Annotated in this window: 34 protein-coding genes; 19 read left to right on the top strand and 15 right to left on the bottom strand. The window is 58.5% G+C overall.

Going from position 1 to position 47,963, the window contains the following annotated elements:
• Nucleotides 1-170 precede the first annotated feature (170 nt).
• Nucleotides 171-635 (bottom strand): CopD family protein, encoded by a 465-nt coding sequence (locus AFK24_RS02250; protein ID WP_020288978.1) that lies wholly within the window; start codon nt 633-635, stop codon nt 171-173.
• 133 nt (nt 636-768) lie between these two features.
• On the opposite strand from AFK24_RS02250, the gene dinG reads away from it, so the two are divergent.
• The 7 genes from dinG (at nt 769) to AFK24_RS02215 (ending at nt 10,569) form a co-directional block, all read left to right on the top strand.
• Nucleotides 769-2,913, top strand: coding sequence for an ATP-dependent DNA helicase DinG (gene dinG / locus AFK24_RS02245; RefSeq protein WP_065831697.1), 2,145 nt, complete (start codon nt 769-771; stop codon nt 2,911-2,913).
• Between the two features lie 286 nt (nt 2,914-3,199).
• Entirely contained in the window at nt 3,200-5,497 is a 2,298-nt protein-coding gene (locus AFK24_RS02240) for a beta-galactosidase (protein ID WP_065831696.1), read from the top strand.
• A gap of 80 nt (nt 5,498-5,577) precedes the next feature.
• Nucleotides 5,578-6,726 carry a serine hydrolase domain-containing protein gene (locus AFK24_RS02235; RefSeq protein ID WP_065831695.1) on the top strand — a complete coding sequence of 383 codons (1,149 nt, stop codon included), beginning with the start codon at nt 5,578-5,580 and terminating at the stop codon, nt 6,724-6,726.
• Between the two features lie 154 nt (nt 6,727-6,880).
• Nucleotides 6,881-7,981 (top strand): OmpA family protein, encoded by a 1,101-nt coding sequence (locus tag AFK24_RS02230; protein WP_065831694.1) that lies wholly within the window; start codon nt 6,881-6,883, stop codon nt 7,979-7,981.
• Nucleotides 7,982-8,050: 69 nt separating this feature from the next.
• Nucleotides 8,051-8,698 (top strand): pyridoxamine 5'-phosphate oxidase, encoded by a 648-nt coding sequence (gene pdxH, locus AFK24_RS02225; RefSeq protein ID WP_065831693.1) that lies wholly within the window; start codon nt 8,051-8,053, stop codon nt 8,696-8,698.
• 155 nt (nt 8,699-8,853) lie between these two features.
• Entirely contained in the window at nt 8,854-9,315 is a 462-nt protein-coding gene (locus AFK24_RS02220) for a glycine zipper 2TM domain-containing protein (RefSeq protein WP_065831692.1), read from the top strand.
• Between the two features lie 399 nt (nt 9,316-9,714).
• Complete coding sequence (locus AFK24_RS02215) at nt 9,715-10,569, top strand: hypothetical protein (protein WP_065831691.1); 855 nt, start codon at nt 9,715-9,717, stop codon at nt 10,567-10,569.
• Between the two features lie 58 nt (nt 10,570-10,627).
• Here AFK24_RS02215 and AFK24_RS02210 read toward each other — a convergent pair whose 3' ends face one another.
• From AFK24_RS02210 to AFK24_RS02190, 5 genes are all read right to left on the bottom strand, one after another.
• Nucleotides 10,628-11,404, bottom strand: a complete 777-nt coding sequence (locus AFK24_RS02210) for a hypothetical protein (protein ID WP_065831690.1) — start codon at nt 11,402-11,404, stop codon at nt 10,628-10,630.
• A gap of 180 nt (nt 11,405-11,584) precedes the next feature.
• Nucleotides 11,585-12,766, bottom strand: a complete 1,182-nt coding sequence (gene nhaA / locus AFK24_RS02205; protein ID WP_065831689.1) for a Na+/H+ antiporter NhaA — start codon at nt 12,764-12,766, stop codon at nt 11,585-11,587.
• 198 nt (nt 12,767-12,964) lie between these two features.
• Nucleotides 12,965-14,575, bottom strand: a complete 1,611-nt coding sequence (locus AFK24_RS02200; protein ID WP_065831688.1) for an NAD(P)/FAD-dependent oxidoreductase — start codon at nt 14,573-14,575, stop codon at nt 12,965-12,967.
• A gap of 259 nt (nt 14,576-14,834) precedes the next feature.
• Nucleotides 14,835-15,512, bottom strand: a complete 678-nt coding sequence (locus AFK24_RS02195) for a COG3650 family protein (protein ID WP_065831687.1) — start codon at nt 15,510-15,512, stop codon at nt 14,835-14,837.
• A gap of 62 nt (nt 15,513-15,574) precedes the next feature.
• A complete protein-coding gene (locus AFK24_RS02190) occupies nt 15,575-16,174 on the bottom strand; it encodes a short chain dehydrogenase (protein WP_065831686.1) in 600 nt (199 codons plus the stop codon).
• Between the two features lie 112 nt (nt 16,175-16,286).
• Here AFK24_RS02190 and AFK24_RS02185 point away from each other — a divergent pair, with 112 nt between their 5' ends.
• Nucleotides 16,287-17,222 carry a LysR family transcriptional regulator gene (locus tag AFK24_RS02185; protein WP_065831685.1) on the top strand — a complete coding sequence of 312 codons (936 nt, stop codon included), beginning with the start codon at nt 16,287-16,289 and terminating at the stop codon, nt 17,220-17,222.
• A 32-nt stretch (nt 17,223-17,254) separates the two neighbouring features.
• Here AFK24_RS02185 and AFK24_RS02180 read toward each other — a convergent pair whose 3' ends face one another.
• From AFK24_RS02180 to AFK24_RS02160, 5 genes are all read right to left on the bottom strand, one after another.
• Nucleotides 17,255-17,956, bottom strand: a complete 702-nt coding sequence (locus AFK24_RS02180) for an ABC transporter ATP-binding protein (RefSeq protein ID WP_065831684.1) — start codon at nt 17,954-17,956, stop codon at nt 17,255-17,257.
• Entirely contained in the window at nt 17,957-18,724 is a 768-nt protein-coding gene (gene livG / locus AFK24_RS02175) for a high-affinity branched-chain amino acid ABC transporter ATP-binding protein LivG (protein WP_065831683.1), read from the bottom strand. It abuts the gene before it with no gap.
• Nucleotides 18,721-19,977 (bottom strand): high-affinity branched-chain amino acid ABC transporter permease LivM, encoded by a 1,257-nt coding sequence (locus AFK24_RS02170; RefSeq protein WP_020288994.1) that lies wholly within the window; start codon nt 19,975-19,977, stop codon nt 18,721-18,723. Before AFK24_RS02170 ends, livG begins: the two co-directional genes overlap by 4 nt.
• On the bottom strand, nt 19,974-20,903 hold the full coding sequence (gene livH, locus AFK24_RS02165; protein WP_020288995.1) for a high-affinity branched-chain amino acid ABC transporter permease LivH: 930 nt from the start codon (nt 20,901-20,903) through the stop codon (nt 19,974-19,976). The genes AFK24_RS02170 and livH overlap by 4 nt, the downstream gene beginning before the upstream one ends.
• A 215-nt stretch (nt 20,904-21,118) precedes the next feature.
• Nucleotides 21,119-22,246: a branched-chain amino acid ABC transporter substrate-binding protein gene (locus AFK24_RS02160; protein ID WP_065831682.1), complete on the bottom strand. Its 1,128-nt coding sequence runs from the start codon at nt 22,244-22,246 to the stop codon at nt 21,119-21,121.
• Nucleotides 22,247-22,572: 326 nt separating this feature from the next.
• Here AFK24_RS02160 and AFK24_RS02155 point away from each other — a divergent pair, with 326 nt between their 5' ends.
• Nucleotides 22,573-22,881 (top strand): DUF2288 domain-containing protein, encoded by a 309-nt coding sequence (locus AFK24_RS02155; protein WP_065831681.1) that lies wholly within the window; start codon nt 22,573-22,575, stop codon nt 22,879-22,881.
• 140 nt (nt 22,882-23,021) lie between these two features.
• Here the strand turns inward: AFK24_RS02155 and AFK24_RS02150 are convergent, their stop codons facing one another.
• Entirely contained in the window at nt 23,022-25,211 is a 2,190-nt protein-coding gene (locus AFK24_RS02150) for a hypothetical protein (RefSeq protein ID WP_065831680.1), read from the bottom strand.
• Between the two features lie 349 nt (nt 25,212-25,560).
• On the opposite strand from AFK24_RS02150, the gene AFK24_RS02145 reads away from it, so the two are divergent.
• Entirely contained in the window at nt 25,561-26,934 is a 1,374-nt protein-coding gene (locus AFK24_RS02145) for a spinster family MFS transporter (RefSeq protein WP_065831679.1), read from the top strand.
• 78 nt (nt 26,935-27,012) lie between these two features.
• Here AFK24_RS02145 and rapA read toward each other — a convergent pair whose 3' ends face one another.
• On the bottom strand, nt 27,013-29,859 hold the full coding sequence (gene rapA / locus AFK24_RS02140) for an RNA polymerase-associated protein RapA (RefSeq protein ID WP_065831678.1): 2,847 nt from the start codon (nt 29,857-29,859) through the stop codon (nt 27,013-27,015).
• 215 nt (nt 29,860-30,074) lie between these two features.
• Between rapA and AFK24_RS02135 the strand changes: the two genes are divergently transcribed.
• The 3 genes from AFK24_RS02135 (at nt 30,075) to ccoM (ending at nt 30,921) form a co-directional block, all read left to right on the top strand.
• Complete coding sequence (locus tag AFK24_RS02135) at nt 30,075-30,413, top strand: aspartate-semialdehyde dehydrogenase (RefSeq protein WP_065831677.1); 339 nt, start codon at nt 30,075-30,077, stop codon at nt 30,411-30,413.
• 91 nt (nt 30,414-30,504) lie between these two features.
• On the top strand, nt 30,505-30,666 hold the full coding sequence (locus AFK24_RS02130) for a hypothetical protein (protein WP_065831676.1): 162 nt from the start codon (nt 30,505-30,507) through the stop codon (nt 30,664-30,666).
• A gap of 144 nt (nt 30,667-30,810) precedes the next feature.
• Complete coding sequence (gene ccoM, locus AFK24_RS31790) at nt 30,811-30,921, top strand: cytochrome c oxidase subunit CcoM (RefSeq protein WP_020289004.1); 111 nt, start codon at nt 30,811-30,813, stop codon at nt 30,919-30,921.
• Between the two features lie 224 nt (nt 30,922-31,145).
• Here the strand turns inward: ccoM and AFK24_RS02125 are convergent, their stop codons facing one another.
• The gene (locus AFK24_RS02125) at nt 31,146-31,616 is read right to left on the bottom strand and encodes a MaoC family dehydratase (RefSeq protein WP_065831675.1); all 471 of its coding nucleotides are present in this window, start codon (nt 31,614-31,616) and stop codon (nt 31,146-31,148) included.
• Between the two features lie 55 nt (nt 31,617-31,671).
• Nucleotides 31,672-32,616 carry an alpha/beta hydrolase gene (locus AFK24_RS02120; protein WP_065831674.1) on the bottom strand — a complete coding sequence of 315 codons (945 nt, stop codon included), beginning with the start codon at nt 32,614-32,616 and terminating at the stop codon, nt 31,672-31,674.
• A gap of 222 nt (nt 32,617-32,838) precedes the next feature.
• Between AFK24_RS02120 and fadD2 the strand changes: the two genes are divergently transcribed.
• The 6 genes from fadD2 to AFK24_RS02090 form a co-directional block, all read left to right on the top strand.
• The gene (gene fadD2, locus AFK24_RS02115) at nt 32,839-34,527 is read left to right on the top strand and encodes a long-chain-fatty-acid--CoA ligase FadD2 (protein WP_065831673.1); all 1,689 of its coding nucleotides are present in this window, start codon (nt 32,839-32,841) and stop codon (nt 34,525-34,527) included.
• A gap of 416 nt (nt 34,528-34,943) precedes the next feature.
• Nucleotides 34,944-36,635, top strand: a complete 1,692-nt coding sequence (fadD1, locus tag AFK24_RS02110) for a long-chain-fatty-acid--CoA ligase FadD1 (RefSeq protein WP_065831672.1) — start codon at nt 34,944-34,946, stop codon at nt 36,633-36,635.
• Between the two features lie 280 nt (nt 36,636-36,915).
• Complete coding sequence (hrpA, locus tag AFK24_RS02105) at nt 36,916-40,827, top strand: ATP-dependent RNA helicase HrpA (protein WP_065831671.1); 3,912 nt, start codon at nt 36,916-36,918, stop codon at nt 40,825-40,827.
• 350 nt (nt 40,828-41,177) lie between these two features.
• Nucleotides 41,178-42,299: a beta-ketoacyl-ACP synthase III gene (locus tag AFK24_RS02100; protein WP_065831670.1), complete on the top strand. Its 1,122-nt coding sequence runs from the start codon at nt 41,178-41,180 to the stop codon at nt 42,297-42,299.
• 123 nt (nt 42,300-42,422) lie between these two features.
• Nucleotides 42,423-47,438, top strand: coding sequence for an NEL-type E3 ubiquitin ligase domain-containing protein (locus AFK24_RS02095; RefSeq protein ID WP_080482016.1), 5,016 nt, complete (start codon nt 42,423-42,425; stop codon nt 47,436-47,438).
• A gap of 135 nt (nt 47,439-47,573) precedes the next feature.
• Nucleotides 47,574-47,963 (top strand): DUF6543 domain-containing protein (locus AFK24_RS02090; RefSeq protein ID WP_139110436.1); only part of this gene is annotated, 390 nt, incomplete at its 3' end.

The following is a 47,963-nucleotide window of genomic DNA, read 5'->3' as shown; positions in this document are numbered from 1 at the left end:
CCCACCTCAATCCACCTGACCCACCTTCATTGCCCGCGCCAACGCGGTTTTGTTGGACGCTTGCCCGCGAATCACGCGCCTCGGCGGACCAGACCCACCGCGTTATCGTTCTTCGCGGGCAAGCCTCGTTCCTACCGGGTTCGTGCGACATCTACGGTAACTAGGGAACCTCAGAATCCAGGCCTCGCCGATGCAATCACCACCACGGCCAAACCCACCAGCAGGTTGATCCCCACCAACCGGCGAATCCTGCCCAGTGCGGCAGCACCTTCGGCCCAGTTTTCAGCGTCCACCGCGCGGCGCAGTTCCGGCAGCTGCAATGACTGGATACGAATAAACAGCGCGGTCATGACCACGTACAGGCCCATCATCACTTGCACGTAGCGCGGCGCGCCGTCGAAGCCGCCGAAGTGCAGGTGCATCATGCCCACGCCGGTGATCGGCAGGACCACGACCGTGGCCCACACCCAGACGAAAAACCGTGGAAACACCTGGACCCACAACTTAAGTCGGGAAGGGCCTTCCAGCGCCGCGCCGACCGCCGGTCGCAAGACCATCCAGGCGAAAAACATGCCGCCAACCCAGACCAGAGCGGCCAAAACATGCAGCGTGTAGACAAGGGCGAAAGGTGTCATCAGGTACTCCGTTCTGCGCGGATGGAATTTGCGGGGTATGATAGCCGCCCGTGAGAACTACTGAAGATATATCCAGCAGTTTTTGCGTTTAATTGTCATTGATGCCCAGCAGCGCCCGAGCCCGACCGAAGCCATGATCAGTAACGAACTCAAGTCCCAGATTCAGGGCGCCTACTCGCGTTTCCTCGAAGCCAAGAGCCTCAAGCCGCGCTATGGCCAGCGTTTGATGATCGCCGAGATCGCCAAAGTGTTGGGCGACGTGGACACCGATGAGGAAGGCCGGCGCTCGGGCGACCCGGCGGTGGTGGCGGTCGAGGCGGGCACCGGTACTGGCAAGACGGTGGCCTATGCCATCGCCGCGATTCCCACCGCCAAGCTGGCGGGTAAACGGCTGGTGATTGCCACCGCCACCGTGGCCTTGCAAGAGCAGATCGTCTACAAGGATTTGCCCGACCTGATGCGCAACAGCGGGCTGAATTTCACCTTCGCCCTGGCCAAAGGGCGCGGTCGTTACATGTGTTTGTCCAAGCTCGACATGCTGTTGCAGGAAGGCGACGCAACCAACGCCACAGCGCAGCTTTTCGAAGAAGAAGGCTTCAAGATCGAGGTCGATGAGGCCAGCCAGAAGCTGTTCACCTCGATGATCGAAAAGCTTGCCGGCAACAAATGGGATGGCGACCGCGACAGCTGGCCCCAGGAATTGCCCGATCAGGACTGGGCGCGCCTGACCACCGATCACAGCCAATGCACCAATAGGCATTGTCCGAACTTCCAGCAGTGTGCTTTCTATAAGGCCCGCGAAGGCATGGGCAAGGTTGACGTGATTGTCACCAACCACGATATGGTGCTGGCCGACCTCGCGCTGGGCGGCGGCGCTGTATTGCCCGATCCGCGCGAAACGCTGTACGTGTTCGACGAAGGCCATCACCTGCCCGATAAGGCCATCGGCCACTTTGCCCACTACACGCGCTTGCGCTCCACGGCTGACTGGCTTGAGCAAACGGCCAAGAACCTCGCCAAATTGCTCGCCCAGCATCCATTGCCGGGCGACCTGGGCAAGTACATCGAACAAGTCCCGGAGCTGGCTCGCGAGATCAAGGGCCAGCAGCAGTTCATGTTCACGGCCTGCGAACAACTGGCAGATTTCCGTGCCGGCGAAGACATGCAGGGCCGCGAGCGCCCGCGTCATCGTTTCGTCGGTGGCGTGGTGCCCGAGCACATTCGCGAGATGGGCATCGAACTGAAGAAAGGTTTCGCGCGCCTGGACGACCTGTTCACGCGCCTGACCGATCTACTCAAAGAAGGCATGGACGGCGAGGTCAACATCGGCATCGCCAGTCATCAGGCCGAAGAATGGTACCCGCTGTTTGGCAGCCTGCTCGCCCGCGCCCACGGCAACTGGGAGTTGTGGACCGCGTTCACTGCCGAAGACCCGGAAGACAGCCCGCCCATGGCGCGCTGGCTGACCCTGGCCGACAGCGCCTCGCTGTTCGACATCGAAGTCAACGCCAGCCCGATCCTCGCTGCCGAAATGCTCCGTCGTAATTTGTGGAACATTGCTTATGGCGCCTTGGTGACTTCGGCGACGTTGACTGCGCTGGGCAAGTTTGATCGCTATCGCATGCGCGCCGGTTTGCCCAAGGGCGCGGTGACGGCGGTGGTGCCGAGCCCGTTCCATCACGCCGATGCGGGCGTGCTGCGCGTGCCGGACCTCAAGGCCGACCCGCGTGATTCCGTGGCGCATACCGCCGCGATCATCCGCGAATTACCGAATCTGGTGGAGGGTTCGCGCGGTACGCTGGTGTTGTTCTCGTCGCGCAAACAGATGCAGGACGTGTTCGACGGCCTGGAGCGCGATTGGCGCAAACAAGTGTTCATTCAAGGCAACCTGTCCAAGCAGGAAACCCTCAACAAGCACAAGGCGCGAGTCGACAGCGGTGAGTCCAGCGTGTTGTTCGGGCTGGCGAGTTTCGCTGAAGGCGTCGACTTGCCCGGCGCTTATTGCGAGCACGTGGTGATTGCCAAGATCCCGTTCGCGGTGCCGGATGATCCGGTAGAAGCGGCGCTGGCCGAATGGATCGAAGCCCGTGGCGGCAATCCGTTCATGGAAATCGCTGTGCCCGACGCGTCGTTGCGTCTGGTCCAGGCCTGCGGACGTTTGCTGCGCACCGAGGAAGATCGCGGCACCATCACACTGCTTGACCGCCGCGTGGTCACCCAGCGCTACGGCAAGGCTATCCTCAACGCATTGCCGCCGTTCCGCCGCGAAATTTCCTGAAAAATCCTCGGCATCATTAGCGCCGGATCGGGTCTTAAGTCGGTCTGGCGTTCGCGCTTGCCTGCTGCTGCCCAGATACCTGACCGGTACACACTGTGTGAAAACGTCGCGAGCGCAGTAGTTTTCACACAGGCTGGGTAGGGGGGGACTTGTCCCCGATTGCGATGGTCCTGACAACGAAAATCCGGAAAGTTAACGCCGCCTGAACTACCGCCTTCGGGGACAAGTCCCCTCCTACGTTAGAGGCGGTATCTACAGGACAGATCATCAAGGAGAACCTGATCACATGATTCGCCGTTCACTGTCCGCCGTGCTGGTCATGGCCTGCGCAGGACCGTTATTCGCCGAGCCGGCTGGCCAGCAGACGCTGTTCAGCTTCGTGCGTCCTGCCGACGTGGTGCAAGTCGCCACGGATAACACCAGCCTGCCGCAATCCAACGCCGAGCAGACCGCCGAAGGCGAAGTGTTGCGGCGTGTGGTGTTCAATCCCGTGGCCCGGCCGAGCCTGCGCCTGACGCCACAAAGCGGCGTGTGGGACTGGTCCGCCGACAGCGCCATGACCTTGCGCATCCAGAGCGCGATGGACTGGGCACTGACCCTTGATGTACAGATTCAAAGCGCCGACGGCAAAGTGATCAACAGTCGTGTGGACCTGCCAGCAGGCCCGGCGCAAACGCTGTTGGTGCCGTTGCAGGCCAGTTCGCCGTTGACCCAGGGCATGCGCGCCGGACCTCCGATGCCGTGGACTTACGAAGGGCAGCGCGTGTTGCTCGCCAATGCTCAGGGCGAACTCGATCGTAGCCAGGTGGTGTCGGTCACGCTGTCGATGACCCAGCCGAACGTCGCGCAGAGCATCTTGCTTGAACGTTTCGGCGTGCAGCAAGGCGATGGGATTCAGCAGGCGGCCTATGCGGGGATCGTCGATGGCTACGGCCAGTTTTCCCGTGGCAAGTGGCCAGAGAAAGTCAGCAATGACGAGCAACTCAAGGCCGCTGCCGCCAAGGAACAACAGCAGACCAAAACCTGGCTGGCGGAGCGTCCCGGGCTGGACAAATTCGGTGGCTGGCTCGACGGCCCGACGTTCGACGCGAAAGGCTTTTTCCGCACTGAAAAACGCGACGGCCGCTGGTATCTGGTGACCCCTGAAGGCCACCCGTTTTACTCGCTGGGGATCAATGCGGTCGCGGCGGACGACAGCCCGACCTACGTTGAAGGCCGCGAATCGATGTTCGCCGTTCTGCCGCAGGAGAATGAGCCGCTGGGCGCGTTCTACGGCAAGGGCGACAATCACAGCGACAATGGCTCCGGCAAGGACCGCCAGTTCGATAAAGGTCGCTGGTTCGATTTCTATGGGGCCAACCTGCAACGAATCTACGGACCGAAAACCTGTGAGCCGGCAGCGCCAAACCCTGCCGAGGCGGTTGCTGCTGCCGTGGAATGTAAGCCCGCGTCATACGATCTCCAGCATTGGGTCGATCGCACCCTCGATCGCCTGCAAGCCTGGGGATTCAACACAGTCGGGAACTGGAGCGAGCCGTTGCTTGGCTCCCAGGATCGGGTGCCTTATACCTTGCCGCTGTCGATTTATGGCGACTATTCAAGCATCAGCACCGGCCAGGATTGGTGGGGTGGCATGCCTGATCCATTCGATCCACGTTTTGCCATGGCTGCCGAACGGGCCATCGCTATCGCGGCCCGCGATCATCGCGATGATCCGTGGCTGGTGGGCTTTTTCGCCGATAACGAACTGGCCTGGGCCGGGCCGGGCGACGATCCCAAAGCCCGCTACGCGCTGGCCTACGGCACCATGAAAATGACCACCGATGCACCGGCCAAGCGTGCGTTCCTCAAGCAGTTGCGCGACAAATACCGTAATCAGCAAGGCCTGTCCCAGGCCTGGGGCATTGAGCTGACGGCCTGGGAATTCATGGAAGACCCCGGTTTCGAGCCGCCGCTGCCCAACCCGGAACATCCGGACATCGAAGCCGACTTCAAGTATTTCCAGCAAGTGTTTGCCGAGACCTACTTCAAGACCATCTCCGACTCGCTGAAATGGCACGCGCCTAATCACTTGTTGCTGGGCGGGCGCTATTCCATCAGCACGCCTGAGGCCGTGGCCGCCTGCGCCAAATATTGCGACGTGTTGAGCTTCAACTTCTACACGCCCAAGCCGCAGGACGGTTACGACTTTGCTGCGCTGCGCCAGTTGGACAAGCCAATTCTGGTCAGCGAATTCCATTTCGGTTCCCGTGATCGCGGGCCGTTCTGGGGCGGGGCTATGGAAGTCGCGCGGGAAGAAGATCGCGGTCCGGCGTACGCCAACTTCCTCAAGCAGGCGCTGGCCGAGCCGTCGATAGTTGGTGTGCACTGGTTCCAGTATCTGGACCAGCCGGTAACCGGGCGTTTGCTGGATGGCGAGAACGGTCACCTCGGGTTGGTGGGCATCACTGATCTGCCCTTTCAGGGCTTCGTGGAAACCGTGCGCAAGAGCAATCGCCAGGTGGCCGCTGTGCTGAACAAGGAAGCCGCCGGGAAAAAGGCCGCTGCCAATCCCGGCGCAACGCCTCAAACCACGCAACCTTGAGCTGAGTCGGTTCCCAAAGCGCTCAATCGCTGAAACAATGCAGGCCATTTTTTCAGATCAGTCGTTTCGGGAGCCAGCGGGTGCAGATTCAGGGTCATTTCGAGCTTAAATTCGAAGCAGTGCGTGAGGCGTTCGCGGCACTCTTTGAAGATCCTCAAGAGCGTGGCGCTGCGCTGTGCATTCAGATCGGCGGCGAAACCGTGGTCGATCTGTGGGCTGGCACCGCCGACAAGGACGGCGCCGAAGCCTGGCACAGCGACACCATCGCCAATCTGTTCTCCTGCACCAAAACCTTCACAGCGGTCACCGCGCTGCAACTGGTGGGCGAGGGCAAGCTCAAGCTGGATGAGCCAGTCGCTCGGCTCTGGCCCGAATTTGCCGCTGCCGGTAAAGACGCAATCACCTTGCGCCAGTTATTGTGCCATCAGGCCGGATTGCCGGCGTTGCGCGAGTTGCTTCCCGCTCAGGCGCTGTATGAGTGGGAAACCATGACTGGCGCGCTCGCGGCGGAACAACCCTGGTGGACGCCGGGGCAGGGACACGGCTACGCCGCCATCACTTATGGCTGGCTGGTGGGTGAAATGCTGCGCCGCGCGGATGGTCGCGGACCGGGCGAGTCCATCGTTGCCCGCGTGGCGCGGCCGCTGGGCCTGGACTTTCATGTCGGCCTGGCCGATGACCAGTTCCACCGCGTTGCCCATATCGCACGAGGCAAAGGCAATACGGGCGACGAGGCTGCGCAGCGGTTACTGCAAACCACCATGCGTGAACCTAACTCCATGACCGCGCGTGCTTTCACCAATCCGCCGTCGATCATGACCAGCACCAACAAGCCTGAATGGCGACGGATGCAGCAGCCGGCAGCCAACGGTCATGGCAATGCGCGCAGTCTCGCCGGTTTTTACAATGGCCTGCTCGATGGCAGTTTGCTGGAACCGGAATTGCTCAGCGAACTGACCCGCGAGCACAGCGTCGGCCAGGACAAAACCTTGTTGACCCAGACGCGTTTTGGTTTGGGTTGCATGCTCGATCAGTCAACTGTTCCTAATGCCACGTATGGCTTGGGGGTCAAGGCGTTCGGCCATCCTGGAGCTGGCGGGTCCACAGGTTTCGCCGATCCTGAACGTGAAGTGGCTTTCGGCTTTGTCACCAATACCCTGGGCCCGTATGTGTTGATGGATCCTCGTGCGCAGAAGCTGGCTCGGGTGCTGGGTGAGTGTTTGCTCTAAGTTGTGTACATAAGTACTTGTTTCTTACCGACTGTCGATTAATCGGCCCGAACAGGAACCGTGTGACGGTTTCCTTTTCCAACAGTCTGTTTATGCGTGTTATATGGGCTCTGCCAAGTCCCCTTGTCTGTTTACTATTTTTTGTGGGTCACCCATGTCGTCTAATAAAAGCCTCGCTATCGCCCTGTGTTTTGCTGTTACGGGCTGTGCTCAAACGCCTCAAAATAATTCTGCCGCCACTGGCTCAAGCTGGTGGCCGTTCGGTGCCGACAAGGTTGCCCAAGCGTCGTCGCCAAGTGCCGCGCCAGCCAAGGCGCCGGAAGCCAAGCCTGCGCCAGTAGCTGCTGCCGCTGCCCCTGTCGACGCTGGCACCCACTGGTACTGGCCGTTCGCATCCAGCGACAGCGCTGCACCGAAAGCCGACAGCGCCGCCAGCAAGCCCGCCGAAAAAACCGTGCCGCCACTGGTTGCCAAGTCCGAGACCGATACTCAGTGGTGGTGGCCGTTCAGCGGCACCAAGAAGGACGAGCCGCAGGCCGCGCCGAAGATCGACCCTAAAGTGACCCAAGCCTGGCTTGACGAATATGAGCCGCGCCTGCGCCTGGCGATCAAGGACACGCCGTTTGAAATCGAGCGCCGTGAAGACCTGCTGGTAGTGACTGCGCCAGTGGACAGTTCCTTCAATCCGGATCGTCCGGCCATGTTGCTGCCGATCACTCTAGGCCCAATCACGCGTCTGGCGAAAATCGTTGAAGGCGATCCTAAAACCGCGGTACTGGTTCTCGGCCACGCCGACACGACCGGTGCAACAGTCGCCAACCAGAAAATCAGCCAGGAACGCGCGCAGTCGATCGCCGCGATTTTCCGCCTCAGCGGCCTGGAGCGTAATCGCCTGAGCCTGCGCGGCATGGGTGCACTTGCTCCGCGTGCTGCCAATGACAGCGCTGAAGGTCGCAAGCTGAACCGTCGTGTTGAAATCCTCATGACGCCGCAGAACACCATGGCGGCGCTTATGGCCAAATATCAATTGCCACCGGCACCGACCATGGTTGCGGTACAGGACGCCAAGCCTGCCGCAGTAGCACCGGTTGTCGCGCCCAAGCCTGCCGTGAAAGCAGCCCCGGCTAAAGCCGCTGCCAAGAAGCCGGTCGCCAAGGCTCCGGCTGCAAAAAAAGCCGCACCGGCGAAAAAAGCCGCTCCCGCCAAAGCTGCCGTGAAGAAGAAGCCAGCCGCGACGGATCAGGCCAGCAACTGAGTACCCGGTCTGACTCGTCCTTGAACGGGCGAGTCAGCCTCAGGATTTTTTCAGCGAAGGATGGATGTCATGACCCAGTCTCTGGCCGATATGCGCCGTGACTATGCCCGCGATGGCTTGACTGAAGCGCAGTCGCCCGATGAGCCGTTTGCCTTGTTTCACCAGTGGTTTGCCGAAGCGGTGAAAACCGAGCAGGCACCCGTTGAAGCCAATGCCATGACCTTGGCAACCGTTGACGAGGACGGGCGTCCGCATTGCCGGATTCTCTTGCTCAAGGGCCTTGATACTCAAGGCTTCACCTTCTTCACCAACTACGACAGCGCCAAGGGCCAGCAACTGGCGGCCCGTCCGTTTGCCGCTATGACGTTCTTCTGGCCGACTCTGGAACGCCAGGTGCGTATCGAAGGGCGCGTGGTCAAGGTCACGCCGCAAGAGTCCGACGCCTATTTCCAGGTCCGCCCACTGGGCAGTCGCCTCGGCGCTTGGGCTTCGCCGCAGAGCCGAGTGATCGCTGATCGCGCCGAGCTGGAAGGCATGATCAAGGCAACCGAACAGCGCTTCATCGACGCTCAGCCACATTGCCCCGAGCATTGGGGCGGATACCGGTTGTTGCCCGAACGCATTGAGTTCTGGCAGGGGCGGCCGAGCCGTCTGCATGATCGCCTGAACTATCGCCTGCTGGATAACCAGTGGACGCGGGAACGACTTGCACCCTGATCCCGTTCTTTGAATTTTTCGTTCGGCCCGTCGTCATACCGCTATGAAGGCGCTGCTGTATAACGCCTGAATGATCTTAAATTAACGAGGAGGGGGCCGTGACAGCGCAAGTCGCGCGGAGTCTAATGGCTACCTGTTCCTCTGGAGATACCGATATGCGTAAGTGTGTTCTGGCTGCCTCATTCACCGCGATGGCGCTGACACTGGGCGGTTGTACTTCGAATCTGACCGGCGATTCCTATTCCCGTGATGAAGCGCGGACAGTGCAGACCGTTCGCCTGGGCACCATCGAGTCGTTGCGTCCGGTCAAGATCGAAGGCACCAAAACGCCTATCGGCGCAGGTGCCGGTGCAATCGTCGGCGGCGTGGGTGGTAGTGCCATTGGTGGCGGTCGCGGCAGTGTCGTCGCGGCAGTCATTGGTGCGGTAGCGGGTGGCTTGCTGGGCTCGGCAACCGAAGAAGGCCTGACCCGCACCCAAGGCGTGGAAATCACCGTCCGCGAAGACGACGGCACGATGCGCGCCTACGTGCAGCAAGTCCAGGAAAACGAAATCTTCCGCGTCGGCGAGCGCGTACGCATCATGAGCGTCAACGGCACGAGTCGTGTGGCGCACTGATGGTCTGACAGCAGGTCCGGATGGATCTGTAAGAAGTAATAAAAAATGCCCGCGTCTTTGGATGCGGGCTTTTTTTTGTCGTAATTTGATTTCGGTGCGCGTGAGTATTCGATGTGCGGATTCGGCGGCTATCGACCTAGTTGATGTGGGAAAGTGCTCGTCCGTGAGTAAGTGGTTTCGGAATTAATCGAGAATCCAGCTAATTTCTATTAATCATCGTGTTTAGTATTGACGGCAGGCTGTGCGATTGATTAGGTCTTGGTTGTCAGTTGATAAGCAGCTGTCCGTCGGCGTCGCTCAACGGTGTCTGCGTTTATTTTATTAACGATTAATAGCCGGTGACGGTGTGGTTTTCCATCGTCCAGAGAATAACGGCTGGAAATAAAAGGAATCTTAATCATGAATAAATTTTTGTTTGGCAAACGTGCCTTATATATGGCAGCGGCCTTTACTCTGCTAGGTGGAATGGGGAATGCAGTGAATGTTATGGCTGAGCAAAGTGAAGGCGATGCTGGTTTGATAGAGCAGCCGCTGGTTCTGGAGGATAAGTTGAATGGTTTAAACGGATATCTGAACGATAATGCAGAGATTAAGTATTTTAGCTTCACAGCGATACGTGGGCAGAATGTGATGTTCAGGGATGTTCGTCAATCAAAAACACGATCATTGGGAGTGGCTTACGAGTATAAAGATGGCGGTCTATGGAAATCGCTGCCTGGAGATGGTGTTCGTATATTCGATAATCTGCAGTCGGGCCAAGAAATAATTATTCGGGTATTCAAGCGTCCAAATAGTAATACTGTGCTGCGTAGTTACGATTTTAGATTCGGTTCTGCCCCATACCATGCCACAGCGGATCTGATCAGGAGCGATGCCCAAGGTCTACCGCTGTATGCGGGAATCTTTCAAGCCTTTCGGGAAATAAACTGGTCTATCCATATCCATGATTCCACCGGGCATCCACTGGAAGGTGCCAAAGCAAGTATAGAAGTTGGAGTTGCAAAAAAAATAGATTTATATACTGCTGCCAATGGTCGGGCCGCAGCCACTATAGCCTTGCCCGCCTGTGAAGGCAGCATGGTCTCCAGGTCATTTTCTACTGGAAACGGGACGTCGCAACGTTGGTGGAATCTCAGGTATAACCCGGGCCGATTAGTAGCAAAGCTGGAGGACGATGATCGAGGCTATCAATGGAACCCAGGCGCTATTGATAGTACATTTGGTCATATCTGCAAGCAGTGGCTGTTGTATTGATTTAATAACCTTTGAACCGGGCGCATATCCGTATGCACCCGGTTTGCTGCAATGCACATTATTTTTTCAATTTGTTCTCGGCTTGCCGCTGTTCAAGTACCTTTTCGGCCTGCACTTGTAATTGCTCAACCCACGAGAACCCTCTTGCCGGGCTGGTGCCGCCATTTTGAAGCAGTAAACCATAATCCACAAACTTGTAGATGTTTTTCAGCGTGACTATACCGTCATATTTGGTCAGCTCTGGTACGTGCTTCAGGCTGTGAACAACCAGTTTTGCATGTTCGAAGGTCAGTTCTTTAAAATCGTCCAGATCATTGAGCCACCCGTTCAGCTGGTTGATCTCTTTGTCAGTCAGTGCACCTTCCGGAGAAGTCACCTCCAGGATCCCATGTTCATTGACGGTGAATCCAAAATTTTTATCAGCCAGATCAGGCAGGCATATACGCAATTGGTCTTTGAAACCAGTAAACATATCCTGCATTTGCTCCATCCTCAAATTCATCATCCAGTTGAGCGTCGATATAGCATCTTCTTCGTAACTGGCTAAAGAGTTGATCAGATTGGTAACCAGTTCTGGGCGAATATTTTCAATCGACTCATCGGAAAAATTCAACAATAGCCGATTATAAGAATTGCGTTCGGTCGTGTACTCGAATCCCTGAGTAGCAAGCATCGACTTATAGGTTTGCTCGCGCTCGGGAGTAAGTGCACCTTCTGTCAGTTGGCTTTGATAGTCTTGTTTGATAGCTTGCCAATAGTCAACACCTGGACGATATCGCGGGGCTACGAAAGCGTGCTGCTGCGTTTGCGGGGAGGGCGTAATGGTAGAAGACATAATTTCATCCTGCCTTAGTTTGTTTTTATGTTTTTACGTTCCCCTTCTATAGCGGCAATCCCTACAAGTCCGTGACCTGATCCAGTCGTGCGACCTGTCTGCATAATTTGTAAGAAATCGGCTACATGCGCCCCGATAGACGAGGCGCTGGTTAACCGTGAGTGTGCAACGAAGGTTTGATTACCGGCCCTGATTTCTCCGACTGGCAACCACCATCACCCCATACCCGATAAACGCCGCCAGTATCGACCCGGTGAGAATGCCCATGCGGTCGACGCCTGCGTAAGCGCTGACGCCCGGTTCAAAGGCTAGGGAGCCGACGAACAGGCTCATGGTGAAACCGATGCCGCACAGGATCGATACCCCGAGCACTTGCCCCCAGTTCGCGCCTTGGGGCAGGGCTGCGATGCCCAGCTTGATTGCCAGCCAGGTAAGGCCGAATACGCCAAGGGTTTTGCCCAGCAGCAAACCTGCGGCAATGCCCATGGGCACCGGGTGTGTGAAGCTTTCCAGGGTCACGCCGCTCAGGGATACCCCGGCGTTGGCGAAGGCGAACAGCGGCAGGACGCCGTAGGCGATCCACGGGTGCAGCGCGTGTTCCAGGGTCAGCAGCGGCGAGGATTCTTCGTTGCGGGTACGCAGGGGAATGCAGAACGCCAGCACCACGCCAGCCAGGGTCGCATGCACGCCGCTCTTGAGTACGCATACCCACAGCAGCAGGCCGATCAGCAGGTAAGGCCCGAGCTTCATTACACCGAGCCTGTTCATGACGATCAGTGCCGTGATGGACGCCGCCGCGAGAATCAGCGACAGGTTCGACAGTTCGCCAGAATAGAACAGCGCGATAACCACGATGGCGCCCAGATCATCGATGATCGCCAGGGTCATCAGGAACAGCTTGAGCGATACCGGTACGCGCTTGCCCAGCAGGGCGAGCACGCCAAGAGCAAATGCGATGTCGGTGGCCATCGGAATCGCCCAGCCGCTCAGGGCCGTGGGATCGTCCTTGTTCAGCGCCCAGTAGATCAGCGCTGGAATGACCATGCCGCCGATGGCCGCCGCGCCGGGCAGGACAATCTGCGAAGGTTTGGAAAGATGCCCTTCCAGAACCTCACGTTTGACTTCCAGGCCGATCAGCAGGAAGAACAGCGCCATCAGGCCATCGTTGATCCAGAGCAAAAGCGGTTTGGCGATTTTCACTGCGCCAATCTGGGCGACGACGGGAACGTCGAGAAAGGCGTTATACAGCCAGGATAAAGGGGAGTTATTGATGAGCAGCGCCAGAGCGGCGGCGGCAATCAGTAATAAGCCGCCAGCTGCTTCAAGCTGAAAAAAACGGGTGATAGGGCTGCGTAGAGGCAAGGGTCGCGCTCCATTCTTGAACAAAAGGAGCGACACCCTAACCTGTAGTTCCGACTGTTAAAACAAAAGTTATATTCGTTTTTGTTATAAGAAATATAGCTGGATTAGAGTGTTTCCAAGTCTGTCGGCAACATGATTTATTGCCGTCAGACTGTGTCTTTATGTGTCGTAGGAGGGTTCCGATATTGTAGACGGAACTTAGATTTCAATACCCAGCATATCCCTTGCCAGTGCCTCGGCAATACGAATTCCGTCCACGCCTGCAGACAAAATCCCACCGGCATAACCTGCGCCTTCACCGGCCGGATACAAGCCTTTGACGTTCAGGCTCTGCATGGTTTCGCCGCGGGTGATGCGCAGTGGCGCCGAAGTGCGGGTTTCGATGCCGGTCAGGATTGCGTCGTGCAAGGCGAAGCCTTTGATCTGTTTGTCGAACGCCGGCAATGCTTCACGAATGGCTTCGATGGCATAGGCGGGCAGGGCGTCGGCCAGATCCACCAGTTTTACGCCGGGTTTGTAGGACGGTTCGACGCTGCCCAGTGCGCTGGACGCTTTGCCCGCAATGAAGTCGCCGACCAGTTGCGCTGGCGCTTCGTAGGTGCTGCCGCCGAGCACATAAGCGTGGGATTCCAGACGCTCCTGCAACTCGATGCCTGCCAACGGGCCGCCGGGATAATCTTCCGGGGTGATGCCGACGACAATGCCTGAGTTGGCATTGCGTTCGTTACGCGAGTATTGGCTCATGCCATTGGTGACCACCCGATTGGGTTCGGAAGTCGCCGCAACCACGGTGCCGCCTGGACACATGCAGAAGCTGTAGACCGAGCGACCGTTCTTGGCGTGATGGACCAGTTTGTAGTCGGCAGCGCCCAGTTTCGGGTGACCGGCGTACTTGCCCAGCCGCGCCCGGTCGATCAGCGATTGCGGGTGTTCGATGCGGAAACCTACCGAAAACGGCTTGGCTTCCATGTACACGCCACGGCTGTGCAGCATGCGGAAGGTGTCGCGCGCGCTGTGGCCCAGGGCCAGGATCACATGGCGGGACTCGATGCGTTCGCCGCTGTCGAGCACCACGCCCTGCATCTGGCCGTTGTCGATGAGCACGTCAGTCACGCGCTGCTCGAAGCGGACTTCGCCACCGAGGGCCTTGATCTCTTCGCGCATGGTTTCCACCACGCCGGTCAGGCGGAAGGTGCCGATGTGCGGTTTGCTGACGTAGAGGATTTCTTCCGGCGCGCCGGCTTTGACGAACTCGTGCAGCACCTTGCGACCGTGGAATTTCGGGTCTTTGATCTGGCTGTAGAGCTTGCCGTCGGAGAATGTACCGGCACCGCCCTCGCCGAACTGCACGTTGGACTCCGGGTTAAGGACGTTCTTGCGCCACAGGCCCCAGGTGTCTTTGGTGCGCTGGCGAACTTCCCGGCCGCGTTCGAGGATGATCGGCTTGAAGCCCATCTGCGCGAGCAGCAGCCCGGCGAAGATCCCGCAAGGTCCGAAGCCGACTACCACAGGGCGCTCGGTCAGACCTTCAGGTGCATGGCCTACGACCTTGTAACTGATATCCGGCGCTGGATTGAGATGGCGGTCATCGGCGAGCCTGAGCAGCAGCGCAGCTTCGTCCCGGACCTGGAAATCGATGGTGTAGATGAAGCACAGCTCCGATGACTTCTTGCGCGCATCGTAGCTGCGCTTGAACAGCGTGAAGTCGAGCAGTTCTTCGCTGGCGATGCCCAGGCGCTGCAAGAGTGCAGGTCGCAGGTCTTCTTCCGGGTGATCGATCGGCAGCTTGAGTTCGGTGATTCGTAACATGAAGGGATCCAGTTTCCGGGCCGCAGGTTCAGCCCGACAGCGCTACAAGAACCGGCGATTATAAGCCACATTGAGGGGAAGTCGCGAAGCAAACCAAGACCGTTGGAGCGAGGCTTGCCCGCGAATCGTATTTGCAGCCGACATATCAGCCGACAGGCCTGACGCCTTCGCGGGCAAGCCTCGCTCCAACGGGCACTATTTCAATCCGCAGGGAAAACAGCTTCGCGAGCAAGCTCGCTCCCATATGTCTCAATCCCCGTCAGTCATTACGCCCGCCACCGTAATAACCGCAACCGCGCTGGGTCTGACCATTGAGGCGTAGTTCAGCGGTCAGGTGTTGCACGGCGCCGGTGACGCTGTCGACGCAACGCTGTGGCGCGACCCACAGTTCCATGGTCTGACCGTTGGCTTCGCTGCTCACGCTGAAGCGTCCGTCTGGCAGTTGTTCTTCGAGGTAAGGTACGGCAATCGGCTCTTTGCCCAGGCGTTCGATGACCATGCCTTTGCCGCTGACATTGACGTTCCAGGCGGGTTTGTTGCCGTTGACGTGCAGGTTCAGGCGTTTGAAGTTCGGATCATCGCAGGCCTGGCCGGCGCGTTCTACACGGTAGAGCTGCTGCAGGTCGAGCTGACCGTCGCTGTTGGTCGCCTTGCCGGCGACAAAGCTGCCACGCAAGTCAGCGAAGACCTTACCGGAGCTGTCTGCCAGGGCCGCGGATTCCTGCAGCACGCCCGTATTGCCGACGTCCTTGACCACGAAGCGGCGTTGTTCATTGCATGGCTGAAACATCAGCTTGCCGGCTTCGCCGCTCAACGAGCCCTGCATGCGCGTCCAGTTCGCCTTGGATACCGACGATTCGGGCTTGGCGCCGAGCATCTGGCATCCGGCAAACAGCGGCAGCAGGGCAAACAACATAACGGAACGGGCAGCAAACATGGGACGGTCTCCAGACAAGTGCCGCCACGTTACTCAGCCTGTCGCGCCATCACAAGGGGCAGTTAGCCAACGCGGTAGGTCTGACCGGTCTGTAGGCCTTCGACACTTTTCGCGTAGGCAAGCGCGACCTCGGCTGCGGGAACCGGTTTGAAGCCTCGGAAATAAGGCGCATAGCTGCCCATGGCTTCCATCAGAACATTCGGGCTCACCGAATTGACCCGCATGCCCCGTGGCATTTCGATGGCTGCCGCGCGCACGAATGCATCGATAGCGCCGTTGACCAGACTGGCCGACGCGCCGGAGTGAATCGGGTCATGGCTGAGGATGCCGGTGGTGAAGGTGAACGAAGCCCCGTCGTTGGCAAACTCGCGGCCAATGAGCAGCAGGTTGACCTGGCCCATCAATTTGTCCTGCAAACCGAGGGTAAAGTCGGCTTCTTTCATGTCGGTCAACGGGACGAAGTTCACATTTCCGGCAGCGCAGACCAGTGCATCGAAGCGACCTATCCGTTCGAACAGTTTCCGGATTGAAGCGCTGTCACTAATATCCACCCGTTCCTCGCCACTGTTGCGACCGATCCGCACAATTTCGTGGCGCGGCGCCAACTCGTCGGCAATGGCCGAACCGATCGTACCGCTTGCACCAATCAATAAAATTTTCATCGTGCTGCTCCGAGCAAGTTATTCAGGGAAGTTGAGCACGAAGTTTAGGTGGACTAATTGCAGTCGATAAGAGTGCTAATAGGCAACCTTTGGTTCTCATAAGGAAACGATAGTGAGTGAAATAGACGACCTGGCGGCGTTCGCTGTCTTGATCGATGCCGGTAGCTTCACCGCTGCGGCGGCGCGCATGGGCTGCAGTAAAGGCTATCTGTCCAAGCGCATCAGTCATCTGGAGGAGACTTATTCAGTCATGCTGCTGCATCGCAGCACTCGCAGCCTCAATCTGACCTCTGCCGGCGCAGCCTTGCTGCCCCAGGCGCAACAGCTACTTGCGAGCATGAATCGGGCGCGGAATATCGTCGCTCTGATGCGCGATGACATGGTTGGGCAAGTTCGCCTGACCACCCCGGTGTCCCTGGGGGAAACCTTTTTCGACGGCTTGCTCATGGAGTTTTCCGAAAAATACCCGCAAGTGACGATCGAGCTGGACCTCAACAACAGTTTTCGTGACCTGCGCCGTGATGGCTTTGATTTGGCGATACGCTCGTATGTCGCCCCCGACGAGCGCCTGATTGCCAAGCCGTTGCTGGCCATTCAGGAACTGACCTGCGCCAGCACCGCCTACCTTGAGCAATACGGCCAGCTGCATACGCCTCATGAACTGGTCACGCACAAGTGTCTGCTCAACAGCCATTACAACGGGCGCCACGAATGGCTGTATCACCAGAATCATCAACTGACCCGCGTGCAGGTCAATGGCTCGTTTGCCAGCAATCACTATGGCTTGTTGAAGAAAGCGGTGATGGTGGGCGCAGGCATCGCGCGTCTGCCGTCCTACATGGTGCATGCCGAGATCAACGACGGGCGCCTGCACTGGTTGTTTCGCGACTACCAGACGAGCATTTTGCCGTTGTTTCTGGTGCATCCTTATGAAGGGGAGTTACCCAAGCGTATCCAGGTTCTGGCGGACTATCTGATGGGCTGGTTCCAGCGCAGCACCGAGGCCCTTGAGCGTCTGGCGACTTTGGAAATAAAAAACGGCCCGTAGGCCGTTTTTTGATCAAGGGCAGTACCGAAAGCTTACCCGCCAAGGTAAGCGTCGCGTACTTTCGGGTCGACCAGCAGCTCTTCCCCGGTGCCTTGCATGACTACCCGGCCGTTTTCCAGCACGTAGGCGCGGTCCGCGATTTTCAGTGCCTGGTTGGCGTTTTGTTCCACCAGGAACACGGTTACGCCATCACGACGCAGCTGTTCGACGATCTCGAAAATCTGCTGGATGATGATCGGCGCCAGACCCAGCGACGGTTCGTCGAGCAACAACAGCTTGGGTTTGCTCATCAGCGCCCGGCCGATGGCAAGCATTTGCTGTTCGCCGCCGGACATGGTGCCGCCGCGCTGGTTGAAGCGTTCCTTGAGGCGCGGGAACAAGTGCAGAACCTTGTCCATCTGCTCCTGATAGTCACCTTTCTCGGTGAAGAAGCCGCCCATGGCGAGGTTTTCTTCCACGGTCAGGCGCGCAAACACGCGACGGCCTTCGGGCACGACGGCGATGCTCTTGCGCATGATTTGCGCCGATTCCAGGCCGACCAGCTCCTCGCCCATGTAGCGGATGCTGCCGCTGTGCGCGCGAGGTGAACCGCACAAGGTCATCAACAAGGTTGATTTACCCGCGCCGTTGGCACCGATCAGGGTCACGATTTCGCCTTGGCGGACCTCCACGTTGACGCCGTGCAGCGCCTGAATCTTGCCGTAGAAAGTGGAAACGTTTTCGAATTGCAGCATTTACGCTTCCCCCAGGTAGGCTTTGATCACTTCGGGATTGTCACGAATCTGTTCCGGCGTGCCATCGGCCAACGGCGTGCCCTGGTTGATTACCACGATGTGATCGGAAATGCTCATCACCAGTTTCATGTCGTGCTCGATCAGCAGGACCGTGGCGTTGTGCTCATTGCGCAACATGCCGATCAACGCCTTGAGGTCCTCGGTTTCCCGTGGGTTCAAACCCGCTGCCGGTTCGTCGAGCATGAGAATCCGTGGACGGGTCATCATGCAGCGGGCGATTTCCAGACGGCGTTGCTGACCATAGGCCAAAGTGCCCGCCGGACGGTTGGCGAATTCCTTGAGGTTCACCGCTTCCAGCCAATGCTCGGCGTACTCCATGGCTTCGCGTTCGCTGCGACGGAAGCCCGGCGTGCGGAACAGACCGGCGAAGAAGTTGGTGTTCAGGTGCCGATGCTGGGCAACCAGCAGGTTTTCCAGTGCGGTCATTTCCTTGAACAGACGCACGTTCTGGAAGGTACGCACCACGCCTTTGCGGGCAATTTCATGCCCGGCCAGGCCTTGAATCGCCTCGCCGTCGAGCAGGATCGTGCCCGACGTCGGTCGGTAGAAACCGGTCAGGCAGTTGAATACCGTGGTCTTGCCGGCACCGTTGGGGCCGATCATCGACACGACTTGTTTCTCATTGACGGTCAGGCCTACGCCGTTGACCGCCAGCAGACCGCCAAAGCGCATGCTCAGGCCGCTGACTTCTAATAGCGGGCGGCTCATTTGCGCAGCTCCATGTGAGGACGTTGCATGGGCAGAAGACCTTGAGGACGCCAGATCATCATCAGCACCATCAAGGCGCCGAACATCAACATGCGGTATTCACTGAAATCACGCATCAGTTCCGGTAGCAGGATCATCACCACAGCGGCGAGGATCACCCCCAGTTGCGAGCCCATGCCACCCAGCACCACGATGGCGAGGATGATGGCCGACTCGATGAAGGTGAAGGATTCCGGTGTGACCAACCCTTGGCGAGCGGCGAAGAAGCTCCCGGCGAAACCGGCGAATGCAGCACCCAGGGTAAAGGCCGACAGCTTGATGATGGTCGGATTCAGGCCCAGTGCGCGGCAGGCGATCTCATCTTCACGCAACGCTTCCCAGGCACGGCCAATGGGCATGCGCAGCAGGCGATTGATCACGAACAGCGCGGCCAGCGCCAGCAGCAAGGCAACCAGATACAGGAAGATGACCTTGTTGATGGAGTTGTATTGCAGGCCGAAGAACTCATGGAAGGTTTGCATGCCTTCCGCCGCCTTGCGTTCGAACGACAAGCCGAACAGCGTTGGTTTTTCAATGTTGCTGATGCCGTTCGGACCACCGGTGAGGTCGGTCATGTTACGCAGCAGCAAGCGGATGATTTCACCGAAGCCCAACGTCACGATGGCCAGATAGTCACCGCGCAGACGCAAGACCGGGAAGCCCAGCAGGAAGCCGAACGTCGCCGCCATCATCCCGGCAATCGGCAGGCAGATCCAGAAACCCAGGCCGAAGTAATGGGACAGCAGGGCGTAGCTGTAGGCGCCGACCGCGTAGAAGCCGACGTAACCCAGGTCCAGCAGACCCGCCAGACCGACCACGATGTTCAGGCCGAGGCCGAGCATCACGTAGATCAGGATCAGCGTCGCAATATCCACCGCGCCCCTTGAGCCAAAGAACGGCCAGACCAGCGCGACCATAATAAGGCCGAGCATGATCCAGCGCTGGGTGCTCGGCAGGGTCAGGAAGTTGCTGGCCTTGGCGGGCATGACTGGCATGCTCGGCGACGAACGCCACGCAGCGCTGATCTGCTCATGGAACAGCACCCGCAGGAACATGGCGATGGCACAGGCAAAGATAATGCTGACGGTGGTGCTGCTGGCGCCGATGACTGCCAGTTTGACGCCGACGATTTCCAGCTTCAGGCCGAGTATCGGGTACGCGACAGCCAGCACCAGCAAGGCGCTGAACAACGCCGATTTGAGTTTCCTGGTCATACTTTTTCAACCTCCGGGCGGCCAAGCAGGCCGGTCGGCCGGAACAACAACACCAATACGAGAAGACCGAACGCCACCACATCCTTGTACTGGTCGCCGAAAATATCGGCACCAAAGGCTTCGGCCACGCCCAATACCAGACCGCCGAGCATGGCGCCCGGGATACTGCCGATCCCGCCCAGTACCGCAGCGGTGAAGGCCTTGATGCCGACCAGGAAACCGGCGTTGGGGTTGATCACGCCGTACTGCATGCTCAGCAATACCGCAGCGACCGCCGCCAGCGCGGCACCGATGACAAAGGTCAGGGCGATGATGTTGTTGGTGTTGATGCCCAGCAGGTTGGCCATCTTGATGTCTTCGGCGCAGGCGCGGCAGGCGCGGCCCAGACGAGAGCGGGAGATGAACCAGGTCAGGCCGAGCATCGCGATCAGGGTCACGATGAAGATCAGCACTTGCATGTAGGAAATCACGACTTCATGGGTGCTGGTCGAGCCAAACACGAAGTTGCCGGGAATCAGGTTGGGAATCGATTTGTCCTTGGAATCCTGGGACAACAGAACCGTGTTCTGCAGGAATATCGACATACCGATGGCAGAAATCAGCGGGATCAGACGGTTGCTGCCGCGCAACGGGCGATAAGCCACGCGCTCGATGGCGTAACCGTAGGCACTGGTCACGACGATACTGGCTACGAATGCGGCGGTAATCAGCAGCGGCAGGCTGTCCAGCCCCATCATTGTCAGGCCGGCGAGGGCGATGAACGCGACGTAGGAGCCAATCATGTACACCTCGCCGTGGGCGAAGTTGATCATGCCGATGATGCCGTAAACCATCGTGTAACCGATGGCAATCAAGGCATAGGTGCTGCCAATGGTCAGGCCATTAACCAGCTGTTGGAAAAAGTGATAGATGTCTATCTCGGGCATTACAGCGCTCCTAAAAACCTGCTCGGTGTTCCACTGGTGAAGTCTTTTTCCCGCTCGCACGTCGTGTTCTGGGTCCACGTTGCACACGAGCCCAGTGAATCACTGGTAACGGTTTCAAGATGTTCAGCCGGACGTTTTCTTGTGGATTGGTCTGGCTCGTAAAACAAAGCCCACTGCGGTTGCAGTGGGCTCTGGGTTCAACTGACAGCGATTGCTTACTTCACAGGCGCTTCAGTCTTGGTGCCGTCTTTGTGCCAGGTGTAGACCACGAATTTGAAGTCTTTCAGGTCGCCTTTGGCGTCGTAGCTCAAGTCACCAGTCGGAGTTTTGAAGGTGCCGGCGTGAATTGCCGCAGCAACCTTGGCGGTATCTTCGCTCTTGGTCGTTTTGATCGCGTCGGCAATCACCTGAACCGCGGCGTAAGCCGGGAACACGAACGGACCGCTTGGGTCTTCTTTCTTGGCCTTGAACGCATCAACCAGCGCCTTGTTGGCAGGATCCTGGTCGAACGAAGCAGGCAGGGTTACCAGCAGGCCTTCGGAAGCGTCCTGGGCAATCTGGGAAATCGACGCGTTACCCACGCCTTCCGGACCCATGAAGCCGGCTTTCAGGCCTTTTTCCTGTGCCTGACGCAGAATCAGACCCAGCTCAGGGTGGTAGCCGCCGTAGTAGACGAAGTCGACGTTGGCTTGCTTCATCTTGGCGATCAGCGACGAGAAGTCTTTGTCGCCAGCGTTGATGCCTTCGAACAGCGCGACTTTTACGCCGTCTTTTTCCAGGGTCTGCTTGACCGCGGTAGCGATACCTTCGCCGTACTGCTGCTTGTCATGGATGACCGCAACGATTTTAGGCTTGACCTGTTTGGCGATGTAATTGCCAGCCGCCGGGCCTTGAGCGCTGTCCAGGCCGATGGTGCGGAAAATCATCTTGTAGCCACGAGCAGTGATTTCCGGGCTGGTTGCAGCCGGAGTCACCATGATGATGCCTTCGTCTTCGTAAATGTCCGAAGCCGGCTGGGTGGAGCTGGAGCACAGGTGACCAACCACAAACTTGACGCCGTCGTTGACGACTTTGTTGGCGACCGCTACCGCTTGTTTCGGATCGCAGGCGTCGTCGTATTCAACCGCTTCGAGCTTCTTGCCATCTACGCCACCTTTGGCGTTGATCTGTTCAATGGCCATTTTGGCGCCGCTGAACTGCATGTCGCCGTACTGGGCGACTGCACCGGTTTTCGGGCCAGCGATGCCGATCTTGATGGTGTCTGCTGCGAATGAATGGCTGGCAACCCCCGCCATAACCAGTGCGGCAAACAGCTTGGAAAGCTTCTTAGTACCCTTAGTCATGATGCTCCACTCTTGTGTTTTAATTTTTATAATCCTGACGCCAAAGCTGCAGGACCGGATTGATAGATTCCGATCTTCCCCCCGGCAACTGTACCGGAACAGTTTAGAGCGCCGATTGATCGCTTGGAAAGCTGGCTGCGGGGGGCAAAACCGAATGATGTCGCTAAATTGTAAGAAAGATACAGAATCAAGCGGTTCGACTTGTCCAATCGACCTTCAAACCCTTGGTTTTCCTGATCTTCCCTGCAATCAATTACTTGTATCTGGGTTTGTCTAGAGCAGACTCGGCGCTATCATTTGCGTCGATTTTCTATTCGGTGAAACCCATGAGCGAAGAACCAAGCACCCTCTATGCCAAACTGCTCGGCGAGACGGCATCAATTACCTGGACAGAGCTGCAACCGTTCTTTGCGCGCGGTGCCCTGTTGTGGGTCGAGCCCACTCTGGATTTGATCGAGGTCGCCCAGGCTGTTGCTCAGAACGAGGCAGATAAAGTCAGCGCATGGCTTGCCAGTGGCGAGGTCGGCAAGGTGGCTGAATCGCGGGCGCTAGAGCTTGTGGAGCGTGATCCGACACTTTGGGCAGTCGTAGTGGCGCCTTGGGTGCTGGTCCAGGATAGGGCGCCAGCTTTATAGGTGGTCTTTTTTGGTGCGTACTGGTGCGGGGGATGGGTAGTCTGGTAACCGGCCCGGAACCGGGGTAGCGAAAAATCTCACTGTTGGCGCTGTCGTCGTAGGACCGGCTGAAGCCGGTCCTACGATTCAATTGAGCTCCGTTACAAGCCGTAACCCGTCTTGCCCGTATGCTGATTAAGGGAGATGACCCGGGTCTTGCCGATGCGATGACGGTAGATTTCGCGCAAGTATTTGATGGCCTTCTTCACGCTTTCACGGGAAATCCGGATGTCATTGATCGAGACAAACTTGGATTTGTCTTCGATCAGTTCGCGGTACTTCTTCTCGTACATAGGCTTGATCGCATACCAGTTGGTATCGAGGATCCTGGCCGGGTTTTCATATTCATTGAGCAAGTCATCAATGCGCTCTTCATCAAATTCGTCGCTGACGATGAAGTCCAGAATCGCATTGTCCAGCGTGTCGTCGAAACGGAACTGGTTTTTCGCGAAGCAACGCTTGATGAACGCCACGATCAGCGTAAGGAAGTCATCCGACAGGCACGGACTCTTGGCGATCAGGGTGGTCAGTGACAGGTTGGCCGACGCGCCGATCACCAGTGCATAACGCTTGAGCGTGGTGTTGGGGAACAGGCTGTTCAAGTGCGTCTTGAGGCGGTTCAGGTCCATGTAGGACAGCTTGTAGTCCTTGGGCAGCGAGACGATGGAGACCACCGACGAGCAGTTCTTGAAGAAGTGCAAGTCATGCAGCGCCGCGGCGTCGTAGCCGGAGGTCTTGTACTGATCCAGTGCGGCGCGATAGCGCTTGGACTCGATCGGCAGCAGGCTGATGCCCTCGATGGCTTGCGTCACTTTATTGAAGTGCGGCAGGTCAATGGAGCGGAAGAACAGGTCGTCGATGTTCAGGCGGGGCGGTTCTTTCTCGAACACCTTGAATTTGTCCGAACCGGGAGCCGGGCTTTCCGGAACCACGGATTCGGCGTAGGCAATCGCTACCGGGCCAGCCAGACTCATGAACAGGTCATTGGCATCCAGGCGGATGGTCTCGCCGATATCAATCCCGGCACGTCGGAAATAGTTCTGATCGTAATCGGTGGTCACCGCCTGGGCAGTGAGGATGTTGAAGATCTGCTGCGAGATGTATTGGTTGGCGTGACGCTCCATGGCGTTCACATCGATGTTCTCGATGTTGCCGTCGTCGCTTTCCTCGGCGTAACGCATGATGTCGTTGGAGATCAGCATCATGGCGTTCCATGGGCGAATACGGCCCATGACGCTGGCTTCGCTGCTGTCTTCATTCTCGAAGTTGTACGAAAAGTCCCATTCCTCAGCCAGGTACTTGCAGAGCAGGCGACCGGCATTGATGTGCAGGGCTTCGGACATTTCGCTGCGGTGGTCGGAAATGTTCGGCAGTACACAAATGCCGCTGGTGAAGATCGGCTCGAACACAAAGGACCGGCCGCGTTTGCTGTCGTTTTCGTCGGTAGGCCGGGTGTCGAACGTCTTGTTCATGTACGAGAACTGCTGCGCCAGGCCGAACTCCGAGGCCATGCCCGAACCCGTACCGCCACCCGCACTGAAAATGTAGAAGTACAGGCGTGACTGGTTGGCCTTGATGCCGCATGAATCGATCAGGTACGAGTGGATCAGTTTCCAGTCGGTGCTGGAGAATTGGCTGGTGTCCTTGTTCAGGATGATCTTGGCAAGGTACTGGCCGAGGATCGGCGCGTTACCGGCGCCTCCAGCATGGACCTCGGACAAATCCATGATTTTCATTTTGCTGTAGTCGTTGATGAACCCGCTTTTCTCGCCTTTGCGCGAGAAGCGGATACGGCCAGCGATGTCTTTGTCCAGGTCGCCGAGCATGACCAGCGGTTCAACCAGAAACACGGGTTTGCTGGCTTTGTTATGCACCAGTCGTAGATTGTTACGGATCCAGTGCGCCGGGCTGTAGCGTTTGTCGTCGCGCAGGCGATCTTCGTTTTCGAATTGATTGAGATAGAACTTGCGCGCGTTGTAGACCAGTTCGGCAACATCCAGGGCGATGTTCGAGCCGCAGCGGCCCAGGCCGATCAGGCATACCGAGGGGAACTGCTGTTCGCTACGCAGGATGCTTTCATCGATGTGCATCGAAGGCGGGAAGACCGTGTCGCGCAGACCGTCGAGATTATCCAGGATCCGGTCAGTATCGGTTTCCGTGAAGTACATGTACTGCTGAACGGGAATTGGCTTGGGTCGATAGGAGGTGCCGGGTGCGCCATCTGCCTTAGTGGCAACGGCTGCACTCAATGGTCCGGATATCGCACCAGCAGAATCGTTTTTATTGGTCATCGTGCGCCATTTGCCTAAGGAGGCTGCGATGCGGTTTGGGTCATCGCGCCATCACGGAAAGAGAAGTTACGACGTTGCAGTGCACTTTTTTCGGGGGCGATAGGGGGTAAACCCGAGCAATGACTAGGTCGCTCCCTGTCTGGTTCAGTAATGAATCGGCGGACTCACAAAAATCTTTAAATATTTCGGATTGATGGATTGAACCTGGATAATTTTCCGTTGTCCTGCGCGGACGTCGCGCCTCGCCATGCCTGGATATTTGCCTGGCGAATGTTTACAGACAGCTACGGATAAGCGTTCTAGATTTAATCGCGCAGTCTTCGAATAACAATAAAAAGGGAGCTTCACCATGAGCCGCAGTTCGCAGCCTCTTTCCCCGCAGGCGTCCAACGCGTGGCGCGTCTTGTTTCTGCTGTTTCTGGCCAACCTTTTCAATTTTTTCGACCGCACCATCCCGGCGATCATCATCGAGCCGATCCGCAAGGAATGGCAGCTGAGCGACTTTCAACTGGGCATCATTGGCACGGCGTTCACGCTGGTGTATGCCATCGCCGGGCTGCCATTGGGACGCATCGCTGATACCGGATCGCGCAAAAAGCTCATGGGGTGGGGGCTGGCGGTCTGGAGCGGGCTGACGGCGGTGAATGGACTGGCTGGCAGCTTCTGGACTTTTCTGCTGGTGCGCATGGGTGTAGGGATTGGCGAGGCCAGTTATGCGCCAGCAGCCAATTCCTTGATTGGCGACCTGTTCCCGGCCCATCGACGGGCGCGAGCCATGGGCATTTTCATGCTGGGCCTGCCGTTGGGGCTGCTGCTGGCGTTTTTTACCATCGGCGCGATGGTCAAGGCGTTCGACAGCTGGCGCGCGCCGTTCTTCATTGCTGCGGTGCCTGGTCTGGTGCTGGCGGTGTTCATGTTTTTCATTCGCGAACCCAAGCGCGGCGCGGCCGAGAGTGTGCGGATGTCCGAAGAGAAAATCGACAAGCCGATCCGCCGCGTACTGGCGATTCCGACATTTGGCTGGCTGGTGCTGGCCGGATTGACTTTCAACTTCGCCACTTATGCGTGCAACTCGTTCATGGTGCCGATGCTGCAACGCTATTTCCTGTTGCCCTTACAGGAAGCAGCGGTCGCCACCGGGATCATCGTCGGGGTTACGGGGTTGGTAGGTCTGACCGCTGGAGGCTGGATCGCTGACAAGCTGCATCAACGTTTTGCCAATGGGCGCTTGATGTTCGCTGCCGTGAGCATGCTGGTGGCGACGCTGGCTACAGGCTATGCGTTGCACGCGGGACGAATTGAAATCGGAGTGTTTGTCGCCGTGTTCGGCTTGGGCTGGCTGTTCGCCTACAACTTCTATACCTGCGTCTACACCGCGATTCAGGATGTCGTGGAACCCCGTTTGCGCGCGACGGCGATGGCGCTGTTTTTTGCCGGTTTGTATCTGCTGGGCGGCGGTTTAGGGCCGGTGGTGGTGGGGTTATTGTCCGATCATTTTGCCCACTCGGCGATGGCGGCTGCCGGCGCCCTGGAAATGGCCGAGGCGTTCAAGGCTGTTGGCCTGCACGATGCCATGTACCTGATCCCGGTGGCGTTGTTCATGACCTTACTGTTTCTGCATCAGGCGTCGCGGTGCTTTAGCCGCGACGCGCAGAAGATGAGAGTGGGGATGGCGGCGGATGAGCCAGCGGAGATTGGAGCGGGGAAGGCGACGGTTGCCTGACGTGCCGCCTTCCCGGAAGCCGTAGGAGCGACTTTAGTCGCTAAAGCCGGTCCTACAGCGAGGCATGCCTTTATTCGATCAACCCGCCACCAGCACCCGAATCGCTTCCAGGCGTAGCGCGGCTTTATCCAGCATCGCCAGGCCTTGCTCGCGTTGCGCGCGCAGGGCAACCAGTTCGCTGTCGCGCACCGTCGGGTTGACGGCTTGCAGGGCGGTGAGGCGCGCCAGTTCTTCGTCGGTGTCGGCAGCCAGGCGACGCTGCGCCTCGGCCACGCGCTCGGCGTGTTTCGGTGCGATCCTGGCTTCGCCGGCGTTGATCTGCGGATTGAGCACGTCGCGCTGGGCCTGGATGAACTTGTTGGCGCTGGCACGCGGCACGCTTTCCAGTTGCTCATTCAGGGTCACGAACGATACACGGCCCGACAAATCATTGCCGTTGGCATCCAGCAGGCAGCGCAAGGCGGCCGGTGGCAGGTAACGACCCAGTTGCAGCGAGCGCGGCGCAACCACTTCGCTGACGTAGAGCAGTTCCAGCAGGACGGTGCCTGGCTTGAGTGCCTTGTTCTTGATCAGCGCCACGGCGGTGTTGCCCATCGAGCCGGACAGCACCAGATCCATGCCGCCCTGAACCATCGGGTGTTCCCAGGTAATGAATTGCATGTCTTCGCGAGACAGCGCCTGGTTGCGGTCGTAAGTGATGGTCACGCCTTCGTCGTCGCCCAGCGGGAAGCTGGCGTCGAGCATTTTTTCGCTTGGCTTGAGGATCAGGGCGTTTTCCGAATGGTCTTCGCTGTCGATGCCGAACGCATTGAACAGGGTTTCCATGTAGATCGGCAGGGTGAACTGATCGTCCTGCTCAAGAATGGCCTCGACCAGCGCCTCGCCTTCGCCCGCGCCACCGGAATTGAGCTCCAGCAAGCGGTCACGACCGGTGTGCAGTTCGCTTTCCAGACGCTCGCGCTCGGCGCGGGCCTCATCGATCAGCGCCTGCCATTCATCGTCGTCGCCACTTTCCAGCAACGGCAGCAGGCGTGGGCCGAACTGGTGTTGCAAGGCGTTGCCGGTCGGGCAGGTATTAAGGAACGCGTTGAGCGCTTCGTGATACCACTGGAACAAGCGCGCTTGCGGGCTGGTTTCCAGGAATGGCACGTGCAGCTCGATGGTGTGCTTCTGGCCGATCCGGTCCAGACGACCGATACGCTGTTCCAGCAAGTCCGGGTGCGCGGGCAGATCGAACAAAACCAGGTGGTGCGAGAACTGGAAGTTGCGGCCTTCACTGCCGATTTCCGAACAGATCAAGACCTGGGCGCCGAACTCTTCATCGGCGAAATACGCCGCAGCGCGGTCGCGTTCGAGGATGTTCATGCCTTCATGGAACACCGTGGCCGGGATGCCGGAACGCACGCGCAAGGCATCTTCCAGATCCATCGCGGTTTCGGCATGGGCACAGATGACCAGCACCTTGACGCGCTTGAGCATTTTCAGCGTGTCGATCAGCCAATCGACGCGTGGATCGAAGCGCCACCAGCGTTCTTCTTCGGTGACGTCCGGTTGCGCCTGGAAGCTGACTTCCGGGTACAGATCGGCGTGCTCACCCAACGGCAATTCGAGGTATTCGGCCGGGCAGGGCAGCGGATACTGATGCAGCTTGCGCTCCGGGAAGCCTTGCACGGCGGCCCGGGTGTTGCGGAACAGGACGCGGCCTGTGCCGTGGCGGTCGAGCAATTCGCGGATCAGGCGCGCGCTGGCTTCTGTGTCGCCATCGTTGACGGCGGCCAGCAATGCTTCGCCCTCGCTGCCGAGGAAACCGTGAATGGTTTTGTGAGCTTTAGGCGACAGGCGACCCTTGTCGAGCAACTCCTGCACCGCTTCAGCAACCGGGCGATAGTTTTCGCTTTCGGCGCGGAAGGCTTGCAGGTCGTGGAAGCGGTTCGGATCCAGCAGGCGCAGGCGCGCAAAGTGGCTGTCCTGTCCCAGTTGTTCCGGGGTCGCGGTCAGCAGCAGCACGCCAGGAATCACTTCAGCCAGTTGCTCGACCAGGGAATATTCAGGGCTGGCCTTTTCTTCGTGCCAGACCAGGTGGTGAGCCTCATCGACCACCATCAGGTCCCAGCCCGCAGCGAATAGCGCGTCCTGGGCTTTCTCGTCCTCGACCAGCCATTCCAGAGCGACCAGCGCCAACTGGGTGTCTTCAAACGGATTGCTGGCATCGCTTTCGATGAAGCGCTCGGAATCGAACAGCGCGACCTGCAGGTTGAAACGGCGGCGCATTTCCACCAGCCATTGGTGCTGCAGGTTTTCCGGAACCAGGATCAACACGCGATTGGCACGACCGGACAGCAACTGGCGATGGATCACCAGACCGGCTTCGATGGTCTTGCCCAGGCCGACTTCGTCCGCCAGCAAAACCCGCGGCGCGATACGGTCGGCGACTTCGCGGGCGATGTGCAACTGGTGCGCGATAGGTTGCGCACGCACGCCACCCAGGCCCCAAAGGGATGACTGCAACTGGCGGCTGGTGTGTTCCAGCGTGTGGTAACGCAGCGAGAACCACGCCAGCGGGTCGATCTGCCCGGCGAACAGGCGATCGGTGGCCAGGCGGAACTGAATGAAGTTCGACAGCTGGGTTTCCGGCAGGGTGACCGGTTCGTTCTGCGCGTTGAGCCCGTGATAGACCAGCAGGCCGTCGACGTCGTCGACTTCGCGCACGGTCATCTTCCAGTTTTCGAAGTGGGTGATCACGTCGCCGGGAGAGAAGCGTACGCGGGTCAGCGGTGCGTTACGCAAAGCGTATTGGCGCGTGTCGCCAGTGGCCGGATAGAGCACGGTCAACAAGCGGCCGTCCTGTGCCAGAACGGTGCCTAAACCCAGCTCGGCTTCGCTGTCGCTAATCCAGCGTTGCCCCGGTTGATACTGCTGCGCCATGCTGCCTGTCTCCCGCCTTGAAAAAGCCGACTATCTTAACGGAACACGCTGCCCAGGCCAAAGGCGGAGTGAACTTTCAACGCGATTTCTCCTGTATTTCCGGCTAAAGCCGCGTTTTGCGGCACTAGTTGCAGCAAACATAGTCGAATCTTTCTCATTCAACGGTTCAAGTCGACGAAACGGCGGCCGACAATTACTCAACAGGAGATCAAATCATGCTGCAACCGACGCTTCCCTTGAGTGTGGTGCCCGTCACTTCCCAGTTGGATGCGGCCAGACAAGTGCCGGATATTCCGCCTGTTGCGCCCGTGCAGCCCAGCTCCACCGAAACCACGATCGACTTGCGCAATCATGACGCTGAACACAGCGCGTTATTGTTGCGTGAAGAACAGCAACGTCATCACGAGCAGCAAAAACGTCGTGAACAGGGTTCTGATGAGCCGGAACACCTTGCGGTGCCCGGTCGCTCACTGAATGCTGATAACACCGTGCCGGTGGTGCCGCTGATGGATGACGCGCCGCGCCAGGGTATGTGGGTGGATGTCGAAGTCTGAGCGTGCTCGCGCGTGAGCACTGCTGCGCTGGTCATCGTTCATGGGATTGCGCATTATTAGCCTCACTTCCATGTGTTCGAGAGTGCAGGCCATGAGCGGAGACGAAAAACTGATCGACCTGGGCGCCGAACGTGCCAAGCGGGTACACGATATTAACGATAAGCGGTTGAACGAAGTGCGCAACGCCTTCGAGCAAGCCATGCCGTTGAGTGCGGGCAAGACAAAGTCGAAGAACAAACCAAAAAAGCGCTGAATCCTCCCAATTCCGTTGACCCAGATCAGTTATGCACACGCTTGGTGATCGAGCGTGTGACGCTATTGATTTGGGTCAATTTGCATCGCTGCCGCTGTGGATAATCTTGCTCCATCGAACAGGGACAGAGCAGGAGGCGCGGTTATGTTTTTCGACAATGTGGTTGTGGCCGGTGTCGTTACCGTTGGCCTGATGCTGGTGTTCTTCGCAGGCTTCGGACTATTTATCTGGAAGGACTCGCAAAAGCGCAAGTGAGGCTGAGGCCTTCTATAACAAGAGCACGCAAGGCATTTTGGGCGACTTCGGTCGCCTTTTTTTTTGGTTTCAGAAAAGCGGATGGAGAACGCTGTAGGAGCCAACTTGTTGGCGAGGCGTTCGTTGGAGCGAGGCTTGCCCGCGAAGCACCATAACGCGGTGGATCTGGTCCACCGCGGCGGCTGATTCGCGGGCAAGCCTCGCTCCAACAGGTTTTCGCAGAATCAACCGATGCTGATTGCCGGCAGCTCGGTCAGGGTCACGGTCTGCTGTTTACGCGGGGCGATGATTTCTGCTTCGCCATCGACGACCAGTTCTTCGCGCTGGTTGAAAACGCGAGTCGCGATACGCACGCGAAATTTCGGCAGTTTTTCGAGGATCTCCAGGCGCACGGTCAGGGTATCGCCCAGTTTTACCGGCTTCTGGAACGTCATCTGCTGGCCCACATAAATGGTGCCCGGCCCAGGCAGCTCGCAGGCGACGGCGGCGCTGATCAATGCGCCGCTGAACATGCCGTGGGCGATACGTTCCTTGAACATGGTCTGCGCAGCGTATTCGGCATCCAGGTGCACCGGGTTGTGATCACCGGACATCGCGGCGAACAGCTGGATGTCGCGCTCTTCAACAGTCTTGCTGTAACTGGCGGTCTGACCGACTTCAAGGGCTTCGTAAGGGGTGTTGGTAACCTGAGTCATGGGTGATCCTGAATATTGAAAAGAGGCCTGGCGATGACGGGCAAAAGTGGTTTGGTCATTCTGCCCGACGCGGTCTTGGCTGCCGCAGTGTCTGCTCCAGCCAGTCGAGTACATCCCCCGTGACTTCATCGCGATTGGTTTCGTTGAACAGCTCATGCCGCGCTTGCGGATAGATCTTCATTTGTAACATTTGATGACCTGTCTCGGCCAATGCGTCGGCAAGATTCTTGAGACGCTTGCCTTCGCTCACCGGATCACATTCCCCGCCAATTATCAGCAACGGCAGGCCTGGATCGATCTGCTTCAGGTTTGACGGCTTGCTGATCTGCTGCAAGCCACCAAGCAAATCCAGCCAGAATTGATTGGTGCAGCGAAAGCCACACAGCGGGTCGCTGATGTATTGGTCGACTTCCTGGGTATCGCGGCTCAGCCAGTCGAAGCGTGTGCGTGCCGGCTTGAACGTCTTATTGAACGAGCCGAATGACAGCCATTCGATAAGCCGACTGCGCCCGGTCGGGCCTTGCCGCCAGCGCTCCAGGCGGGCGATGGTGCTGGCGCTGCGATACAGGGAAACCGGCTGGAAATTCGAACCGCTGAGTATCGCGCCCTGCAAACTGGCGCCGTGATGCAGCAGCCAGGCTTGGGCTATATAGCTGCCCATGCTGTGGCCGAGCAGAAATACCGGCGTATCGGGGTGGCGTTGGCCAATGGACTGATTCAGGCTCGCCAGGTCATCCACGACTTTGCTCCAGCCGTCTTCATGACCGAAATGGCCCAGCATGCCCTGGGCGGCGGTCTTGCCGTGGCCGCGCTGGTCGTGGGCATACAGCGCAAATCCGGCATCGCACAGCGCCGCGCCCAGACGAGCGTACCGCCCGCTGTGTTCGGCCATGCCATGAGACACCATGACCACCGCCCTGGGCGCAAGCGGCGGCAGCCAGGCATTGACGTACAGGCGAGTGTGATCGCTGGCGTCAAGCCAAAAGACTTCGTGTTTCATGACGTCTCCTTTTACCCGTATCTGCTGATATTCCGGCTCTGTTCATGGAGTGTATAGCCGATGGTCGATTGCAGCCCCGATCAGCAACCCGATCAGCAATGAGATTCACGCCGATGATGACGCATTGGCTGGTATTTGCCTTCCTGGCGATTGCTGCTAACGTCCGCCAAGCCCCGCGCTACAGCAGCGGGCCAGACACTCTCAGGTAAGAGGACAATAACAATGCAACCTGATTTCTGGAATGACAAACGCCCGGCGGGCGTACTCCCTGAGGTGGATCTGCACGCCTACAAGTCGGTCATCGAAGTGTTCGAGCGCAGTTGCCGAAAATTCGCCGATCGCCCGGCGTTCAGCAATATGGGCGTTACCCTGACTTATGCGGAGCTGGATCGTCATTCGGCGGCATTCGCTGCATTCCTCCAGCAACACACCGAACTCAAGCCTGGCGACCGCATCGCCGTGCAAATGCCCAATCTGCTGCAATACCCGATCGCCGTGTTTGGCGCCCTGCGCGCCGGCCTCATCGTGGTCAATACCAACCCGTTGTATACCGCGCGGGAAATGCGTCACCAGTTCAAGGACTCCGGCGCACGGGCACTGGTTTATCTGAATCTGTTCGGCAAGCTGGTTCAGGAAGTGCTGCCCGACACTGAGATCCAGTACCTGATTGAAGTGAAGATGGGTGATATGCAAGCAGCGGCCAAGGGCTGGCTGGTCAATATGATTGTCGACAAGGTCAAGAAGCTGGTCCCGGCCTACGACTTGCCCCAGGCCACGCCTTTCAAAAGCGCGTTGCACCTGGGCCGCGGTCATCACCTGCAACCCGTGACCCTCGGGCTTGAGGATATCGCGGTCCTGCAATACACCGGTGGCACCACCGGCCTGGCCAAGGGCGCGATGCTCAGCCACGGCAATCTGGTGGCGAACATGCAGCAGGTCTACGCCTGCATGCTGCAGCACGGCGACGACGGCAGCCCGGTGTTCCGAGAGGGTAAGGAGGTCATGATCGCGCCATTGCCGCTTTATCATATCTATGCCTTCACCGCGAACTGCATGTGCATGATGGTCAGCGGCAACCACAACATCCTGATTACCAACCCACGAGACATCGGCGGCTTCATCAAGGAGCTGGGCAAATGGCGCTTTTCGGCCATGATCGGCCTCAATACGCTGTTCGTGGCCTTGATGAACCATCCGGATTTCAAATCCCTGGATTTCTCCAGCCTGAAAAGCACCAACTCCGGCGGCACCGCCTTGGTCAAGTCCACCGCCGAGCGCTGGGAGCAGCTCACGGGTTGCCGCATCGTTGAAGGTTACGGGCTGACCGAGACGTCTCCCGTGGCCAGCGCCAATCCCTATGGTGCCAGCGCACGACTCGGCACCGTGGGGATTCCGATGCCGAGTACGGCGATGAAAGTCATCGATGATGAAGGCCACGAGTTGCCTCTGGGTGAGCGAGGCGAGCTGTGCATCAAAGGCCCGCAAGTGATGGTGGGCTACTGGAAGCGTCCGGATGCTACTGCCGAGGCTATCGACGCCGAAGGCTGGTTCAAGACCGGTGACATTGCCGTCATCGATGCCGATGGTTTCATCAGCATTGTCGATCGCAAGAAAGACCTGATCATCGTTTCCGGCTTCAACGTCTACCCGAATGAGATCGAAGATGTGGTCATGAGCCATCCTGGCGTTGCCAACTGCGCCGTCATCGGCGTACCTGACGAGCGCTCCGGAGAAGCGGTGAAGCTGTTCGTAGTGCCTCGCGAAGGCGGGGTCAGCGTTGAAGAGCTCAAGACATTCTGCAAGGAAAACTTCACTGCTTACAAAGTGCCGAAACACATCGTATTGCGCGAGTCGCTGCCAATGACTCCGGTGGGCAAGATTCTGCGACGGGAGTTGCGGGATATTGCGTAAAGAATCGTCGAAACGGTCTTGACCCTCATCACGCAACTATTTGAACACATTCCGTAGGACCGGCTTTAGCCGGGAGGCGGCGGTACATTCGCAGCCGTCCCGTCGTCAAACCTTCCGCCCTCCCGGCTGAAGCCGGTCCTACGAAGTCAATCGACGGCTCTAGCCCAACAATTTCAGGCAGATTTGCGACAAATAGTATGATTGCTCTAAATGTGACTACCGGATAATCAAGAGTCACTTTAGTGACTGTAGAGGCCTTTGTTGGCTCTATGCGACCCTCGGCAAAGCTGCTACTCTCGGCGCGCTTTTCGACCAGTCCGTAAGTCAAAAGCGTGAACCGCAAAATTCCAAAACACAAGAAAATCACCGCGATCAAGCGGTGTGAAGAATTCGCTGTCGCTGAGGAGCCGGCTTCCATGATCGAAAATTTCTGGAAGGACAAGTACCCGTCCGGCATTGCTGCCGATATCAATCCAGACGAGTATCCCAACGTCCAGGCGGTATTGAAGCAGTCTTGCCAGCGTTTCGCCAATAAACCGGCCTTCAGTAACCTGGGCAAGACGCTCACTTATGGTGAGCTGTATGAATTGTCCGGTGCTTTTGCTGCCTGGATCCAGCAACACACTGACCTGCAACCCGGCGATCGCATCGCCGTACAGCTGCCCAATGTGTTGCAGTATCCGATTGCCGTATTCGGTGCCATTCGTGCTGGACTGATCGTGGTCAACACCAACCCGCTGTACACCGCGCGGGAGATGGAACACCAATTCAACGACTCCGGTGCCAAGGCGCTGGTGTGCCTGGCGAACATGGCGCATCTGGCGGAAAAGGTCGTGCCCAAGACCCAGGTCAAGCACGTCATTGTCACCGAAGTGGCCGACATGCTGCCGCCGCTCAAGCGTCTGTTGATCAACAGCGTCATCAAGTACGTGAAGAAGATGGTCCCGGCGTATCACCTGCCCAAGGCCGTCAAGTTCAATGACGTGCTGAGCAAAGGTCATGGCCAGCCGGTCAACGATGCGTCGCCTGCCGCCAATGACGTCGCGGTGCTGCAGTACACCGGCGGCACCACGGGCGTGGCCAAAGGCGCGATGCTGACCCACCGCAACCTGATCGCCAACATGCTGCAGTGCAAGGCGCTGATGGGTTCCAACCTTAATGAAGGCTGCGAGATCCTGATTACGCCGTTGCCGCTGTATCACATCTACGCGTTCACCTTTCACTGCATGTCTATGATGCTGATCGGCAACCACAACATCCTGATCAGCAATCCGCGCGATCTGTCGGCGATGGTCAAGGAACTGTCGAAGTGGAAGTTCAGTGGCTTCGTCGGCCTCAACACGCTGTTCGTGGCGCTGTGCAATAACCAGGAATTTCGCAACCTGGATTTCTCGGCCCTGAAAGTCACCCTGTCCGGCGGCATGGCGCTGCAACTCGCGGCTGCCGAGCGCTGGAAAGAAGTGACCGGCTGCGCGATCTGCGAAGGCTACGGCATGACCGAAACCAGCCCGGTGGCCACGGTCAATCCGATCCAGATGAACCACGTCGGCACCATCGGCATTCCAGTGCCGTCGACCTTGTGCAAAGTCATCGACGACGCGGGCGTTGAACAACCGCTGGGCGAGATCGGCGAGCTGTGCATCAAGGGGCCGCAGGTCATGAAAGGCTACTGGCAGCGTCAGGACGCCACCGACGAAATGCTCGACGCCGATGGCTGGCTCAAGACCGGCGACATCGCGATCATTCAGCCCGATGGCTACCTGCGCATTGTCGACCGCAAGAAAGACATGATTCTGATCTCCGGTTTCAACGTCTACCCCAACGAACTGGAAGACGTGCTGGCGACCTTGCCCGGCGTGCTGCAGTGCGCAGCCATCGGCGTTCCGGACGAGAAATCCGGCGAGGCGATCAAGGTTTTCGTGGTAGTCAAACCCGGCGTGACCCTGACCAAGGATCAAGTCATGGAACACATGCGTGCCAACCTTACCGGCTACAAAGTCCCGCGCAGCGTCGAATTCCGCGATGCACTGCCCACCACCAATGTCGGCAAGATCCTGCGCCGCGAGTTGCGTGATGGGGAATTGAAGAAGTTGGGGTTGAAGAAGTAAGCTCAGCCGCCGACCCAAACCCCGCCCGGTGCGGGGTTTGTTGTTTTCGATTCGTTGGCGCGAGCGGGCGGCGTTCCGACTTGCCCGCGAAGGCGTCAATTCAGCCAGCGAAGATGTCGGCCGACAGCCCCGTTCGCGGGCAAGCCTCGCTCCAACAGAATCTGGATGAATCCGGTCCCACGTAGTCTGATGTTCGCCAACCGACGCTGCATCTGCATCATCCCTGCCAAATCTGCGACAATCCCCCCTTTTGCACCCTTCAAAAGACCCTGCGCATCTGATGACCGATCAAACGCCTTCTATCGACCAACTGCTGAAAAACCTCGACCACGCGATGATCAGCGAACGGCATCGTTTGCGTCGTCAGTTGCACGATCTGCGCAAGAAGCCCGATGAGGCGAAGCTGGCGCAATGGGTGGCGAAGGTGCAAGCCTCGTTTGCCCAGGTGACGGCGCGGCGCGACAGCGTGCCGGTGATTCGTTACGACGACAGCCTGCCGATTGCCGCCAAGCGCGATGAAATCAAGGCCGCGCTGCTCAAGCATCAGGTGCTGATCATCGCGGGCGAAACCGGTTCGGGGAAAACCACGCAGCTGCCGAAGATCTGTCTGGAAATAGGTCGCGGGCAACACGGTTTGATCGGTCACACCCAACCGCGTCGTATTGCGGCGCGCAGCGTTGCCAGCCGGGTCGCCGAAGAACTCGGTACGCCGTTGGGTGCGCTGGTGGGTTATCAGGTTCGTTTCGAAGATCAAAGCGACAGCAACACCCTGATCAAACTGATGACCGACGGCATTCTGCTCGCAGAAACCCAGCACGACCGGTTTCTGGAACGCTACGACACGATCATCGTCGACGAAGCTCACGAACGCAGCCTGAACATCGACTTCCTGCTCGGCTATCTGAAAACCCTGCTGCCGCGTCGCCCGGACCTGAAAGTCATCATCACCTCCGCGACCATCGACTTGCAGCGTTTCTCCGAGCACTTCAACGACGCGCCCATTGTCGAGGTTTCCGGCCGGACCTTCCCGGTTGACCTCTGGTATCGCCCGCTGACGTCCGAACAGGACGAGGAGGGCAACAGTGTCGAAGAAGACCTGACCGTGGATCAGGCGATTCTCGCCGTGATCGACGAACTGGAAGCCTTCGAGCGTAGCGAGCGCAAGAGCCCCGGCGATGTGCTGGTGTTCCTGCCCGGCGAACGGGAAATCCGTGACGCGGCGGAAATGCTGCGCAAGGCGCAGCTCAAACACACCGAAATCCTGCCGCTGTACGCGCGCCTGTCACAGGCCGAGCAGCAGCGGATTTTCCAGTCGCATCCGGGACGCCGGGTGGTGCTGGCCACCAACGTTGCCGAAACTTCCCTCACCGTGCCGGGCATCCGTTACGTGATCGACACCGGCACCGCGCGGATCAGCCGCTACAGCTATCGCGCCAAGGTCCAGCGCCTGCCGATTGAAGCGGTTTCCCAGGCCAGCGCCAATCAGCGTAAAGGTCGTTGCGGCCGGGTCGAGCCGGGGTTGTGCGTGCGGCTGTACAGCGAGGAAGATTTCAACGGGCGGCCGGAATTTACCGATCCGGAAATCCTGCGCACCAACCTCGCGGCGGTCATCCTGCAGATGCTGCACCTGCGTCTGGGTGAGATCACCGATTTCCCGTTTATCGAACCGCCGGATGGCAAGGCCATCAGCGACGGTTTCAACCTGTTGCAGGAACTCTCGGCGGTCAATCGCGAGAACCAGCTGACCCCGCTGGGCCGCCAGTTGGCGCGCTTGCCGGTGGACCCGCGCATGGGTCGCATGTTGCTCGAAGCGGCGAAGCAGGGCAGCTTGCAGGAAGTGCTGATCGTGGCGAGCGCCATGTCCGTGCAAGACGTGCGCGAGCGTCCGCCGGAGCGTCAACAGGCTGCGGATCAGGCCCACGCACAATGGAAAGACGCGGACTCGGATTTCGCCGGGCTGGTCAATCTGTGGCGTGGTTTTGAAGAACAACGCCAGGCGTTGACCGCCAGCCCGTTGCGTAACTGGTGTCGGCGCAACTTCCTCAATTACCTGCGTCTGCGCGAATGGCGCGATTCCCATCGGCAACTGAGCTTGATCTGCCGCGACCTGCAGCTGACGGTGAATAAAGAGCCAGCCGACTTCCCGAAATTTCACAAGGCGATTCTTTCCGGTCTGCTCAGTCAGGTCGGGCAGAAGGCTGATGAAGGCGATTATCTGGGTGCGCGGCAACGACGCTTCTGGATCCACCCGTCTTCCGGTCTGGGCAGGAAGCGCCCGCAATGGCTGATGGCGGCGGAGCTGGTGGAAACCACCAAGCTTTATGCGCGAATGGTCGCCAAGATCGACTCCGACTGGATCGAGCCGCTGGCCGGGCACTTGATCAAGAAGAACCACTTTGAACCGCACTGGGAGAAAAAGCGCGGCCAGGTCGTGGCGTTCGAGCAGATCACCCTGTTCGGCCTGATTGTGGTCGGTCGTCGTCCCGTGCATTACGGCCCGATTGATCCGGTGGTGTCGCGCGAGCTGTTCATTCGTGAAGGTCTGGTGCGCGGCGAAATCCAGTCGCGGGCCAAGTGCCTGACCGCCAATACCAAACTGCTGGAAAGCCTCGACGAACTGGAAGCCAAGGCGCGCCGTCGCGACATTCTCGCCGACGAAGATACGCTGTACAGCTTCTACGAAGCGCGCATTCCCGCCGAGATCCACCAGACCGCGACGTTCGACAGCTGGTACAAGACCGAAAGCCAGAAGAATCCGCAGTTGTTGATCATGCGCGAGGAAGACGTGCTGGCCCGTGAAGCCAGTGAAGTCACCGCCGCGTATTACCCGGACACCTTGCGCCTGGGCGATCTGACCCTGGCGCTGACCTACCACTTCGAGCCTAATCATCCCCGCGATGGCGTGACGCTGCGCGTGCCCGCGCCGTTGCTGCTGTCGTTGCCCGCCGAGCGTCTGGAATGGCTGGTGCCCGGTTTGCTGGAGACCAAATGCATTGCGCTGGTGCGCAACCTGCCCAAGGCGATTCGCAAGAACTTCGTTCCGGTGCCGGACTTCATCAAGGCCGCCTTGCAGCGCATGACCTTTGGCGAAGGCTCGCTCCCGCAAGCGCTCGGCCGCGAACTGCTGCGCATGACCGGCGCCCGTGTAACTGACGAAGCCTGGGCCGAAGCGGCGCAGCAGCTGGAAAATCATCTGAAGATGAATCTGGAAATCGTCGACGCCGAAGGCAAGTTCCTCGGTGAAGGGCGTGATCTGGATGAGCTGACCGCGCGTTTTGCCCAAGCCAGTCAGGCCGCCTTGGCCGTGCCGCAAACGGCTAAAAGCCAGCAGCCGGTGGAAGCGAAGGTGTTTGCTCCGGTCGCGGAGAAAACCCAGCAGAACATCGCCGGGCTGTCGATGACGGTGTATCCGGCATTGGTCGAGGAATCGGGCACGGTCAAGAAAGGACGTTTCTCGACGCCGGCCGAAGCCGAATATCAACATCGTCGCGCCTTGCAGCGCTTGTTGTTGCAGCAGCTGGCCGAGCCCGCGAAGTTCCTGCGCAGCAAACTGCCGGGGCAAACCGAACTGGCGTTGTTGCATCGGGAATTGGGCCGTATCGACGCATTGGTCGAAGACATCCTGCTGGCCAGCCTCGACAGCTGCATTCTCGAAGGCGAAACCAATTTGCCACGCGACGGTGCCGGGCTGCTGGCATTGGCCGAACGCAAGCGCGGCGGCTGGACCGAACACGCCGAGCGTCTGGCGAAGCTGACTCTGGAAATTCTCAAGCTCTGGCATGGCCTGCAAAAGCGCTTCAAGGGCAAGATCGATCTGTCCCAGGCCGTGGCACTCAACGACATCAAGTCGCAGCTCAGCCATCTGGTCTATCCGGGCTTCGTCCGCGAAACCCCGGCGCAATGGCTCAAGGAGTTGCCGCGCTATTTGAAAGCTATCGAAATGCGTCTGGAAAAACTCCCCGGCCAGGTCCAGAAGGATCGGGTCTGGAGCACCGAACTGGCGGGCCTGTGGGCGCAATATCAGGCCCGTTCCAGCAAGCACGGCCAGGAAGGCAAGCGCGACGACGAGCTGGTGGCCTATCGCTGGTGGCTGGAGGAATACCGGGTTTCGCTGTTCGCCCAGCAGCTGGGCACCAAAATGGCGGTTTCGGATAAACGCCTGAGTAAGCAGTGGAGTCTGGTGGAGGGGTGACTGGAAAGGGCACCCGTTGGAGCGAGGCTTGCCCGCGAATCAGGCGCCTCGGTGACCCAGCTCTACCGCGTCCTCATTCTTTGCGGGCAAGCCTCGCTCCAACGGGGGCCGGTGCTTGCTGCGCGACGAAGGATCTCCTACAGGGTTCGCCGTTAATCACCCGCCCGGATAGCGCCAAAAGCCAGCAGTTATGGCACACTTCGCGACTTGAGCCCGATGCGTTGCCCGGATGTTCTTGCGCCTTCGGCAGTTATTTTATGTAGGCATTGGTACGTTGGTTCCATGAGTGAGCCAACCCGCCGTGCTCGAGCAGGTCGCTACCTGCGTTGATCAATAAGAGAGGAACGACCGTGCACAATGTCGTCATCAGCGGCACAGGCCTGTACACCCCGGCCAACAGCATTTCCAACGAAGAGCTGGTGCAGTCTTTCAATACTTACGTTGCGCAGTTCAACAGCGAAAATGCCGACGCCATCGAGCGTGGCGAAGTGCAGGCGCTGACTGAATCCAATGCGGCCTTCATCGAAAAAGCTTCCGGCATCAAAAGCCGCTTCGTGATGGACAAGGCCGGCATTCTTGATCCGCAGCGCATGAAGCCGCGTCTGCCCGAGCGCGCTAATGACGAGTGGTCGATCCTCTGTGAAATGGGCGTCGCTGCTGCCAATCAAGCCTTGCAGCGCGCCGGTAAGACCGCTGCCGATATCGACGGCGTAATCGTCGCCTGCTCTAATCTGCAACGCGCTTATCCGGCCATTTCCATTGAAATTCAGGCGGCATTGGGCGTTCAGGGTTTCGGCTACGACATGAATGTCGCCTGCTCCTCCGCTACCTTCGGCATTCAGGCCGCCAGCAATAGCGTGCAGATGGGCCAGGCTCGCGCCGTGCTGGTGATCAGTCCGGAAATCTGCACCGCGCATTTGAATTTCCGCGATCGCGACAGCCATTTCATTTTTGGCGACGGTGCGACTGCCGTGGTGGTCGAGCGCGCTGATTTGGCCACGTCGGCTTATCAGTTCGATATCGTCAGCAGCAAACTGCTGACCTCGTTCTCCAACAACATTCGCAACAATTTCGGCTTCCTCAATCGTACCGCCGATGAAGGTGCGGATGCGGCGGACAAGCTGTTCGTTCAGGAAGGCCGCAAGGTGTTCCGCGAAGTTTGTCCGATGGTGGCCGAGCTGGTGGGCGCCCATCTTGCAGATAACGGATTGAATGCCAGCGACGTGCAGCGCTTCTGGCTGCATCAGGCGAACTTGAGCATGAACCACCTGATCGTCAAGAAGTTGCTGGGCCGTGAAGCGACCATTGAAGAAGCGCCGGTGATTCTCGATACCTACGCCAATACCAGCTCGGCTGGCTCGGTGATTGCTTTTCACAGCTATCAGGACGACTTGCCCAAGGGCGCGCTGGGTGTGCTCAGTTCGTTCGGTGCCGGTTATTCCATAGGCAGCGTTATCCTGCGCAAGCGCTGATCGCAAAACAGGCATCGGTACGGCGCTTCTGCGTCTCGCTCGGGTAATAGCCGGGTATGTCACTTTAGTGTGTCGGATAAATACCGTGAATGACTTCATTGTGAGTCATTCAAGGATTTACCGATGTCTGCGACACTTACCTTCGACAGTAACCGCACAATCCCTCCAGTCCCGGCATGTCCTGTCGAGGCTGACGGCTCTGCGCCATTTGGTACGGACCACGCCAATCTCGAGTTCCTCAAAACCACTCTCCCGGAGTGGTACCGAAGCTCATCAAAACCCATGCGCGAGGCATTGCGCGCGAGTCAGTTGAAGAGCCAGCGCTCCCGCCGCGCCCTGGAGCTGATACGCAACCGGCTCATGCCGATCCAGACCTTCGCTACGCCATTGCTGGAACAGGCCTTGTTTGATCGCTTCAAGCTGCGACTGGACGTGATGGCCAATGAGTTGGTGACTATGGAGGTCAAGAGTCTGCTGCTGCTGGAGACGCGTACGCCGGTGAAACAGACGCTGCTGCACGCCGCCTTGCAGAATTTCGAAGCCAGCGAGAGCGCCGAAGGTGGCCTTGGGCAGGGGGCCGCGCTGTTGCCGGCTGAAGGTTTGCAGGTGGAACTGATTTATGGCTCCGGCCTGCTGCCTGATGTGCCGCGCTTTCGCTATCGCTATAACGGCACGCTGGGCATCAAGCCCGAACAGTTCGCCGAACTGAGTCGTACGCTGAATCTGGGGGCGCGATATCAGATGCATCTGGACAGTGTGTTCAAGCCCGTCACGCCTCAGGGCCAGGCGCCGGGCTCGGCAGCACAGGCGGTTGCCAGCGCGTTCATGACCAGCGAGCGTGATGCAGTGGAGGTGTTGGCGCACATCGCCCACATGAAAGAACACATCAGCGCTGACAGCTATCAACTGCTGCTGGAACTGGTCAAGCCCGCAGGCAATCCGCGCTGGCACGGCAGTCCGGTGCGTTATCGCCAGTTACACATGCTCGATACCTACGCGTTTCCCGGCAGCACGTTATATGGCGCGCTGCTGATCGAGCCTGACCAGCCCGGTGATGACTTGCCGTGCGTGGTCTACCTGCCCGGTGATCCCGAAACGCCCTTGAAGGAATACGCATCGTTTGCCGCATTTACCGCCGGGATGCGTCGCAAGTTTTTCAACATGAAGTATCAGGAATACTTTCAGCGTTTTGTCAGCCTCGAGCAGAGCCATCTTTTCTTCTGCAAGCTTAATGAACGGCTGACCCCGCTGCGTCCACTCCCGGGGGATGAGAACTTTTTGACCCCGAAATTCGAAGCCAACGCCGAGCTTTATCTGGAAAAACGCGCCATCGACAAGCCGCCGTTCGAGGCGCTTTACGACCATCTGCTGACCAAGACCTACGCGGATTCGCGGATCGTTGCCGTGCCCACCAGTGACGAAGATCGCAAAAGCCGGCTCAAGCGCTGGTATGCCTTCGAGTCGGCAGGCATGGATTTACTGATGGTGGCGGGTTTTTTCGTGCCGGTACTGGGCGCCATCCTGGCCGTGGTTGCAGTGGGCCAATTGCTGAGCGAAGCGTTCGTTGCGGTGGAGGACTGGACCCACGGCGAAACCGAGGAAGCCCTGAACCACGTGTTCGACATCGGTGAAAACCTCGCGGCGATGGCGGTGCTGGGCGCGGCGGTGCATGTTGCGCCGCGCGTGCTGCCCTCGTCATTCGTCGAAAGCCTGACTGCGGTCAAACTGCCCAACGGCCTGACGCGGTTGTGGAAACCCGATCTCGCCCGGTTCCGGCAGAAGGTTGTCCTGCCTTCCCGAGTGGCCGCCGACGCTCAGGGACTGATCAAGGTCGACGGCAAAACCTGGTTGCCCCTGGCTGGAGAACTGTATCGCGTAGAGTTCGATACAGCCTTGAACAGGTGGCGCGTCAAGCATCCCAACGACCACGAATCGCATTCGCCGGTACTTGAGCACAACGGCGCAGGGACCTGGCGTTTTGAAGGCGAAAACCCCATGGGTTGGGACGAAACCCTTGCATTGAAACGCCTGAACGCGGCTCATGAAGCCCTTGCCGATGAAACCTTGCGACGAGCGCTGCGGGCTACCGGTGGCGACGAGGCGCTGTTGCGTCAGGTGCATGTGGAAAATTTGCCGGCGCCTGCGTTGCTGAGCGTGACCCTGCAGCGCTTCGGCATCGAGCAGCAAGTGGAAGACTTCATCACGTTGATGAATGGCAGCGACCTGGATCAGGTCAATACGGCACGGATCGAACCCTTTCTGAAATTGCTCACGTCCACCCGGCGCTGGCCCTCGCCCCGAGGATTGCGCCTGCTGGACGAACAAGGCGCGGTGCTCGAGAGCTGGAACATCACCAGCAATTCCACGTCGGTGATTCAGGTCACTTACAAACCGGGCGGTATGACCGCCTTGCTCGACACTGTGCTCAAAGGCTTACTCCCGGACGAAGTCGCCAGTTTGCTGGGTGAAGAGGTCGAAGGCAGCCAGGCGCAGATTTCGCGCCTGGCCCGCAATCTGTCCGAATTGTCTCAGGCTCATAGAGGCCAGCTGCTTGATGAGCTTTACGCGTTGGACCAACACCTCGATGATCCATTGATCAAGTTGATTCGCCGGGACTTTCCCGACATGCCGAATGCCGTCGCCCGGGAACTGGTGGACTCTGCCAGCCCGGCACAGAGGCAGCGCATGGCCACGACTAAACGCATCCCGTTGTCGGTCGCCGAACAGGCTCGGGAGTATCAGCAACAGCTGCGCCTGAATCGTGTGAACGAGGGTTTTTACCGCGCGGTGACCCATAATCCGGACACCTTCAAGGCGGGATTTGACCTGTTGCCGGGTTTGCCGGGATGGCCCGCCGATCTTGCCATTGAACTGCGCGACGCCACTCTTGATGGTGAGCAGCTCGACATACTTGGCGACAGCCAGAGTGCGCATATCCATCAGGTGCTGGTCAAGACCGACACGGGGTATCAAACCTTCCGAAGCGATAACAACCGGATAGGCGGTTCCGACCAGACTTTCTTTGAGGCTTTGTTACAGGCCTTGCCTGATTCGGTACGCCGGGATATCGGCCTGCCAGCGGTGCCTGACGAGCGCGACTTGCGGGTCTTGCTGGGCGATTATGCCGCCACGCGGCGCAGCGAGGTCGCACACCTGTTAAAGATGCGGCCCATCAAACCGGGCTTCATCTGGCCGTATCGTTTGGCCGATGGGCGTGTGGGTTATCCCATGAGTGGACGTATGCGCGGCTTGTTCAAAATGCTTGGGATGGGCGCTCATGACTATTCGCCGGAGCTGGCGATCAAGGCGCTCTATCCGGGGTTCATTGATGACGAAGTGCAGGCGTTTCTCAACCAAATGCGCACGGGATACACCGGCGAGCCCTGGGGCTTCAACGCCTTTGCAAAGGCGCGGCTGAAACTCTTGGGACGAGAATACAAAGCCCTGGAAAAGAACCTGGACGCCTGGCTGGGCAGCGACAGAACCGCTCCAGACACCGGCTCCGCTGTTTCGGAGTCCACTTATGAAGCCAGGGCCGCGGTCGCCATCCGGCTGAAACTGGGCTGGAAAAAAATGGGCATGCGGCGCTACAACGATATGGGCGAGTTCATCGGTTACGAGCTTGACCTGAGCGACCTAAGCGTTGCCGGCTTGCCTGAGTTGCACGCCAGTTTTGACCACATCGGCGTATTGCGGGCCGAACGCCTGGGGCTGACCACGACGCAGGCTCAACAGCTGCTCAAACCGTTCAAAAACCTGCGCCGCCTGGAACTCGACAGCAACGAACTCACGGCCGTGCCCGCCGCGTTGGGGCAGCAGGGCAATTTGCAGGAACTGTCCTTGCGCGACAATCCTCTGGTGGTGGACGAAGCCTCTGTGCATCACCTGAGCAACCTGACTTCGCTGAAAACCCTGCATCTGGATAGCTGCCCTATTGGATCGCAACTGGATCTGCATCCGTTGACCGCACTCACGACCCTGGGCCTGCGTTCCACCGGCATCGATGCCTTGCCGAGCGGGTTGTGGGATTGCCTGCTGTTGCACAGTGCGGATTTGCGCGACAACCAGATCGTCGATCTTTCCGATACCCATCTGGCGAACCTCAACCGTGCCTATGCCAGGGTGCAATTGCATGACAACCCGCTTGCCGAGGACAGCCTGCTGCGTGCCTCGGTTTTGCTCAACAGACCTGCCCGAGCGCGCATCGGCATCGGTGACGCGCGTGTCCATGCCGAACAACCACCCGGGGCGGATGCAGGCTGGATGGAGAATGTCGCCGTTGCTGACAAACAGGCCAGAATTGTGTGCTGGGAGGATCTGGAGGCGGAGCCCAACTCCGAAGATTTCTTCCGGGTTTTACATGACCTGACCCACAGCTCCGATTTTGCTCATTATCAACGGACCTTGAGCCTGCGGGTGTGGGCATTACTCGATGTCATCGCAGACAACCGAGCGCTGCGCGAGGAAGTGTATGCCCTGGCGACCCATCCGCAGACCTGTTCCGATGGTGTGGCGATGGTGTTCAGCGATCTGGAAATGCATGTGCGGATCTTCACTATCATGGCCTCGCCCAAGCTTGCCGAACATCCCGCCAGAATGTTCAAGCTGGTCAGAGGGCTGGCGCGTCTGGACGAGATTGAAAAAATTGCACTGGAGAACATCAGGACCAGGGAACTGCTCGGCGAAACCGTGGATCATGTCGAAGTACGGATGGCATTTCGAACCGGGCTCGAGCAGCGACTGGAATTGCCCGAACAGGTACGCGGCATGATGTTTTTAGCCCTCTCGGGGGTATCGAGACCCATGTTGGCGGCTGCCGAGGTGCGAATATTGGCCCGGGAAGGCGGGCCGGCTTTCATCCACTCTCTGGTCCAGCGCGACTTCTGGAAGCAATTTCTCGAGAAGCGTTTCAGTCAGAGATTCCAGACCCTCAGCGCGCCGTTTTACGAGCGTCTTGATGCCTTGCATGACCGCCGCAGCGAGCTTTCGGACGGTGAATATCTAGAGCGGGTCAGCGCCATTCAGCGCGAGCGCGAGTTGGCAGTCTCGGCCGATGCCGAGCAGTTGACCCAGGATATCGCCCGGCAGATACCACCCCGGGAAAGTGTGATTGCCGGTCCTTCGACCCGTTTAGAGTGAATCGCACCACTGCGTGGCGTCATTCTGCGCCGACCAAAAGGCTGAATATCGCCATGCGGTAGCCTGTTATGTCACACACCACTGCCAGATAAATACCGTGAATGACTTCCTTTCGAGTCATTCACGGTATTTCCGATGTCAATAGAATCCGCCCACTCGCCTTTGGCAGAATCCCCGCCAGCGTCCAGTGCCGACGAGCATTTTGGTGCCTCGCCTTTTGATGCGGGGCACACCAATCTCGAGTTTCTCAAGAAAAGCCTGCCAGCCTGGTACATCAGTGCGCCCAAAGCGTTGCGCGAGGCGCTGCGTCTGAGCCAGCTCAAAAATGAGTCTTCTCGACGTACCCTGGAGCCGATCCACTCGCGCTTCATATCGATCGAAAACTTCGCCACACCTTTGCTGGAGCAAGCGTTGCTCGACCGTTTCAAGCTGCGTCTGGACGTGACGGCCAATCAGCTGGTGACCATGGAGGTCACCACTTTGCTTCTGGTCCAAACGCTCAAGCCGGTGAAACAGACGCTGCTG

It is taken from the genome of Pseudomonas syringae (assembly GCF_001698815.1).
Lineage (GTDB): Bacteria > Pseudomonadota > Gammaproteobacteria > Pseudomonadales > Pseudomonadaceae > Aquipseudomonas > Aquipseudomonas syringae_A.
This window is presented reverse-complemented; position numbering and strand designations above follow the sequence as displayed.

Excerpts from the sequence above, each read along its gene's own strand:
- AFK24_RS02250 (WP_020288978.1), bottom strand. The coding sequence starts at position 635 with ATGACACCTTTCGCCCTTGTCTACACGCTGCATGTTTTGGCCGCTCTG.
- AFK24_RS02200 (WP_065831688.1), bottom strand. The coding sequence starts at position 14,575 with ATGTTACGAATCACCGAACTCAAGCTGCCGATCGATCACCCGGAAGAA.
- AFK24_RS02180 (WP_065831684.1), bottom strand. The coding sequence starts at position 17,956 with ATGCTGCAATTCGAAAACGTTTCCACTTTCTACGGCAAGATTCAGGCG.
- AFK24_RS02190 (WP_065831686.1), bottom strand. The coding sequence starts at position 16,174 with ATGAAAATTTTATTGATTGGTGCAAGCGGTACGATCGGTTCGGCCATT.
- fadD1 (WP_065831672.1), top strand. The coding sequence starts at position 34,944 with ATGATCGAAAATTTCTGGAAGGACAAGTACCCGTCCGGCATTGCTGCC.
- pdxH (WP_065831693.1), top strand. The coding sequence starts at position 8,051 with ATGACCCAGTCTCTGGCCGATATGCGCCGTGACTATGCCCGCGATGGC.
- AFK24_RS02170 (WP_020288994.1), bottom strand. The coding sequence starts at position 19,977 with ATGACCAGGAAACTCAAATCGGCGTTGTTCAGCGCCTTGCTGGTGCTG.
- AFK24_RS02215 (WP_065831691.1), top strand. The coding sequence starts at position 9,715 with ATGAATAAATTTTTGTTTGGCAAACGTGCCTTATATATGGCAGCGGCC.
- hrpA (WP_065831671.1), top strand. The coding sequence starts at position 36,916 with ATGACCGATCAAACGCCTTCTATCGACCAACTGCTGAAAAACCTCGAC.
- AFK24_RS02120 (WP_065831674.1), bottom strand. The coding sequence starts at position 32,616 with ATGAAACACGAAGTCTTTTGGCTTGACGCCAGCGATCACACTCGCCTG.
- AFK24_RS02210 (WP_065831690.1), bottom strand. The coding sequence starts at position 11,404 with ATGTCTTCTACCATTACGCCCTCCCCGCAAACGCAGCAGCACGCTTTC.
- fadD2 (WP_065831673.1), top strand. The coding sequence starts at position 32,839 with ATGCAACCTGATTTCTGGAATGACAAACGCCCGGCGGGCGTACTCCCT.
- AFK24_RS02160 (WP_065831682.1), bottom strand. The coding sequence starts at position 22,246 with ATGACTAAGGGTACTAAGAAGCTTTCCAAGCTGTTTGCCGCACTGGTT.
- AFK24_RS02125 (WP_065831675.1), bottom strand. The coding sequence starts at position 31,616 with ATGACTCAGGTTACCAACACCCCTTACGAAGCCCTTGAAGTCGGTCAG.
- AFK24_RS02150 (WP_065831680.1), bottom strand. The coding sequence starts at position 25,211 with ATGACCAATAAAAACGATTCTGCTGGTGCGATATCCGGACCATTGAGT.
- AFK24_RS02095 (WP_080482016.1), top strand. The coding sequence starts at position 42,423 with ATGTCTGCGACACTTACCTTCGACAGTAACCGCACAATCCCTCCAGTC.
- AFK24_RS02130 (WP_065831676.1), top strand. The coding sequence starts at position 30,505 with ATGAGCGGAGACGAAAAACTGATCGACCTGGGCGCCGAACGTGCCAAG.
- rapA (WP_065831678.1), bottom strand. The coding sequence starts at position 29,859 with ATGGCGCAGCAGTATCAACCGGGGCAACGCTGGATTAGCGACAGCGAA.
- ccoM (WP_020289004.1), top strand. The coding sequence starts at position 30,811 with ATGTTTTTCGACAATGTGGTTGTGGCCGGTGTCGTTACCGTTGGCCTG.
- dinG (WP_065831697.1), top strand. The coding sequence starts at position 769 with ATGATCAGTAACGAACTCAAGTCCCAGATTCAGGGCGCCTACTCGCGT.
- AFK24_RS02220 (WP_065831692.1), top strand. The coding sequence starts at position 8,854 with ATGCGTAAGTGTGTTCTGGCTGCCTCATTCACCGCGATGGCGCTGACA.
- AFK24_RS02155 (WP_065831681.1), top strand. The coding sequence starts at position 22,573 with ATGAGCGAAGAACCAAGCACCCTCTATGCCAAACTGCTCGGCGAGACG.
- AFK24_RS02145 (WP_065831679.1), top strand. The coding sequence starts at position 25,561 with ATGAGCCGCAGTTCGCAGCCTCTTTCCCCGCAGGCGTCCAACGCGTGG.
- livH (WP_020288995.1), bottom strand. The coding sequence starts at position 20,903 with ATGCCCGAGATAGACATCTATCACTTTTTCCAACAGCTGGTTAATGGC.
- AFK24_RS02230 (WP_065831694.1), top strand. The coding sequence starts at position 6,881 with ATGTCGTCTAATAAAAGCCTCGCTATCGCCCTGTGTTTTGCTGTTACG.
- AFK24_RS02240 (WP_065831696.1), top strand. The coding sequence starts at position 3,200 with ATGATTCGCCGTTCACTGTCCGCCGTGCTGGTCATGGCCTGCGCAGGA.
- livG (WP_065831683.1), bottom strand. The coding sequence starts at position 18,724 with ATGAGCCGCCCGCTATTAGAAGTCAGCGGCCTGAGCATGCGCTTTGGC.
- AFK24_RS02195 (WP_065831687.1), bottom strand. The coding sequence starts at position 15,512 with ATGTTTGCTGCCCGTTCCGTTATGTTGTTTGCCCTGCTGCCGCTGTTT.
- AFK24_RS02135 (WP_065831677.1), top strand. The coding sequence starts at position 30,075 with ATGCTGCAACCGACGCTTCCCTTGAGTGTGGTGCCCGTCACTTCCCAG.